The 55366-nt window shown below is 70.5% G+C and carries 53 protein-coding genes (2 of these 53 running past the window's edge); 25 read left to right on the top strand and 28 right to left on the bottom strand.

Annotated elements, in window-relative coordinates:
• Both AB0B33_RS04290 and AB0B33_RS04285 read left to right on the top strand, forming a co-directional pair.
• A protein-coding gene (locus AB0B33_RS04290; RefSeq protein ID WP_360766681.1) for a histidine kinase crosses the window boundary here: on the top strand, nt 1-1091 show its 3' portion. Its footprint begins 25 nt before the window's first position; 1091 of the gene's 1116 nt are visible here — the last part of the coding sequence; its start codon lies beyond the left edge, outside the window; it ends in the stop codon at nt 1089-1091.
• On the top strand, nt 1088-1729 hold the full coding sequence (locus AB0B33_RS04285) for a response regulator transcription factor (RefSeq protein ID WP_247025223.1): 642 nt from the start codon (nt 1088-1090) through the stop codon (nt 1727-1729). Before AB0B33_RS04290 ends, AB0B33_RS04285 begins: the two co-directional genes overlap by 4 nt.
• A gap of 1 nt (nt 1730) precedes the next feature.
• Here AB0B33_RS04285 and AB0B33_RS04280 read toward each other — a convergent pair whose 3' ends face one another.
• From AB0B33_RS04280 to AB0B33_RS04270, 3 genes are read right to left on the bottom strand one after another with little or no spacing between them, the layout of a single operon-like run.
• The gene (locus AB0B33_RS04280; protein WP_360766678.1) at nt 1731-3128 is read right to left on the bottom strand and encodes an FAD-binding oxidoreductase; all 1398 of its coding nucleotides are present in this window, start codon (nt 3126-3128) and stop codon (nt 1731-1733) included.
• 49 nt (nt 3129-3177) lie between these two features.
• Nucleotides 3178-3840, bottom strand: a complete 663-nt coding sequence (locus AB0B33_RS04275) for a YdcF family protein (RefSeq protein WP_360766675.1) — start codon at nt 3838-3840, stop codon at nt 3178-3180.
• Complete coding sequence (locus AB0B33_RS04270; protein ID WP_360766672.1) at nt 3840-5639, bottom strand: Xaa-Pro dipeptidyl-peptidase; 1800 nt, start codon at nt 5637-5639, stop codon at nt 3840-3842. The genes AB0B33_RS04275 and AB0B33_RS04270 overlap by 1 nt, the downstream gene beginning before the upstream one ends.
• A gap of 84 nt (nt 5640-5723) precedes the next feature.
• On the opposite strand from AB0B33_RS04270, the gene AB0B33_RS04265 reads away from it, so the two are divergent.
• A complete protein-coding gene (locus AB0B33_RS04265; protein WP_360766669.1) occupies nt 5724-7280 on the top strand; it encodes a DUF4139 domain-containing protein in 1557 nt (518 codons plus the stop codon).
• A gap of 36 nt (nt 7281-7316) precedes the next feature.
• Here AB0B33_RS04265 and AB0B33_RS04260 read toward each other — a convergent pair whose 3' ends face one another.
• The 4 genes from AB0B33_RS04260 to AB0B33_RS04245 form a co-directional block, all read right to left on the bottom strand.
• Nucleotides 7317-9836, bottom strand: coding sequence for a TIR domain-containing protein (locus AB0B33_RS04260; protein ID WP_360766666.1), 2520 nt, complete (start codon nt 9834-9836; stop codon nt 7317-7319).
• 919 nt (nt 9837-10755) lie between these two features.
• Complete coding sequence (locus AB0B33_RS04255) at nt 10756-11187, bottom strand: CBS domain-containing protein (RefSeq protein ID WP_360766663.1); 432 nt, start codon at nt 11185-11187, stop codon at nt 10756-10758.
• Nucleotides 11188-11289: 102 nt separating this feature from the next.
• Nucleotides 11290-11736: a hypothetical protein gene (locus AB0B33_RS04250; protein WP_086857934.1), complete on the bottom strand. Its 447-nt coding sequence runs from the start codon at nt 11734-11736 to the stop codon at nt 11290-11292.
• Nucleotides 11733-13142, bottom strand: coding sequence for a PLP-dependent aminotransferase family protein (locus tag AB0B33_RS04245; protein ID WP_360766659.1), 1410 nt, complete (start codon nt 13140-13142; stop codon nt 11733-11735). Before AB0B33_RS04245 ends, AB0B33_RS04250 begins: the two co-directional genes overlap by 4 nt.
• 83 nt (nt 13143-13225) lie before the next feature.
• Here AB0B33_RS04245 and AB0B33_RS04240 point away from each other — a divergent pair, with 83 nt between their 5' ends.
• On the top strand, nt 13226-13798 hold the full coding sequence (locus AB0B33_RS04240) for a TIGR03086 family metal-binding protein (protein WP_360766656.1): 573 nt from the start codon (nt 13226-13228) through the stop codon (nt 13796-13798).
• Here AB0B33_RS04240 and AB0B33_RS04235 read toward each other — a convergent pair.
• Nucleotides 13791-14768, bottom strand: a complete 978-nt coding sequence (locus tag AB0B33_RS04235) for a neutral zinc metallopeptidase (RefSeq protein WP_360766653.1) — start codon at nt 14766-14768, stop codon at nt 13791-13793. The genes AB0B33_RS04240 and AB0B33_RS04235 overlap by 8 nt on opposite strands.
• A 112-nt stretch (nt 14769-14880) precedes the next feature.
• Here AB0B33_RS04235 and AB0B33_RS04230 point away from each other — a divergent pair, with 112 nt between their 5' ends.
• Complete coding sequence (locus AB0B33_RS04230) at nt 14881-16893, top strand: prolyl oligopeptidase family serine peptidase (RefSeq protein ID WP_360766650.1); 2013 nt, start codon at nt 14881-14883, stop codon at nt 16891-16893.
• Here AB0B33_RS04230 and AB0B33_RS04225 read toward each other — a convergent pair.
• Nucleotides 16883-17197 carry a multidrug efflux SMR transporter gene (locus AB0B33_RS04225; RefSeq protein WP_360766647.1) on the bottom strand — a complete coding sequence of 105 codons (315 nt, stop codon included), beginning with the start codon at nt 17195-17197 and terminating at the stop codon, nt 16883-16885. The two genes, AB0B33_RS04230 and AB0B33_RS04225, sit on opposite strands and share 11 nt — an antisense overlap.
• Nucleotides 17197-17808, bottom strand: coding sequence for an NAD(P)H-dependent oxidoreductase (locus tag AB0B33_RS04220; RefSeq protein WP_360766644.1), 612 nt, complete (start codon nt 17806-17808; stop codon nt 17197-17199). The genes AB0B33_RS04225 and AB0B33_RS04220 overlap by 1 nt, the downstream gene beginning before the upstream one ends.
• Nucleotides 17809-17886: 78 nt before the next feature.
• On the opposite strand from AB0B33_RS04220, the gene AB0B33_RS04215 reads away from it, so the two are divergent.
• A complete protein-coding gene (locus AB0B33_RS04215) occupies nt 17887-18462 on the top strand; it encodes a helix-turn-helix domain-containing protein (RefSeq protein WP_360766641.1) in 576 nt (191 codons plus the stop codon).
• On the opposite strand, the gene AB0B33_RS04210 is transcribed toward AB0B33_RS04215, so the two are convergent.
• Nucleotides 18424-19095, bottom strand: a complete 672-nt coding sequence (locus AB0B33_RS04210; RefSeq protein ID WP_360766638.1) for a ferritin-like domain-containing protein — start codon at nt 19093-19095, stop codon at nt 18424-18426. The genes AB0B33_RS04215 and AB0B33_RS04210 overlap by 39 nt on opposite strands.
• 61 nt (nt 19096-19156) lie before the next feature.
• Here AB0B33_RS04210 and AB0B33_RS04205 point away from each other — a divergent pair, with 61 nt between their 5' ends.
• Together AB0B33_RS04205 and AB0B33_RS04200 are read left to right on the top strand one after the other, a co-directional pair.
• The gene (locus tag AB0B33_RS04205; RefSeq protein ID WP_360766635.1) at nt 19157-19465 is read left to right on the top strand and encodes a type VII secretion target; all 309 of its coding nucleotides are present in this window, start codon (nt 19157-19159) and stop codon (nt 19463-19465) included.
• A 7-nt stretch (nt 19466-19472) separates the two neighbouring features.
• A complete protein-coding gene (locus AB0B33_RS04200; protein WP_360766632.1) occupies nt 19473-20630 on the top strand; it encodes a hypothetical protein in 1158 nt (385 codons plus the stop codon).
• Here the strand turns inward: AB0B33_RS04200 and AB0B33_RS04195 are convergent.
• From AB0B33_RS04195 to AB0B33_RS04180, 4 genes are all read right to left on the bottom strand, one after another.
• Entirely contained in the window at nt 20599-21132 is a 534-nt protein-coding gene (locus AB0B33_RS04195) for a hypothetical protein (RefSeq protein WP_360766629.1), read from the bottom strand. The genes AB0B33_RS04200 and AB0B33_RS04195 overlap by 32 nt on opposite strands.
• 88 nt (nt 21133-21220) lie before the next feature.
• The gene (locus AB0B33_RS04190; RefSeq protein WP_360766626.1) at nt 21221-24037 is read right to left on the bottom strand and encodes a vitamin B12-dependent ribonucleotide reductase; all 2817 of its coding nucleotides are present in this window, start codon (nt 24035-24037) and stop codon (nt 21221-21223) included.
• 32 nt (nt 24038-24069) lie between these two features.
• Entirely contained in the window at nt 24070-24564 is a 495-nt protein-coding gene (gene nrdR, locus AB0B33_RS04185; protein WP_086676168.1) for a transcriptional regulator NrdR, read from the bottom strand.
• A gap of 513 nt (nt 24565-25077) precedes the next feature.
• On the bottom strand, nt 25078-25536 hold the full coding sequence (locus AB0B33_RS04180) for a LysM peptidoglycan-binding domain-containing protein (RefSeq protein WP_360766624.1): 459 nt from the start codon (nt 25534-25536) through the stop codon (nt 25078-25080).
• 362 nt (nt 25537-25898) lie between these two features.
• Between AB0B33_RS04180 and lexA the strand changes: the two genes are divergently transcribed.
• Nucleotides 25899-26558 (top strand): transcriptional repressor LexA, encoded by a 660-nt coding sequence (lexA, locus tag AB0B33_RS04175; RefSeq protein ID WP_169735242.1) that lies wholly within the window; start codon nt 25899-25901, stop codon nt 26556-26558.
• A gap of 77 nt (nt 26559-26635) precedes the next feature.
• Here the strand turns inward: lexA and AB0B33_RS04170 are convergent, their stop codons facing one another.
• Genes AB0B33_RS04170 through AB0B33_RS04160 form a run of 3 tightly spaced genes read right to left on the bottom strand, consistent with a single transcriptional unit; the run spans nt 26636 to nt 29700 of the window.
• The gene (locus tag AB0B33_RS04170) at nt 26636-27652 is read right to left on the bottom strand and encodes an esterase-like activity of phytase family protein (RefSeq protein WP_360766620.1); all 1017 of its coding nucleotides are present in this window, start codon (nt 27650-27652) and stop codon (nt 26636-26638) included.
• Nucleotides 27653-27705: 53 nt separating this feature from the next.
• The gene (gene hflX, locus AB0B33_RS04165; RefSeq protein WP_360766617.1) at nt 27706-29154 is read right to left on the bottom strand and encodes a GTPase HflX; all 1449 of its coding nucleotides are present in this window, start codon (nt 29152-29154) and stop codon (nt 27706-27708) included.
• Nucleotides 29155-29196: 42 nt separating this feature from the next.
• On the bottom strand, nt 29197-29700 hold the full coding sequence (locus AB0B33_RS04160; protein ID WP_247012228.1) for a winged helix-turn-helix domain-containing protein: 504 nt from the start codon (nt 29698-29700) through the stop codon (nt 29197-29199).
• Between the two features lie 62 nt (nt 29701-29762).
• Between AB0B33_RS04160 and AB0B33_RS04155 the strand changes: the two genes are divergently transcribed.
• Both AB0B33_RS04155 and valS read left to right on the top strand, forming a co-directional pair.
• On the top strand, nt 29763-31016 hold the full coding sequence (locus AB0B33_RS04155) for an MFS transporter (protein WP_360766614.1): 1254 nt from the start codon (nt 29763-29765) through the stop codon (nt 31014-31016).
• Between the two features lie 9 nt (nt 31017-31025).
• Nucleotides 31026-33536 carry a valine--tRNA ligase gene (gene valS / locus AB0B33_RS04150; protein WP_360766611.1) on the top strand — a complete coding sequence of 837 codons (2511 nt, stop codon included), beginning with the start codon at nt 31026-31028 and terminating at the stop codon, nt 33534-33536.
• Nucleotides 33537-33551: 15 nt separating this feature from the next.
• On the opposite strand, the gene dapF is transcribed toward valS, so the two are convergent.
• Complete coding sequence (gene dapF / locus AB0B33_RS04145) at nt 33552-34379, bottom strand: diaminopimelate epimerase (protein ID WP_360766608.1); 828 nt, start codon at nt 34377-34379, stop codon at nt 33552-33554.
• Nucleotides 34380-34389: 10 nt separating this feature from the next.
• Complete coding sequence (gene miaA / locus AB0B33_RS04140; RefSeq protein ID WP_360766605.1) at nt 34390-35301, bottom strand: tRNA (adenosine(37)-N6)-dimethylallyltransferase MiaA; 912 nt, start codon at nt 35299-35301, stop codon at nt 34390-34392.
• Between the two features lie 219 nt (nt 35302-35520).
• Between miaA and AB0B33_RS04135 the strand changes: the two genes are divergently transcribed.
• Both AB0B33_RS04135 and AB0B33_RS04130 read left to right on the top strand, forming a co-directional pair.
• Nucleotides 35521-36834 (top strand): DUF349 domain-containing protein, encoded by a 1314-nt coding sequence (locus AB0B33_RS04135; protein ID WP_360766602.1) that lies wholly within the window; start codon nt 35521-35523, stop codon nt 36832-36834.
• A 335-nt stretch (nt 36835-37169) separates the two neighbouring features.
• Nucleotides 37170-37598 carry a hypothetical protein gene (locus AB0B33_RS04130; protein WP_360766599.1) on the top strand — a complete coding sequence of 143 codons (429 nt, stop codon included), beginning with the start codon at nt 37170-37172 and terminating at the stop codon, nt 37596-37598.
• Here the strand turns inward: AB0B33_RS04130 and AB0B33_RS04125 are convergent.
• The 3 genes from AB0B33_RS04125 to AB0B33_RS04115 form a co-directional block, all read right to left on the bottom strand.
• Nucleotides 37595-38068, bottom strand: a complete 474-nt coding sequence (locus AB0B33_RS04125; protein WP_360766596.1) for a hypothetical protein — start codon at nt 38066-38068, stop codon at nt 37595-37597. The two genes, AB0B33_RS04130 and AB0B33_RS04125, sit on opposite strands and share 4 nt — an antisense overlap.
• A complete protein-coding gene (gene miaB, locus AB0B33_RS04120) occupies nt 38065-39558 on the bottom strand; it encodes a tRNA (N6-isopentenyl adenosine(37)-C2)-methylthiotransferase MiaB (RefSeq protein WP_360766593.1) in 1494 nt (497 codons plus the stop codon). Before miaB ends, AB0B33_RS04125 begins: the two co-directional genes overlap by 4 nt.
• A 109-nt stretch (nt 39559-39667) precedes the next feature.
• Nucleotides 39668-40000 carry a hypothetical protein gene (locus AB0B33_RS04115; RefSeq protein ID WP_360766589.1) on the bottom strand — a complete coding sequence of 111 codons (333 nt, stop codon included), beginning with the start codon at nt 39998-40000 and terminating at the stop codon, nt 39668-39670.
• Between the two features lie 170 nt (nt 40001-40170).
• On the opposite strand from AB0B33_RS04115, the gene AB0B33_RS04110 reads away from it, so the two are divergent.
• A complete protein-coding gene (locus tag AB0B33_RS04110; protein WP_360766586.1) occupies nt 40171-41640 on the top strand; it encodes a hypothetical protein in 1470 nt (489 codons plus the stop codon).
• Between the two features lie 18 nt (nt 41641-41658).
• Here the strand turns inward: AB0B33_RS04110 and AB0B33_RS04105 are convergent, their stop codons facing one another.
• The gene (locus tag AB0B33_RS04105) at nt 41659-42774 is read right to left on the bottom strand and encodes an NAD(P)/FAD-dependent oxidoreductase (protein ID WP_360766583.1); all 1116 of its coding nucleotides are present in this window, start codon (nt 42772-42774) and stop codon (nt 41659-41661) included.
• A gap of 82 nt (nt 42775-42856) precedes the next feature.
• Here AB0B33_RS04105 and AB0B33_RS04100 point away from each other — a divergent pair, with 82 nt between their 5' ends.
• The gene (locus AB0B33_RS04100) at nt 42857-43510 is read left to right on the top strand and encodes a TetR/AcrR family transcriptional regulator C-terminal domain-containing protein (RefSeq protein WP_360766580.1); all 654 of its coding nucleotides are present in this window, start codon (nt 42857-42859) and stop codon (nt 43508-43510) included.
• A 31-nt stretch (nt 43511-43541) separates the two neighbouring features.
• Here AB0B33_RS04100 and AB0B33_RS04095 read toward each other — a convergent pair whose 3' ends face one another.
• Nucleotides 43542-44984: an MFS transporter gene (locus tag AB0B33_RS04095; protein ID WP_360766577.1), complete on the bottom strand. Its 1443-nt coding sequence runs from the start codon at nt 44982-44984 to the stop codon at nt 43542-43544.
• Nucleotides 44985-45496: 512 nt separating this feature from the next.
• Between AB0B33_RS04095 and AB0B33_RS04090 the strand changes: the two genes are divergently transcribed.
• Genes AB0B33_RS04090 through AB0B33_RS04075 form a run of 4 tightly spaced genes read left to right on the top strand, consistent with a single transcriptional unit; the run spans nt 45497 to nt 47655 of the window.
• Nucleotides 45497-45946 carry a hypothetical protein gene (locus tag AB0B33_RS04090; RefSeq protein ID WP_360766574.1) on the top strand — a complete coding sequence of 150 codons (450 nt, stop codon included), beginning with the start codon at nt 45497-45499 and terminating at the stop codon, nt 45944-45946.
• Complete coding sequence (locus tag AB0B33_RS04085) at nt 45943-46158, top strand: hypothetical protein (RefSeq protein WP_360766571.1); 216 nt, start codon at nt 45943-45945, stop codon at nt 46156-46158. The genes AB0B33_RS04090 and AB0B33_RS04085 overlap by 4 nt, the downstream gene beginning before the upstream one ends.
• A gap of 19 nt (nt 46159-46177) precedes the next feature.
• Complete coding sequence (gene shbA / locus AB0B33_RS04080; RefSeq protein ID WP_360767434.1) at nt 46178-46702, top strand: RNA polymerase sigma factor ShbA; 525 nt, start codon at nt 46178-46180, stop codon at nt 46700-46702.
• 32 nt (nt 46703-46734) lie between these two features.
• Nucleotides 46735-47655, top strand: coding sequence for a TAXI family TRAP transporter solute-binding subunit (locus tag AB0B33_RS04075; protein WP_360766568.1), 921 nt, complete (start codon nt 46735-46737; stop codon nt 47653-47655).
• Here AB0B33_RS04075 and AB0B33_RS04070 read toward each other — a convergent pair.
• Together AB0B33_RS04070 and AB0B33_RS04065 are read right to left on the bottom strand one after the other, a co-directional pair.
• Nucleotides 47652-49049 (bottom strand): HAMP domain-containing sensor histidine kinase, encoded by a 1398-nt coding sequence (locus tag AB0B33_RS04070; RefSeq protein ID WP_360766565.1) that lies wholly within the window; start codon nt 49047-49049, stop codon nt 47652-47654. The genes AB0B33_RS04075 and AB0B33_RS04070 overlap by 4 nt on opposite strands.
• 4 nt (nt 49050-49053) lie before the next feature.
• Nucleotides 49054-49728, bottom strand: a complete 675-nt coding sequence (locus tag AB0B33_RS04065; RefSeq protein WP_247025225.1) for a response regulator transcription factor — start codon at nt 49726-49728, stop codon at nt 49054-49056.
• A 228-nt stretch (nt 49729-49956) separates the two neighbouring features.
• Here AB0B33_RS04065 and AB0B33_RS04060 point away from each other — a divergent pair, with 228 nt between their 5' ends.
• The 5 genes from AB0B33_RS04060 (at nt 49957) to AB0B33_RS04040 (ending at nt 54104) form a co-directional block, all read left to right on the top strand.
• Nucleotides 49957-50685: an amino acid ABC transporter ATP-binding protein gene (locus AB0B33_RS04060; RefSeq protein WP_003054447.1), complete on the top strand. Its 729-nt coding sequence runs from the start codon at nt 49957-49959 to the stop codon at nt 50683-50685.
• A 56-nt stretch (nt 50686-50741) separates the two neighbouring features.
• Nucleotides 50742-51668: a glutamate ABC transporter substrate-binding protein gene (locus AB0B33_RS04055; protein ID WP_360766562.1), complete on the top strand. Its 927-nt coding sequence runs from the start codon at nt 50742-50744 to the stop codon at nt 51666-51668.
• Nucleotides 51669-51763: 95 nt separating this feature from the next.
• On the top strand, nt 51764-52411 hold the full coding sequence (locus AB0B33_RS04050; RefSeq protein ID WP_360766559.1) for an amino acid ABC transporter permease: 648 nt from the start codon (nt 51764-51766) through the stop codon (nt 52409-52411).
• Entirely contained in the window at nt 52408-53286 is an 879-nt protein-coding gene (locus tag AB0B33_RS04045) for an amino acid ABC transporter permease (RefSeq protein WP_360766556.1), read from the top strand. Before AB0B33_RS04050 ends, AB0B33_RS04045 begins: the two co-directional genes overlap by 4 nt.
• An 80-nt stretch (nt 53287-53366) precedes the next feature.
• Entirely contained in the window at nt 53367-54104 is a 738-nt protein-coding gene (locus AB0B33_RS04040) for an SDR family oxidoreductase (protein WP_360766553.1), read from the top strand.
• Here AB0B33_RS04040 and AB0B33_RS04035 read toward each other — a convergent pair.
• Nucleotides 54058-54753 (bottom strand): YoaK family protein, encoded by a 696-nt coding sequence (locus AB0B33_RS04035; protein ID WP_360766550.1) that lies wholly within the window; start codon nt 54751-54753, stop codon nt 54058-54060. The genes AB0B33_RS04040 and AB0B33_RS04035 overlap by 47 nt on opposite strands.
• A gap of 290 nt (nt 54754-55043) precedes the next feature.
• Here AB0B33_RS04035 and AB0B33_RS04030 point away from each other — a divergent pair, with 290 nt between their 5' ends.
• Nucleotides 55044-55366: the beginning of a helix-turn-helix transcriptional regulator gene (locus AB0B33_RS04030; RefSeq protein WP_247012272.1), read on the top strand. 529 nt of this gene lie beyond the right edge of the window; the window shows 323 of its 852 coding nt (coding positions 1-323); its start codon is at nt 55044-55046; its stop codon lies beyond the right edge, outside the window.

Genomic DNA, 55366 nt, shown 5'->3' with positions numbered 1-55366 from the left:
CTTCGGCGCAGGGCTGGCTGCGCTGGGCACTCATCGCGGTGCCGATGGTCACCGCGATGCCCCGCGCGGACGCACTCGCCTGGGTGCTGATCGGGATCACCCTCGCCTTGTCGATCCCGATGCCGTGGGTCCAGGACCTCGGCGCCCGGACGCCGTCGGCGGTCCTCGCGCTCGCCGTGATCGCGTCCGCGGGCGCGCTCTGGGTGGTCCTGCCGGGCAGCTGGGCGTCGGTCGCGCTGTTCGGCACGACGTTCTTCGTGGTGCTGCGGCAGGCCCCGGTGCCGATCGTGCTGGCGGTCGCGCTGAACGCCGGGCTGATCACCACGGTCTGGGTGCTCCGCCAGGACCAATGGGAAAGCGCCCTGTCGACGTACGCGGTCCTCGCCGTGATCGTGCTGATGGGGCTGAACCGGCGCACCCGGCTGGCCCGCATCGAGCAGACCGAGCTGGCACTGGCCCGCGCGCAGACGGCCAACGAGGAGCACGCCCGCGCGGCCGCGCTGGCCGAACGCGCCCGCATCGCCCGCGAGCTGCACGACGTCCTCGCGCACTCGCTGGCCGGGCTCTCGCTCAACCTGCAGGGTGCGCGGCTGATGCTGCTGCGCGACGGGGCGAGCCCGGACGCCGTCGCGCAGCTCGAACGGGCCCAGCAGCTGGCGGCGGACGGGCTCGCCGAAGCGCGGCAGGCCGTGGCCGCGCTGCGCGAGGACGCTGTGCCGGTGGAACGCGCGATCGCGGACCTGCTGGCCGCGTACCGGCTGGACAGCGGGGCGCGCGCGGACCTCGAGGTCGGCGGTGAGCCGCGCGAGCTCGACCCGGCGGTCGGCACCGCGCTGGTGCGCGCGGTGCAGGAGGCGCTGGCCAACACCCGCAAGCACGCGGCGCACGCCGACGTCGAGGTCACGCTGGACTACGCGACCGGTTCGGTGCGGCTGACGGTGGCCGACCGGCAGGGCAGGCGGCCGCCGGCCGCGCCCGCGGCAGGCTACGGTTTGCGCGGGATGAGCGAACGGGTCGCGCTGCTCGACGGGCACGTCGAGAGCGGGCCGGGGGAGGACGGATGGCGGATTCGCCTGACGGTGCCGGCGTGACGCTGCGCGTCGTGCTGGCCGACGACCAGGCCGTGGTCCGGGAAGGCCTGGTCACGCTGCTCGGGCTGCTGCCCGGCGTCGAGGTGGTCGGCGCCGCCGCCGACGGGCTCGCCGCGCTCGACCTGGTCGCCGAGCACCACCCCGACGTCGTGCTGGTGGACCTGCGGATGCCGCGCTGCGACGGGGTGGAGACGACCGAACGGATCCGCGCCGAGCACCCCGGGACCGAGGTCGTCGTGCTGACCACGTACGCCGACGACGAGTCACTGCTGGCCGCGTTGCGCGCCGGCGCCCGCGGGTTCCTCACCAAGGATGCCGACGCCGAGGCCATCGCCAGGGCCCTGCGTTCGGCGGCCGCCGGGCAGTCCACAGTGGACGGCGAGCTGCAGCGACGGCTCGTCGAAGCCGCCACTCGCGGCGCACCCCAGCGCGTCAAGGCGGTCGAAGGCCTGACCGCGCGCGAGATCGAGGTGCTGCGGCTGATCGCGGCCGGGCTGTCGAACACCGAGATCGCGCGCACCCTGGTGGTGAGCGAAGCGACCGTGAAGACCCACGTGAACCACTTGTTCGCCAAGGCGGGCCTGCGCGACCGCGCGCAGGCCGTCGCCTTCGCCTACCGGGCCGGGATCGCCGGCTGACTCACGTCGCGGGCGGGATGTTCGCGTTGTGGTGGAACACGTTGCGCGGGTCGTACCGCGCCTTGATCCGGGCGAGCCGCGCGTACTTCGCCGGCCCGTACGACGTCCGGACGCGGTCCTCTTCGTACTCGGCCATGAAGTTGACGTAGCCGGCCGGGTTGGACGAGTGCGGTACCAGTGCCGTCCAGAACTCGCGCACCCACGCGCGGTCCACGGCGAACGGTCCCGGTTCGGCCGCGAGCGAGTCGATGTTGATCAGGATGCTTTCCCGGCGCGGGCCGCCGAAGGCCGTCGCGTCGGCCGCGACCTCGGTGAAGGCCCCGCGCATCGAGAAGATCGGCATGATGGACATCGGCGACGCCTTGCGCGGCAGGAAGTCCGCGATCACCTCGATGACCTCGTCGGTGAACCCGTCGGCGTAGGTGGCCTTTTCGTAGCCGAGGATGCCCCACGGCGCGGCGTCGTCGAGCATCCGCTGCAGCTCGACGTACGGGATCGGCGAGACGAACTCGAACAGCGGAGCCGGCCCCGACCGCGCGGCCCGGATCGCCTCGGCGTGCTGCTCCTCCCCCGCGAACCCGGCGATCAGCAGGGCGTAGCCGGGCCGTAAGTGGTGGGCCTCGGGCACGAACGGCGCGGGCGGCGCGTTGAGCCCGGCGACGAGCGCGCCCATTTCCCCGGGCAGCGTCTCGAGCACCGCCCGGGACTGCTGCAGTGCGGCGGTGCCGTCCTCGAGCCCCCAGAAGAACAGGCCCAGGTGGACGATCGGGCCGACCGGGTGCAGCCGGAACTCGAACTCGGTGACGACGCCGAAGTTGCCGCCGCCCCCGCGCAGTGCCCAGAACAGGTCCGGGTGCTCGTCGGCGGACGCGCGCAGGACCTCGCCGTCGGCGGTGACGACCTCCGCCGAGAGCAAGTTGTCGCAGGAGAGCCCGTGCTTGCCGGTGAGCCAGCCGAAACCGCCGCCGAGGGTGAGGCCGCCGACACCGGTGTGGCTGATCGTGCCACCGGGCACCGCGAGCGCGTGCTCCTGCGTCGCGGCGTCGAGCTGCGCCCACGTCGCCCCGCCGCCGACGCGGGCGGTCCGGGCGGCCGGGTCGACGGTGATCGCGTCGAGCGAGCTCAGGTCGAGGCAGAGGCCGCCGTCCACGACCGCGGCTCCCCCGTAGTTGTGCCCGCCGCCGCGCACCGAGACGTCGAGCGCCGCTTCGCCCGCGTACGCGAGCGCCGCCACCACGTCCGCGGCCCCGGCGGGGCGCACCACGACCGCGGGCCGGCGGTCGATCTCGCCGTTCCAGACCGAACGGGCGACGTCGTAGCCGGGTTCACCGTCGGTGAGCACCGTGCCGGACAGGCGGGCGCGCAAGCTCTCCAGGGTGGGGTCGGCGGTCGAGGTCATGGCGGCTCCTCTCGCAGGTGCCCTTGAGTCGCCTGACCTGCGATGATCGTTACATTGAGTGATCACCGGGGCGGCGGAGGAGGCGCTGGGTGAACCCGGCTTCGGCCAGCCGGCCGGACGCCCGCTCGACGCCGGCCGGGACGTGCTGCGGGATCGCGAAGCCCCGCACGGCGTACTCGGTGACCCGCTGGGTCTCGCCGACGAGCATGCTGATCACGCGCTCGACGTCCTCTTCCCCGCTCACGTGGTCCTCGAACGAAGCCGCCTTCGACGCACACACGAAGTCGACGCCCGGCCAGAGCCGCTTCGCCGTCGCGTAGGCCCGGCGCTGCTGGTACGGCCGCGTCACCAGCGTCACCGACCGGATCTCCCGCCCGGCCAGCAGCCGGCGGGTGAACGCGATGTTGTCGCCGGTGTTGCGGGCCTCTGGCTCCACCAGGATCACGTCGTCCGGGACGCCGAGTTCCAGCGCGATGTCGCGGTAGTGCACCGCTTCACCGCGCGGGAAGCGCTCGATCGTCGTCGGCGCGTTCGCCCCGGTGAACACGACCAGCGGGAACCGGCCGGCGTGGAACAGCTCCGCCGTGTGCACGGCGACGCCGGGGTCCCGGCTGCCGAGCCCGACGCCGACGTCGGAGCGGCGCGGCTCGTGCCGCAGGTCGTGGTACTCCCACAGCGTCGCGACGTCGGCGCGGAGGTGCTCCGGCAGCATCAGCCGAACGCGGCTCGCAGCGCCGGCTTGCCGCCCGTCACCGGGAGCGTCACCGACGTCCTCGTCAGGTCGAGCGCCAGCCCCGCGCCCGGCTTCGGCCGCAGCGTGTAGTCGTGGTCGCTGGAGGCGAGCAGGAACTCGAGCCGGTGGCCGGCGGCGAGGACGTAGTCCTTCGGCATCAGCTCGACGCCGATCCGGTAGGTCTGCCCGGGCGTGATCGGCTCGGTGCGGGACGGCGACGTGCGGTTCTGCGGGTCGGTCCAGCCGCGGCTGATCACGTGCGACGTGCCGTCGGGGGCGCGGTCGAGCAGGATCGCGGAGACGTTCGCCGCGGGCCGGTCGAAGGCCAGCGCGAGGTCGGCGCGGGCGGTGCCGGAGAGCCGTACGGACTGCTTCGCCGCCGAAGTCGCGTACAGCAGGCGGTTCCCGGACGAAGCCGCGCCGGCCAGCTGCTCGATCGTCTTCGAGGAGTCGTCGGCGAGGGTTTCGACGGCCGCCTTGCCCGGCACCGGGTTGCGCGTGTCGATGGCGCCCTTCGACCGGCCGCCCGGCCACGGGTAGACGCGGACGTCGGCGGTGCCCGGCGCCGGCCAGTCGGCTTCGTCGGTCCACGAGAGGTCTTCGCGCTGGATGGTCGCCTTCGGCTCGTCCTGGATGCCGTTGCCGACGCCGTAGAGGTAGTGCGACATCCACTTGTTGAGCGTGGCGAGCCAGACGTCGCGCCGCAGCGAGTACGGGTCGGCGTGGCCGGACTGGTGCAGCCAGATCTTGTGCTCGACGCCGTGCGCCTTGAGCGCTTCGTACCACTCGGCGACCTGGTCGGTCTTGACGTTCCAGTCGTTGAGGCCGTGCACCGCGAGCACCGACGCGTGCACTCGTCCGACGTCGTTGCGGTAGTTGCGGACGTCCCAGAACGGCGTGTAGTCGCCGGTCACGCGGTCCTGGTCGCGGGTCAGCGCGTCGATCACCGGGCGGCAGACCTGCCGGTCGGCGCGGGTGTGGACGTACTCGGCGAGCACGTCGGCGTCCTCGCCCTGGTAGCCGCCGGCCGCAACGACGGCGCCGTCGTTGCGGTAGTACTGGTACCAGCTGGAGATCGCGGCGATCGGGACGATCGTCTCCAGGCCCTCGACGCCGGTGCTCGCGACGGCGTTGGGCAGCGTCCCGTTGTAGGACACGCCCATCATGCCGGTCTTGCCGGTGCTCCAGTCGGCCTTCGCCGCGGCGCCGTTCGCGTCCTTCGCTTCCGCGCGGCCGTTGAGCCAGTCGACGACCGAGCGCGCGCCGATCGTCTCGTTGACGTCGCCGGTGGTCGGGCAGCCGGTCGAGAGGCCGCTGCCGAGCGATTCGCCGTAGACGACGGCGAAGCCGCGCGCGGTGAAGTAGTCCTGGTAGCGCCAGGTGATCGGGGTGGCGGGGCCGACCCCGTGCGCGGCGACGCGCGGGCCTTCCGGACCGCGGGCGTACCCCGGCGCGTACAGCTCGACGTCGACGTTGTGGTTCGCGACGTCGTTGCCGCCGGCGTAGTACGGGCTGGCCTGGTAGACGACGGGGACCTTCATCCCCTGCTGCGTGGCGCGCGGCCGGACGACCTGGGCGTGCACGAGGTCGTCGGCGCCGTCGTGGTCGCTGTCGACCGGCGCGGTCACCCAGACGTCTTCGCGCACGACGTCGGCCGGGTTGAACACCGGTTGCGCCTGGCCGCCGGAGAACACCGGCGCGGGTGGATCGGCGGCTTCCGCGGCGACCGCGGTCAGCGGCAGTGCGAGGACGGCGGCGAGCACGACTGCGGCTTTCACACAAACCCCCAAGCCGGGCGAAGCGGACGAGGTCCGACACTTCCGTCCCGGCCTCCGGGGTGTCAAGAGACTAACGTCGGAGGCATGCCGACCGTGGAAGCTCCGATCGCCGCCGTGACCGTCTACCCGCAGCAGGCCCGCATCACCCGCCGGGGGAAAGCGCCGCTGGACGGCGGGCCGCGCCTGACGTTCGCGGGCCTGCCCCTGGCCCTCGACCCGGCTTCGGTGCGCGTCACCGGCACGGGCCCGGCGCTGATCACCGGGGTGGACGTGCGGACCGAGCGGCACGCTTCGCCGGCCGACGCGGCGTTGCGCGCGCTCGTCGAGCAGCGGCGCGCGGACCAGGCGACGCTCGACGGCGTCGTGGACGACGAAGCGGCCGAAGCGATGAAGGTGGATCTGCTGACTTCGCTGGCGAAGCGGAGCGGAGGCAGCTTCGCGAAGGCGCTGGCGGCCGGGACGGCGGAGCCCGCGCGGGTGGGTGAGGTGACGGACGCGCTGAGCTCGCGGCTGGCCGCGGCGCTGAAGTCCCGCCGGGTGCTGTCGGATCGGATCACCCGCCTGCGCGAGGACCTCGAGGCGCTGGACCGGCGGATCGGCGAGCACAGCGCACAGTCCGAAGAGGACAGTACTTCGGTGGTGGTGGAGCTGGAGATCTCGGATCCGGCCGGATCGGCGGAGCTGGAACTGTCCTATGTGGTCCCCGGGGCGAGCTGGGAGCCGGGGTACGACATCCGGGTGCGCGGGACCGACGTGACCGTGGTGTCGTACGGGCTGGTCAGCCAGTACACGGGCGAGGACTGGCCGGAGTGCGAACTCGCTTTGTCGACCGCGCGGCCCGCGGTTTCGGTGGTGGTGCCGGAGCTTTCGCCGTGGTACCTGGACCGCGTCCACCCGGTGCCGGCGGCTCCGGCCGCGGCTTACGGGGGTTCGGGCGGCGGGATTCCGGAAGGCGCGCGGATGGCCCGGTTCGCGATGGCTGCTCCCGCGATGGCACCGAAGCTGGCTTCGGTCGAGCAGGGGACGACGGCGGTGACGTACCGGCCTTCACGTCCGGTGGCGGTGCCTTCGGGAGCCCAGGGGCACCGGACGACGTTGGCTTCGCTTTCGCTCACGGCGGTTTTGGGTTACGTGACGGCGCCGGTGCTGGCCGAGGAGGCTTACCTGCGGGCTGTCGTGGTCAATTCTTCTTCGCTCGCCCTGCGGCCGGGGCGGGCTTCGGTGTTCCACGAGGCGGAGTTCGTGGGGACGACGTCGTTGGAAGCGTGGGCTCCCGGGGAGGAGCTGGAGCTGGCTCTGGGGGTCGACGACCGGATCCGGGTGGAACGGGAACTGGTGCGGCGTTCCGCGTCGAAGGCGGTCATCGGCGGGCAGAAGCGGCGTGAGGTGGAGTACCGGATTTCGGTGGCGAACCACGGGCCCCGGGAGGCCGTGGTGACGGTGCTGGACCAGGCACCGGTTTCCCGGGACGACGCGGTGACGGTGAAGGACGTGAAGACTTCGCCGGAGCCGGTGGAGACTTCGGCGCTGGGCGAGTTCACGTGGAAGCTGACGCTGGGGGCTGGGGAGACCGGTGAGGTGAAGCTGGCTTACCGGGTGGATGTGGCGAAGGGGGTGGAGTTGTCGGGGTGGCGAGAATGACATTCACTCCCTCCAGCGCGTTGGTGCTGAGTTGATTCAGCCCAGAAGCTCATTGAGAATGTCATTCACGACAGCCAAGTCCGAGGCTATCAATCTAGCTTGATCCTTTGCATGGTTTCGCTGGTCAATAGTTAGCGCTGGATCTTCCGACTTGATCAGCAGAATTGACTTCAGCAAGGCTTGATGCACCGGAAGATCTTTGGCATGCAGCTTATGCCACACAATGTAAGCCTCCTGCCAACTTCCTTGCCTCGCAAGACTCTTAACCTGCAACCCGATCTTCACATCGTGCCGCTCATGCGGAAAACGCTCCAAAAGCGCCCTCATAGCGTCTTCGGCCTCAGGATACTTCTCCGCGTTAATCAGTACACCAACTTTCATTGCATACGCTTCAAACAGACCAGAACTTCCCTCAATCGCCTGATTGAGCTCATGCAAAGCAGCGTCGTAGTTTTTCCTTTTGGCAAAGTAACTTGCACGCCGATGGTAAATAAACTTGCGCAACACGTCGACGCTTTCCAGCCTCTTCAGCGCATCCGATGCAGCGACAAAGTCTTCCATTGCAAGGTTTATCTTGACCAGGAGATCCAGCAAGAATGCGTTCCCATTATCCCGCCCCAACGCGGTCAGGCAAGATTTCCTCGCCTCACCATACCGCCCGCCGGCGTACTGACAGAAGGCCAGCTCACGGAAAACGGAAATACTTCTGTCGCCGACCTTGAGGGCAGTATTGAACGATTTCTCCGCATCGCCAACCAAGCCGCGACGACGCAACCCAAAGCCCTTCAGGAACCAATATCGACGGTCTGCGGATGCTTCGATTTCTCGAAGCTGCTCTTCAGCGTCAGTCCATTTCTCAAGTCGAACCAAGCACTTATAACGCAGCTCACGAATATTCCTGTTGTCACCCTCATGCATATCTTGGCAACGCGTTGCATACTGCAGCGCCTTCTCGTAGTCTGCACGATTGTAATATTCACCCGCCGCCTGCTCGACGGTGGAAACACGAACGAGCGACGAAACTTCAGTCGGCTCAGCAATATCAGCCATCGCAACAGCATGAAGCGTCGCGTCAATTACAGCAAGAGGAGGAGCAAGAGCTCCCGGCTTCCAATACTCTTCGGTCATCCTGTTAGCGACATCCCTATAGAAGTCAGTGCCAAGAAATCCATGCACACGAAATATTGACTCCTTGATCGGCGAAGAAACGAAGTACGCTCGATCCCTGATATTTATAAGAGATAAATCTATGAGCGACTTCAGAGTTTCTGAAAGCTCCTCATCCGACCAGCCGAGAGCCGACCTCAAAGCATTAAGCGTGAGCGGTCGCTCATTTCCAAGAAAACGCAGAAGAGTCCACTGAATATCGGACAGTTGAAGCTCATGCACAAATCTCTGGAATGTCTTCGCCTTGAAATCGACCAGTTCAGTCTTATCAACCAACAGGTGATCTAAGCCGTACCTGCGCGCCAGCGCATCCGCCGCATATGCAGCCGGCGGATAGCCTGCGACATACTCAGCCAACTCCTTCACTTCGCCCGAATTGAACTCAGTATCCGAGCGCTTGAAAATTTGACGCAGTAAAGTTTCAGTACTCGGCGGATCCAGTGGCGAAACGTCTACAATCAGTACATGCTGATCGAGTTCACGATGAATATAGGGTCGCCGACGGTGAATCAATCCGATATATCTGTCAGATTTACGAGTTGAAAATTCTTCGATGACAGCCTGCCACTGCACCTGATAAGCGCCCTCATCATTGAGCAGACCGCCCGCATCGATCAACGTAGGAACCGAGCGGTTGTCGCAGAGAATATCTATCTTATTACATATTTCTTTCGATTGCGATGACTGCTCGAGCTCACGAAAGGCAGCAAGTGCTTCTGCCATACGCCGACGAGTCTCAAGGTCACCCGTCTCGTCGACCAAGAAAAGATACAGATCCTCTAGTCGCTGATTGCGGTCGACTTCGAAGTAAGGACCGAACCGAAGATCCAGATTATCAAAGGTTGCACGTTCCAGCAGCGACCTCCGCCCAACCCCAGGAAGACCTCGAGCAAGAAGAATTCGAGGGACCACGCTTCCGAATTGTAGTATTTCCTCACGAATTTGCTTGAGTTCCAGCTCGCGACCAACCAGCGGCCGACGATCATCCAGCGACTGCGTAGCAATTAATCCGAATTCGATGTCCCGAGCAGCCTGCGACGGGCGAGGCTGAATCAATGCCCGCGACCGACTCAACCAATTCGGAAGCTCCTTGAACGAGACATCTTGGTCAACAATCAGCGTGATTTGTCCAGCTATTCCGCCACTCATACGCTGAAGCTCAGCTTCATCCAACTCAAACTTGCACCAAGATGATTCCAACGATCGCCGCGAGGCAATGAACACAAACAAGTTACCGTCAGACAGGTGATGCCTGATCTCTTCACGAAAATCCTGGCCTGCCTGAAAAGAAAATTCATCGAAAACCACGCGCGCACGGGTAAGTTTACTCGCTACGACCTGGACATACTCTTTGTCATCAGACGAGTGACACAGGAAGGCGCGCTGCATTCGAATTCACCTCTCATCAAGACTTCGTACAAAATCAGCGAGCAGGCCGAAGGTGCCGCGTCTATTCCCTCTAAACAAGTTCTCGCACCCAGCTTGTCGCTGATAATTTTAGAGTCGTTGCCAGCACGGCTACACGTTACGGAATAGGTTGTCTCAATCCGGTCACCTTCACCACCACGCCCACGCGACCGCCGCCAACTCGCGGCCCAAAAGTTGAGTTAAGAAGAAAATAACCAACTCGACTCCGATTTAGTCAGAGATCGATCACTGAAAAGTCCGGCACCACAAGATGGCCTCTCCTCGGAGCTATCCCGCAACTCGGCGCGGCCGGAGGCTGACGGCAGCGATGACAGGTTCGCCCGGCGGCAGGCAGCGCATCCGCGCAGCCAGCGCCAGGCCAGTCAAGCGCTCCGGCCAGCTGACACACCAGGGGAAGCCTGAAAAGGCGCCGGGTGATCTGGTCGTCTCGTTCCAGGTCGACGAAGGTGATTCGCCAGCCCGCAACGCAACACGGCTACTCGATCGCTTACTGGATTCTCTAAACGCAAACTCGATGAATCACGGATCGGCCGGATTGAGCCTGAGCAATAGTCGGACACGAGCCAGGAGTACCGCCAGTCCACTGGACCGTGGTCGAACAAACGCAGGAACCGTTCGACGTCGCACCGGACGGACGACAAAAACTTCGGTAGATCAGGGCTCTAGCATCCATATCAAGCGAGGAAGTAAACCCTTCGACTCCCTCGCCCTAACCGTGCTTCAGATGTTCGTAAGTCCTCAAGAAACGACACTTAGCTTTACAAATTGCTCTGCCCGGCATTAACGCGGCTCGGTGACGAGAAGTAATTCAGCGGGAGAAGAGAGATGTGCCACGGCAGGACTGCCCACTGGTGCTCCCGCCGTGGCACCGACACGACCTCTACCCCTGGGCGATGTACGCCTGTAGCTGTTCCTGGCTCTGCTCCAGCTGCTCCATCCGGTTCTTCACCACGTCCCCGATGGACACGATCCCCGCCAGGCGGCCGTCCGCCAGGACCGGTACGTGGCGGATGCGGCGTTCCGTCATCAGGACCGACAGCTGGTCCACCGAGTCGTCCGGGGAGCAGCTCGCCACCAGCTTCGTCATGATCTCCGACACCTGGCCGTCCAGCAGGGCCGGGCCTCGCTCGTTCAGGCGGCGGACCACGTCGCGCTCCGAGACGATGCCCGCGATCGAGCCGTCGGGGGCGACGACCACCATCGCGCCGACGTTGTGTTCGGCCAGGGCGGTCAGCAGTGTGGTCACCGTGGTTTCCGGGGTGACCGTCGCGACCGCGGTCCCCTTCGTGCGCAGCAGATCCGCAATCCGCATGGCGATCCTTCCCGTCGGTGAGCTGGATCACCACAGGGTAGGTGCCACCGGCACCGGGCGAAAGTCCGGCAAACGGGGCGTGTTCGTGGTATTCGAACCGATTCAGCCGAGGCGTTCGGCCAGGCCGTCCAGTGCCGAGCGGATTCCGGCCGCGTAATCGTCGTCGCAGAGGGCGTCGAGGCGGGCCCGGGCCAGGGCCAACTGCTCGCGGGCGGCCGCCAGGTCACCCAGTTTGCGGTAGTCCTCGCCCAGGTTGAGGTGCAGCGACGGGTAGAACCCGCGCACCGCCAGGGACGCGTGGTACTCCTGGGCCCGCGAGTCGGTCAGGGAATCCGCCGCCGCCAGCGCGCGCAGGTCCCACTCGAGCTCTTCGGCCGGGTCGTCGCAGACGTCGGCCATGTGGTGGGCCAGTGCGACGCGGTGCAGCGGGTCGCCGTCCGGGCCGATCGAGTCCCACAACGCCGTGAACGTCGCGTACGCGCCGGCGCGGTCGCCGCCGATGTGCTGCCGCAGACCGGCGTCGATCGCCACCATCACGTCGTCGGTCATGCCGCTCCCCCGTCCGCCAGTGCCCGCAGCCGGGCCAGTCCCGGCTCGATCCGCTCGGCCGCGACCGCACCGTAACCGAACACCAGCCCGTGCCGCCGCTCCCCCACCCCGAAGTCCCCCAACGAGTACAGCCGTACGCCGTGCCGTCGGGCCGCGCGGACCAGCGGACCGCAATCCGACGGCGCCACCGCGCTCAGGTGCAGGCCCGCCGACGACGGCAACGGCGTCAGGAAGTCCGCGAACGATGCCAGTGACCGGGACAGCAGCTCGTGCCGCTCGCGGTACACCTTCCGCATCCGCCGGACGTGCCGGGCGAAGCCGCCCTCGGCCATGAACGCCGCCAGCGCCGCCTGTTCGACGTTCGGCGCGTGCCAGTCGGTCAGGTACCGGGCCTTGACCAACGCGGGCACGAGCGACGGCGGCGCGATGAGGAAACCCAGCCGCAGCGCGGGCGAAAGCACCTTCGAGAACGAGCCGACGTACACGACCCGGCCGCGGGAATCGAGGCTGTGCAACGGTTCCAGCGGGCGCCCGGTGTAGCGGAACTCGGTGTCGTAGTCGTCCTCGACGAGCACCGCGTCGTTCCGCTCGGCCCAGTCGAGCAGCTCGAGCCGCCGGTCCAGCGACATCGACAGCCCCAGCGGGTACTGGTGCGACGGCGTCACGTACACCAGCCGCGTCCCGGCCGGGATCGCGCTGACGACGATGCCGGACGCGTCCACCGGCACCGGCGCGACCCGGATCCCCCGCGCGGCGAGCACCAGCCGCGGCGGCGGATAACCGGGGTCCTCGACGGCGGCGAGGTCACCGGTGCGCAGCAGCACGCGCGCGACCAGGTCGGTCGTCTGCTGCGCGCCCGCGGTGACGACGACCTGCGCCGCGCTCGCCCGCACGTCCCGCGACACCGCCACGTGCCGCGCGATCTCGGTGCGCAGCGACGCCAGCCCCTGCGGGTCGCCGTAGGTCATCAGGTCGGCCTGGCCGGCGCGCAGCCGCTGCGTGACCAGGCGGCGCCAGGTGTCGAACGGGAACCGGGTCAGGTCGGGGACGCCGGGCCGGAAGTCGAACTCCGGCGCCGGGGCGAACGGCGCCGGGGGCGGCGGGACGGCGTCCCACTCCGGCAGCGGCCGCACGCCGGACACCGGTGAGGGCTCCGGGCGCGCCGCCGCGGACGCCGTGACGAACGTGCCGGCGCCGACGCGGCCGGCCAGGAAGCCCTCGGCGGTGAGCCGGTCGTAGGCCGCGCTGACCGTCGTCCGGGACACCGCCAGCCGCTGGGCGAGCTCGCGGGTCGGCGGCAGCGCCTCCCCCGGCCGGATCCGGCCGGCCAGGATCGCCGCGCGGAGCTGCCGGTAGATCGCGTCGCGGTGCCCGCGCGTGCCGGTCAGGTCGATGTGGATCTCCACCGGCACCAGTCTAGATTGGCCCACCACAGGTGCCACGGATTTGGCACTGTCCGTGGTCCGCTGGCCCGCCTAGCGTGCGAGGCATGGATCTCCGCGAACTCGACCGCCGCGCCCTGCTCGTCCTCGACAAGATCGTCGCGACCGTGACGCCCGCCGACCTCGCCCGCCCCACGCCGTGCGCGGGCTGGACGCTGGCCGACCTGCTCCGCCACCAGGTCAGCGAGAACCACGCCTTCGCGACGGCCGCCCGTGAAGGCTCGGCGCCGGACTGGGACGCCGGCGAGCTCGGCGACGACGCCCAAGGCGCGTACGCGGCCTCCGTCGACGACTTCCTCGACGCCTTCGCCGACGACGCCGTGCTCGAGCGGCAGCTCACGATCAACCACTTCGGCACGTTCCCCGGCCCGATCGCCGCCCACATGCACCTGGTCGACACCGTCGCGCACGGCTGGGACCTGGCCCGCACGCTCGGCCTGCCCTACGAGCCGGACGCCGAAGCCGTGCACCTCGCCCTCAAGCTGGCCGAGCGGATCCCGGACGAAGGCCGCGAGAAGAACAACTCGTTCGCCCGCAGCGTCGAGGTCCCCGCGGACGCGAGCGAACTGGACCGGTTCCTGGCCCTGCTCGGCCGCGATCCCGCCTGGACGGTCAGCTGACCTCGGCGACCGGGGCGCTCCAGGTGTCGCACGCCTTCGTCGTCTTGCCGTCGTAGCCCGCCTTCGCCCAGGAAAGCTGGTGCTTGCGGGAGCCGTGGGTGTCACTGTCGTTGGCCCGGCCGTAGTCGGCGACGGCGGCGTTCGCCAGCGACCGGCTGATCGAGCCGGTACCGGCGACGGCTGCCAGGAAGAGCGCGCCGAAGCAGTTGGCCTGCAGCTCGATCCGGCGCACGACCTCCTTGTCGGCCGCGCTGTCCTCGTTCGGCGACGTCATCTTGTCCGCCGCCGCCGACAGGATGCCGCTCTCGCGCTGCACGTGGTGGCCGTATTCGTGGGCGATGGTCGCGATGTGCCGGGCCTTGTTGAGCCCGGCGTCCGCCAGCATCCAGTCGGTCGGCGCGTAGATGGTGGTGTCGCCGCCGCAGTAGTAGGCGACGGCTTCGTTCTCGGTCGGCGCGTCGCCGCACGCGCTGTGCTCGGGCAGCTTCACCGAGACCGTGACGATCAGCCTCGGCTCGTTCGCCTTCTCCAGGGCCGGGCGCCAGGACTCCGCCAGGCAGTCGGCAAGCCTGCCGTAGTACGCCTCGAGCTGGTCGGCGGACCGGCCGAGGTCGGGCAGCGCGCACGTCGCCGGCCCGGGCGTGATGCCGTCAGACAGCAGCGGGTTGCGGGCCAGCTCCGGCACGGACTTCACCGTCGAGCCGGTGCCGCCGAAGGCCCGGCCGGTGTCGGCACCCTGCGCGGCGAAGGCACGCCCATCCACCCGCGTCGGGATGGTGGCCGCGACCAGGGAGATCGTCAGCACGACGATCAGGACTCCGGCGACGGCACCCCAGAGCCGGTTGTGCGGCGGGGCGATGGGGACGGGAGGCGCGGCGGCCCAGTTCGGGGCCCACGGGTTCGGCTCCGGCACCCACGCGGGCTCGGACGGCCGGACCGTCCCCGGCGGTGACGGCTCGGCGTCGTTCACGATCTCCCCCTGCTCGGTGGCACCAGCATACGGACCACCCGGGAGGCGGGGATCACGAAACGAAAACGCCACCCGGTGGCCGCCAGGGCCGCTCTCGGACAAGACTGGGGGCATGAGTGTCGAGGACCCGTACCTGTGGCTGGAAGACGTGACCGGCGACGACGCGCTGGACTGGGTGCGCGCCCGCAACGGTGAGGCGCTGGCCGAGCTGACCACCGGAGCGCGTTTCGCCGAGGTGCGCGACGAGCTGCGCGAAGTGCTCGACGCCGACGACCGGATCCCGTACGTGCGCCGCCGCGGCGAGTTCCTCTACAACTTCTGGCAGGACGCGAGCCACCCGCGCGGCCTGTGGCGGCGCACGACGCTGGCGTCCTACCGGCAGGCCGAGCCCGAGTGGGAGCTGCTGCTCGACGTCGACGCGCTGGCCGAGGCCGAGGGCGAGAACTGGGTCTGGCAGGGCGCCACCGTGCTGCGGCCGGGCTACCGGCGCGGCCTGGTCGAGCTGTCCCGCGGCGGCGCGGACGCCACCGTCGTGCGCGAGTTCGACCTCGACGCGCACGAGTTCGTCGAGGACGGCTTCACCGTCCCCGAGGCCAAGACGCGGATCGGCTGGATCGACGAGGACCGCGTCTACCTGGGAACGGACTTCGGCCCGGGCACGCTGACCAGCTCCGGCTACCCGCGGCTGGCGAAGGAGTGGCGGCGCGGCACGCCGCTCGAAGCCGCGACCCTGGTCTACGAGGGCAAGCCCGACGACGTCTCGATCGGCGCGTCCCACGACCCGACCGAGGGCTTCGAGCGCGACTTCGTCAGCCGCGCGATCGACTTCTACCGCTCGGAGCTGTACCTGCGGACGGGCGGCGCGCTCGTCAAGATCGACGTCCCCGACGACGCGAGCGCGTCCGTGCACCGCGAATGGCTGCTGGTCCGGCCGCGCACGGCGTGGACGGTCGAGGGCACCGAGCACCCGGCCGGCTCGCTGATCGGCATCCGCTTCGACGACTTCATGGCCGGCGACCGCACCTTCGCCACGCTGTTCACGCCGGACGAGCACACGTCGCTCGACTACTGGGCCTGGACGCGCAACCACCTGCTGCTGGGCACGCTGCGCGACGTCCGCACCGAGCTGCGCACGCTCACCCCGGGACCGGACGGCTGGACCGAGGAACCCCTGTCCGGCGGACCCGAGTTCGGCAGCGCGGACATCTTCGACACCGATCCCGACGTCAGCGACGAGTACCTGATCAACTCCAGCGGCTTCCTGCAGCCGTCGACGCTGAGCTACGGCCACGTCGGCGAAGAGGTCGAAGTGCTGAAGCAGGCTCCGGCGTTCTTCGACGCTTCGGGCATGAGCGTGGCGCAGTACTTCGCGACGTCGGAGGACGGCACGAAGATCCCGTACTTCGTCGTCCGGCCGTCCGGCGCCGAGGGTGGCCCGACCCTGCTGACCGGTTACGGCGGCTTCGAGGTGTCGCTGACGCCGTCCTACAGCGGGATGATCGGCCGCGGCTGGCTTTCGCGCGGCGGCACGTACGTCGTCGCGAACATCCGCGGCGGCGGCGAGTACGGGCCCGGCTGGCACACGCAGGCGATCAAGGCCGAGCGCCACCGCGTCTACGAGGACTTCGCCGCGGTGGCCGCGGACCTGGTCGAGCGCGGCATCACGACGCCGGCGAAGCTGGGGATCCAGGGCGGCAGCAACGGCGGGCTGCTGATGGGCGTGATGCTGACGCGCTACCCGGAGCGGTTCGGCGCGATCGTCAGCCAGGTGCCGCTGCTGGACATGCGCCGCTACCACCTGCTGCTGGCCGGCGCGTCCTGGATGGCCGAGTACGGCGACCCGGACGAGGCCGCGGAATGGGAGTACATCTCGCAGTACTCGCCGTACCAGAACGTCCACAGTGGACGTTCGTACCCGCCTTCGCTGTTCGTGACGTCGACGCGCGACGACCGCGTGCACCCCGCCCACGCCCGCAAGATGGTGGCGCGGATGCGTGAGCAGGGGCACGACGTCCGGTATCACGAAAACATCGAGGGCGGCCACGGTGCCGCGGCGGACAACGAGCAGCTGGCGTTCAAGTGGGCGCTGGTGTTCGAGTTCCTGTGGGAGCAGCTCACGAAGTGACGCGCGCGAGCACGACGCCGCCGACGACGAGGGCCAGCGCGGCCACCCGGCCGACGCTCAGCGGATCCTTGTTGACGACAACGCCGAGCACGATCGCCCCGACGGCACCGATCCCGGTGAACACGGCGTAGGCCGTGCCCACCGGGACGGTGTCCATCGCGCGGGAGAGCAGGTAGACGGCGGCCGCGCCGAGCACGAAGCACAGCAGCGTCGGCCACGGCCGGGTGAAGTTCTCCGTCGGTTTGATGCTCTGCGACCAGGCGATCTCGACGAACCCGGCGAAGACGAGCGTCACCCAGCCCATCAGAGCGCCCTGAACGCGGCTTCGCGCGAAGCGACGCGCTCGTCTTCACGCGCGGCCAGGTGCGGGTCGACCAGGGCGTTGGTGAGCTCGGCGTGCACGAAGCGGACGTCGTCGACGTCGTAGTGCCCGGCGATGAAGTCCCGCAGGTAGCGCTCGTGGTGGTCGAAGGGGGCCCGCGGGGTGCCGGGCGCGTACGTTCCGCCGCGGGCGCCGGCGATGACGAACGCCGTGCCCCTGAGGGACATCCGCGGGAACGTCACCTGGTCGATCCAGGTCTTGAGGGCGGCCGGGATCGAGAAGTTGTACATCGGCGCGCCGATCAGCACGACGTCGGCTTCGAGCAGTTCGGCCAGGAGCGGCTCGACGACCGCCCAGGCCGTGCGCTGTTCCGGCGTCTCGACGGCTTCGGCGTACCGGGCCGGGTCGGTGATGCCGCGGGTCAGGAGCGCGTCGCAGATCTCCGTCCAGGCTTCGCCGATCACCGGCACCGGGTCGGCGGCGAGGTCGCGGTAGGTCCGGGTGCCGTCCCAGGCTTCGGCGTAGCGGGCGGAAAGCTCGCGGGAGAACGACCGGCGGCGGGCGCTGGAGTCGAGGTGCAGCAGGTGGGTCACGGTTCCTCCTCAAGTGGACGCCTTGTCCACTTCCGCTCAACTGGACACCCCGTCCGGTTATTCCCTAGGCTCGCGGACATGCCCGAACGCGCCGACGCGGCCCGCAACCGCGCCAAGATCCTGGCCGCGGCCGAGCAGCTGTTCACCGCCCGCGGCGCGGCCGAGGTGACGATGGAGGACATCGCCCGCGCGGCCGGCGTCGGCCGCGGAACGCTGTACCGCCGCTACCCGGACCGCGCGTCGATCGCGGTGGCGCTGCTGGACGAGCACGAGCGCCGCCTGCAGGAGTCCCTGCTGCGCGGCGAGCCCCCGCTGGGCCCGGGCGCTCCCCCACCCGCGCGGCTGGCGGCGTTCTACGAGGCGATGGTGGGGTTGCTGGAGCGGCACGCGCACCTGGTGCTGGGCGCGGAGGTCGGCCACTCGCGGTTCACGACGGGCGCGTACGGGTTCTGGCGCACGCACGTACGGGTCCTGGCGGAGGCGGCGGGGGTCGCCGATCCGGAGGTGCTGGCGGACGTCCTCCTGGCGCCGCTGGCACCGGAACTGTTCCTGCACCAGACGTCGCGAGGCGTGTCGCCGACGCGGATCACAGCGGCGCTGCGGAAGCTGGCCGGGTTACTGGAGCCTCGCGAGGGCGGCGTCGAAGGCGGCTAGGACGTCGACGGTGAACTCCCGCCGCCCGACGCCGAGCTGCCGCAAGGCGCGGCCGTGGTCGGCCGCGACGGTGATCGTGACGCCGAGCAGCAGGACCCGCCAGGCCCCGAACACGAGGGCACGCACGGCTTTCGGGAACTCGCCGCGCAGCCGGTGGCAGTGGAAGGGCACGTGCCGCTCTTCGTCGGCGAGGATCCGGGCGGCGACTTCGGTGAGGAGCGGAGCGCCGCCGCCGTCACGCAGGGCGCGGTAGTACCGCAGCGCGACGACTTCGGCGATGAGCAGCACCATGAGTTCCAGCCGCAGCCCGAGCGCGCGCCGCAACCGGACGAACACAGTGTCGGACCAGTGCGCCCCGATGGTCGGCACCCCGGCGGCGGCCAGCAGCTCGGCGAGCATCCGCGCGTGGTTCTGCTCCTCGGCGACGAAGAGCTTCACGGCGGCGAGGTAGTCGCCGCTGCCGGCTTTCGCGATGAGGTTGGCCCCGTCGCCGGCTTCGCCGACCTGGAACCGCTGGATGCTCTTCGCGACGTCGGGATGCAGGCGCGCACCCCGCGCCCAGTGCGGATCTTCGCGCTGTTCACGGCGTTCGGCTTCGATTTCGAAGTCCTGGAGCCACTGTGCGTAAGTCATCGCGTCGATGATGCCGCGCGCGTAAACTGCTCGGCATTCGACTTACGAGGTGGGGGCTCCGATGTCGATCGAAGACGGCTACACGGTCGAACCGGCCGCGCTGGGGGAAATCGCCGCCGCCGCGGGGCGGGTCGCGCATGACACCGCGCAAGCGGGTGACGCCGTCGCGGACGCTTCCCCGCTGAGACTGCCCGAGGGGGACTGGGCGGTCGGCGACGAAGTCCGCGCGATGATCGCGCCCTGGGAAGGCTCCTTGCACGCGCTCGCCGAGAACATCCGCGATCTCGGCCGGAACATCGACAAAGCGTCGAAACTCTACGCCGGCGCGGAAAAGACGCACAGCGAGAAGCTGCGAGCGATCTTGGGCTAGGGGGGCCATGCGAGCGGATTACCGGGCACTCAAGGATTTCCCGATCGGCCGGCTCAACCAGTGCGCGGAAGGCTGGCGCTCGCTCGCCGACGCCCTGAGCGGCCAGGTCGCCGACTTCGACCGGACGGTGGTGCGGCCCGTCGACGATCCGGCGTGGCGGGGCAGCGGAGGCGACGCCGCGCGCGCCGCCGTGCACCAGGCCGGCGACCGCCTGGGTGCCACGCAGAAGTACGTCGACGCCAACGCCGTGCTGCTCGAGGCGGCACACCACGGGATCTGGCAGGCGGGGCTCCCCGAGCCGGAGATGTGGGCGACCGTGCACGACGACGGCGGCGTTTCGTTCGACCACGAGCCGGACCTGTTCCCGTGGGACCGCCCGCCGATCGTGCGGATGATGAACGCACAGGGCACCGTCCACAAGCTGCTCCACCTGGCCGACGTCGTCGACCGGAAGACGGCGTCGCTGCTGTGGCACCCGCCGTCGCCTTCGGTGGAGCGCATCCCGTCGGTCGCCGACGCGGACGAGCACCTGCGGCAGGCCAAGATCGCCGCGCAGGAGGTCGTCGACGAGGCCAACCGCTTCCAGCCGGTCGAGGAGGCCCACACCGACACGGCCGAGCAGCCGCGGGGCGACCTGACCGCCACGAAGGACGACGAAGGCCTGCGGGTCGTGCTGGCCGACGCCGCCGGGATCCTGAGCGTCACGGGCCGGCCGCACGGCGGCGACCACCTCCGCCACTGGCTGCGGAGCTCCGGGGCCACGAAGTACGTCAGCCCGGCGGAAATCCGTCGCGATCTCCCGCTGTTCGAAGCGATCGTCCAGAACGCCCTGCGCTCGGCGCCGGACGAGGGCTACTTCGACACCGGCTGGCAGAACACCGACGTCCAGGACGACGGCAGCGGCGCCACGCAGAGCGAAGACTGGTGGTACGCGATGAACGACTTCCGCTACCGCGTCCTGGGCCGCGCGACCCGGGCCGACGGACGGCGGCGCACGCACTACACGATCGGGGTGCTCAAGCCGTACGTCTTCGGGCCGCCCCGCGGGCCGATCAAGGTCCCGTACGTGGACATCGAGTTCGACCAAGCGGAGATCGAGCGCTTGCACCACGTCGGGCTGGCGCGCAACTTCATCATCCAGGGCCTGTCCCACGGAGTGGAGTAGCCGGCACGCCGATCAGCACCGCCGGGGTCCAGAAGAAGACCTTCGGGTCGCCGAGGCCGGACGCCGTGAGCCAGCGGGCCGCCTCGACGGCGGCGGCTTCATCCTCGATCAGGCCGTCGCGGGCACGAATGCCGGTGGCGCGGCGGACGTCGTCGATCAGACCGCCGAGGCAGCCCCAGGAGTGGCAGAGACCGCAGTCGAAGCCCACCGGCTCGAAGCCCAGCAGCTTTCCGTCGCCGAGGTGGTGCGGCGGTTCGGCGCTGGCCAGGCGGTCCGGCAGGCCGCCCGCGCCGGCGGCCGCGAACTCCGCGAGCAGCACCGGTACGTCCTTCGCCGGGAAGCCGATCTCGTAGACCGCGTGGCCGGTGCGAGCGGCCGCGGCGGCGTCGGGGAACCAGTCGTCCCAGTCCGGCTCGGCGGGGACCAGGTCGGCCAGGCAGGCGCTCACCGAGACGGTGCTCGATCGGGGAAGCGCCGCGTAGCCGGCCAGGACATACTCCACCCGTCCAGTATTCGCGCGGGGTCAACGCGTTTGCCCGCCGGGCCGAGCCGGGTGACGGGACGCGCGTGCGTCCCGCCACCCGGCGCCGTCAGCTACAACCCGAAGTCGCGCCGCAGCCCTCGCAGGCGTAGCACGAGCCTGCCGGGCGCATCTTCGTTCCGCACGTCATGCACAGCGGGGCGTCCGCGGCCTTGCCGAGGCGGAGCTCCATCAGCTCCGTCGTCGTCTGGGCTTCGCGGTGGGGGTGGTCCGTTTCCTCCGCGTGCGGCTCCGGCGAGGAGTCCACTGTGGACTGCAGGGCCTCGAGGTCGACGTTCGACGGCGTGCCGTAGTTCGCCTCGACCTCCGCCGAACGCTCGTCCGCCGACAGGATGCCCAGCTGCGTGCGCTTTTCGTGCGGCAGGTAGTCCAGGGCCAGGCGGCGGAAGAGGTAGTCCATCACACTCGTCGCGATGCGGATGTCCGGGTCGTCGGTCATGCCGGCCGGCTCGAAGCGCAGGTTCGAAAACTTCGAGACGTAGAACTCGAGCGGGATGCCGTGCTGGAGGCCGACCGAAATGGACATCGAGAACGCGTCCATCACGCCCGCCAGGGTCGAACCCTGCTTGCCCAGTTTGACGAAGATCTCGCCGAGGCCGTCGTCCGGGTACGAACCCGCCGTCAGGTAGCCCTCGGCGCCGCCGACCGTGAACGACACCGTCTGGCTCGGGCGCTTCTTCGGCAGGCGCTTGCGGACCGGGCGGTACTCGACGACCTTCTCCGGCTCCGCCACGGCCTTGTCCTTCTTGGCCGTCGACAGCGGCTGGCCGACCTTGCAGTTGTCGCGGTAGATCGCGAGGGCCTTGAGGCCGAGCTTCCAGCCCTGGAAGTAGATCTCCTCGACCTCTTCGACCGTCGCCGACTCCGGCATGTTGACCGTCTTCGAGATGGCGCCCGACAGGAACGGCTGCACCGCGGCCATCATCCGGACGTGGCCCATCGGCGCGATCGAGCGCTCGCCGACCGCGCAGTCGAACACCTCGTAGTGCTCGGGACGCAGGCCCGGCGCGTCGACGACGTGGCCGTTCTGCGCGACGAACTCGACGATCGCCTCGACCTGCTCGGCCTGGTAACCCAGCGCTTCGAGCGCGCGCGGCACCGTCTGGTTGACGATCTGCATCGAGCCGCCGCCGACGAGCTTCTTGAACTTGACCAGCGAGAAGTCCGGCTCGATGCCGGTCGTGTCGCAGTCCATCATGAAGCCGATGGTGCCGGTGGGCGCGAGCACGGACGCCTGCGCGTTGCGCCAGCCGTGCTTCGTGCCGATGTCGATGCCCTTCTTCCACTCCTGCGTCGCCAGCGCGCGGACCGCGGCGTCGTTCGAGTGGTAGGTGCGGACGAGCTCGTTCGCCGCCGCGTGCTTGCGCATCACGCGCTGGTGCGATTCGGCGTTGCGCGCGTAGCCCTCGTACGCGCCGACCGCCTGGGCCATTTCGGCCGAGCGGCGGTAGGAAACACCCGTCATCAGCGACGTGATCGACGCCGCGAGCGCGCGGCCGCCGTCGGAGTCGTACGCGTGGCCCAGCGCCATCAGCAGCGCGCCGAGGTTCGCGTAGCCGATGCCGAGCTGGCGGAACTTCCGCGTGGTGTCGGCGATCGGCTCGGTCGGGAAGTCCGCGAAGCAGATCGAGACGTCCATCGCGGTGATGACGAACTCGACCGCGCGGGCGAACAGCGGCGCGTCGAACGTGCCTTCGGGCGTGACGAACTTGAGCAGGTTCAGCGACGCGAGGTTGCAGCTCGAGTTGTCGAGGTGCATGTACTCGCTGCACGGGTTCGACGCGGTGATCCGGCCGGACTCCGGGCAGGTGTGCCAGTCGTTGATCGTGCCGTCGTACTGGATGCCGGGGTCGGCGCACTCCCACGCGGCCTGCGCGACGCCGCGGAACAGCTTCTTCGCGTCGGTCCGGTCGATCACCTCGCCGGTGAGCCGGGCGCGCAGGCCGAAGTCGGTGCCGTTCTCGACCGCCTGCATGAACTCGTCGGACACGCGAACCGAGTTGTTCGCGTTCTGGTACTGTACCGAGGAGATGTCCGCGCCGGAGAGGTCCATGTCGAACCCGGCGTCGCGGAGGACCTTGATCTTCTCCTCTTCGCGGGCCTTCGTCCGGACGAACTCTTCGATGTCCGGGTGGTCGATGTCGAGCACGACCATCTTCGCCGCGCGCCGGGTGGCGCCGCCGGACTTGATGGTGCCCGCGGACGCGTCGGCGCCGCGCATGAACGAGACCGGGCCCGACGCGGTGCCGCCGGAGGTGAGCAGTTCCTTCGAGGACCGGATGCGGGAGAGGTTCAGGCCCGCGCCGGAGCCGCCCTTGAAGATCAGGCCTTCTTCGCGGTACCAGTTGAGGATCGACTCCATCGTGTCGTCGACGGCGAGGATGAAACAGGCGCTGACCTGCTGCTTCGACGCCGTGCCGACGTTGAACCAGACCGGGGAGTTGAAGCTGAAGACCTGGTGCAGCAGCATCCAGGTGAGCTCGTGCTCGAAGATTTCGAGGTCCTGCGGCGAGGTGAAGTAGCCGTGGTCGAGCGCGGCCTTGACGTAGGTCTTCACGACCCGGTCGATCAGCTGCTTGAGGCTGCGCTCGCGCTGCGGGCTGCCGACGGCGCCGCGGAAGTACTTGCTGGTGACGATGTTGGTGGCGTTGACCGACCAGAAGTCGGGGAACTCCACGCCGCGCTGCTCGAAGTTGACCGAGCCGTCGCGCCAGTTCGTCATCACGACGTCGCGCTGTTCCCAGGTCACCTGGTCGTAGGGGTGCTGCCCTTCGGTGGTGAAGACGCGCTTCACGCTCAGCCCGCCGGCTGCCTTGCTCTTCTTGCCGGCGGCCGCGCCGGTCCCGGTTCCCACGGTTTCGGTCATCGGTCGAACCCTCACTCCCGCAGCGGGACGGCTCAATCGCCGTCTTCGCGCTGATCGCTCTCCTCCGGAGCAGCAGAACCCGCCATGGCCTCACGCAGATCGGCGATCTCCTTCTCGAAGTCCTCGACGGACGAGAAGGAGCGGTAGACGCTGGCGAACCGGAGGTAGGCGACCCCGTCGAGCTCACGCAGCGGGCCCAGGATGGCCAGGCCGACCTCGTGACTCGGGATCTCCGCCAGACCGGCGGAGCGGATCGACTCCTCCACGCGCTGCGCGAGCTGCTGCAGCGCGTCGTCGTCGACCGGCCTGCCCTGGCAGGCGCGGCGGACGCCGCTCACCACCTTGTCCCGGCTGAACTGTTCGGTGACCCCGGACCGCTTGACGACGGCGAGCACCATCGTCTCCGACGTCGTGAACCGCCGTCCGCACGACGCGCACGAGCGCCGCCTGCGGATCGCCTGGCCTTCATCCACCTCTCGGGAGTCGACGACCCGGGAGTCCGCATGCCGGCAGAACGGGCACCTCATCCGCCGATCACCTTCCCCTCATCGCCGCCCGCCCCGGTCGACGTCCCCCGGCCACCACGCGTGGCCGTGCCGCGACCGCCCGGTACCCCTGCACCTGGTGATCGACTTGTGGACATCCGGTGGGTGAAAGACGGCCAGCTGTGGACAACTGCTGCCCAGTCTACCCCAACCTGTGGACCAACTACAGCGGTGTAACTACTACATATAGCGGGCGACAGTAGAACTCGGCGCGAGCTCGCGCAAGCTGCAACGGCGTGTCGGACCCGGCCGGGTGAGACCTCCCGCGGGAGGGGGTGCGAACGCCGTCCCGGCGGCTCCTGTCGCGAATGGACCGGAGCGGCCCGAGCCGGTTTCGCCGACGCGGCAAGCCGTCGCGGCGGCACTCCGTCGGACCGGCTGGTGATTTCACCGGGCCGAGTGAATCTTGGCCGGCGCCGTCGAACGTGCCCACCCAGGCCGGTAACGCCGTTTCGCGGCGAGCCGGACTCGGCATCCCCGGAGAAGGGAGGCGGCTCAGGGTGCGTCGGCGACCGGGACCGTGAGGGGCAGCCCGGGCACGAGGACGGCTTGGTCCAGGCGGTTGAGCTCCTTGATCCGGGCGACGACGGCACCCGGCTCGCTCTCCGGCGCGAAGCGCGCGGCCAGCGAAGACAGCGTGTCGCCCTGCTCGACCGACACCGTCGCGGTCCGCGCGGGCACCGGAGCACCCGGGGTGCCGCCGCCCAGCAGGCCGAGACCGGCGACCACCAGGCAGCTCGCGGCGCCGAGCGCGGCGAGCCACGGCCACCGCACCGGCACCCGGCGGGGCGCCGCGCAGGGCGAGCCGGCCGGGCGGCGGCCCGCCACGACCCGGGCGCGGGTCGGCGGGCGCTGCACTTCGCCGCGGCGGCCGCGCAGCACGTGCACGGGGCGGGGCTGCGCCGGGACCGGAGTCGCCGGGCGCATCGGCCCGCGTTCGGCCAGAATGGACATCCGAACCTCCTCGAAACCCTGGTGTCCGCCTGTTTCCGCGGGCCGGGGCCGGTCGGCGGATCAAGGTCGAACAGGCGTTCTATCGAACGCCCGTGCGAAGGTCTACCACCTACCACCGACAAAATCGAGCGGACACGGCGTGTCGATCGAACAGATGTTTGAAATCGCCGTGCCCGGGGGCTAACGTCGGTGACCAGGGCATCTGCCGGGCAGGTGCCGCCCGGCGAGGCTGCCCGCACCCGGCGGGCGGCGGCCGGCGCGCAGATACGTGCAGCGAACGTCTGGGAGGCGACGCAGTGGCGAAGGAGAACAAGGCGGGCAGGACCAGTGGGTCCCCCGGTGGCTCGGGCAAGGTGCACGCCATGCCCGAGGTGTACGACGTGGACGAGACCCTCACCGTCCGCCAGCAGCAGGTCCTCGACGTGATCCGCTCGTGGGTGAGCCGCTTCGGCTACCCGCCGAGCGTCCGTGAAATCGGTGAAGCGGTCGGGCTGACGTCGACGTCGTCGGTCTCCCACCAGCTGCGCGCCCTGCAGCGCAAGGGTTACCTGCGCCGGGACGCGAACCGCCCGCGCGCGGTCGGGGTGCTCTCGGCGACCGACGACAACCCCATGGGCATCGAGATGGACCAGCAGCCGGTCATGCCGAAGGCGGCGTACGTGCCGCTGGTCGGCCGGATCGCCGCCGGTGGCCCGGTGCTGGCCGAGCAGGCCATCGAGGACGTCTTCCCGCTGCCGCGGGAGATCGTCGGCGAGGGCGAGCTGTTCCTGCTCAAGGTCACGGGCGACTCGATGATCGACGCGGCCATCACCGACGGCGACTGGGTCGTGGTCCGGCAGCAGCCGGACGCGGACAACGGCGAGATCGTCGCGGCGATGATCGACGGCGAGGCCACGGTCAAGACGTTCAAGCGCAAGAACGGCCACATCTGGCTGATGCCGCACAACGAGGCGTACGAGCCGATCCCCGGCGACGACGCGACGGTGCTCGGCAAGGTCGTGGCCGTGCTCCGCAGGCTTTGAAAAAGGTGCTCCCGGGCTTTCGCACGGCCCGGGAGGTTCACCGGATCGGATGATCTTCGGCCGTGGGGAGCCGGAGGTCAGCGGCGAGAACGGCGACGCAGTCTGCTGAAGCCGAACCAGCCGACACCGACCACCGCCAGCGTGATCCCGGCAGCGGGCAGGACGGGGAGCCCGGCCCCGTCCCCCGAGCCGGACGAAGCGCCGGCGCCGGTCGAGGTCGTCCCCTCCGCCGGTGCGCCGGACTGCGCGGCCAGAGCCGCCGCGCCCCGCACCGTGCGGAGGGGCTGACCCACCCCTTCGCTACCGGAGATCAACGTGCCGTCGGGGTCGAACGCGATCGCTTCGCCCTGCTTCTCCCCCGGCAACGGGATCCGGACGGGGTTGCGCTGCAACGCGGCCAGGAGGTCGTCGTCCGGAACCGGGTAGACGTAGGCGTCGGTGTACGTCCGCAGCGCGACGACACTGCCGTCCGCCATCGAAGCGGCGCCGGTGACCAGTACCGAACCGATCGACCCGACCGGCCCGCCCTGGGTGTCCGTCGTCTCGATCTTCAGCGAGCCGACCTTCTCCAGGTTCGTCGGGCCCGGGCTGGCCAGCGGCCCGGAAGGCCGGTAGACGCGGGCCTCGCCCAGGACGTCCTTGGTGATCAGGTACGGCGTCCCCGACTTGTCCATCAGCAGCGCTTCGGTGTCGTGCTGGCCGTCGGGGTAGGTGAGGCGGTGCAGCGTGACCTTGCCGGCCGGGCTCATTTCCAGCAGGGCGACCGTCAGCCGCCCCTTCAGGTTGTCGCCGGTGTCCGACAGCCACAGCGTCCCGTCGGGCGTGCGGGCCAGGTCCTCGACGTCGAACGGGTCGGTCTTGTCGCTGAGGACCTTCTGCACCTTGCAGTCGCGCCCGAGCACGAACACCTGGGCCTTGGTGCCGCCGTCGTTGATCGCGTAGAGCTTCGAGCCGTCGGAAACCAGGCCGGACAGCTCGCCGATCCGCGAGTCCTTCATCGTGCACAGCGGCTCCGGAGCCGGAGCCGCCCAAGCCGGGACGGGCCCGCTCAGCAAAGCCAGCGAAACCGCCGCGAAAGCGACCACCCAGCGCACCCAGCCACCTCCGTAGTGTGCGACCCCAGTGGATCGCACACTACGGAGACGTCTCAGGCCCTGGTCGAGTTGGTCTCGAACTCGCGCAAAGCCGCGGCGAGGTCCGGGCGGACCCGCACCAGCAGGCGCGTGCCGTCCTCGGCGTGTTCCTCTTCGAGGACTTCGCCGTCCGCGTGCGCCCGCGCGACCAGCTCGCCGCGCGTGTAGGGCACGAGGACCTCGACGGTGACCTCCGGCCGCGGCAGGCGGTCGGCGAGCACTTCGACGAGCTCCGGGATCCCCGCCCCGGTCCGCGCCGAGACCTGGACCGAGCCGGCCAGCGCGTGCCGCAGCCGGGCGAGGCTGACCTCGTCGGACGCGTCGATCTTGTTGATCACCAGCAGCTCCGGCGGGAGCGGCTCCTTGCGCTTGCGGGTGATCTCGCCGAGCACCTCGCGCACGGCGCTGACCTGCTCCTCCGGTGCCGGGTCGGCCCCGTCCACCACGTGCAGCAGCAGGTCCGCGTCCGCGGCCTCCTCCAGCGTCGAGCGGAACGCGTCGACCAGCTGGTGCGGCAGGTGCCGCACGAACCCGACGGTGTCGGTCAGCGTGTAGCCGCGCCCGTCCGTGGTCTGCGCGCGCCGCGTGGTCGGGTCGAGGGTGGCGAACAGCGCGTCCTCCACCAGCACCCCGGCCCCGGTCAGCGCGTTGAGCAGGCTCGACTTGCCGGCGTTGGTGTAGCCGACGATCGCCACGCTGGGCACCTCGTTGGCCAGCCGCCGCCCGCGCTTGGTCTCGCGGATGGTGTCCATCGCGGCGATCTCGCGGCGCAGCTTCGCCACGCGCTTGTTGATCCGCCGCCGGTCGGTCTCGAGCTTGGTCTCACCGGGACCGCGCAGGCCCACGCCGCCGTTCGCGCCACCGGCGCGGCCACCGGCCTGCCGGGACAGCGACGCACCCCACCCGCGCAGCCGCGGGATCAGGTACTGCAGCTGGGCCAGCTCGACCTGCGCCTTGCCCTCCTTGGACCGGGCGTGCTGGGCGAAGATGTCGAGGATCAGGGCGGTCCGGTCGATGACCTTGACCTTGACCTTCTCCTCGAGCTGCCGCAGCTGGCCCGGCGAGAGCTCGCCGTCGCAGATCACGGTGTCGGCGCCGGTGGAGCCGACGATGTCCCGCAGCTCCTTGACCTTGCCCGAGCCGATGTAGGTGGCCGGGTCCGGTTTCGGCCGCCGCTGGATGAGGCCTTCGAGGACCTCCGAGCCCGCCGTCTCGGCCAGGCGCGCCAGCTCGGCCAGCGACGCCTCGGACTGCAGGGCCGTGCCCTCGGTCCACACGCCGACCAGCACGACGCGTTCGAGCCGCAGTTGCCGGTACTCGACCTCGGTGACGTCCTCGAGCTCCGTGGACAGTCCCCTGACCCGGCGCAGCGACGCCCGGTCCTCGAGCTCCATCTCACCCGTCGACGGGTCGCCGTCGTACAGGTCGTCGTCGTGGTCTTCGGTGTGTGTCAGATCTGTCATCGTGCCTCCATGTTCCCACGTTTCGCCGCGGGAACCGAACTTTTACGTGCTGGGATAGGTGGCGAGGTAGACCGCGGTGCGCTCGGCGCCGGGACGGCGGGGGCGCGCGCGGAACTCCTCGAGCAGGGCGTTGAGCCGGGTTTCCAGCTCCGCCCGCTCCTCGGGGGCCACCTGGACGACCAGGCGCGTCTGGTGCACGCCCTCGAATCCGGTGTCGGCGATCTCGGCCAGATAGGCCTCGAGTACCGCCTGCTCCACGTCCTTGTCACCGCATGAGTCGAGTGTCCACGAAAGGCCCGTCGAAAGATACGGGATTTCCCGGGCGCCGCGGGTCCCGCGGCGCGGGGGCTGCGCGGCGAGGAAGCCGGTGTCGACGAGCCTGCGCACGTGGTGCAGCGTCGTCGCCGGGTCCCGGCCCAGCCGCTGCGCCAGCTCCTTGTTCGTCAGCGCCTCCGAGAAGGTCAACCGGATGATGCGCAGCCGTATTCCGGAGGCCAGCGCGGCGGCCTCGGCTTCGGTGGCGGTACGTCGTTTCTCGGGTGGCACCGGCACAGCCTAGAGCGAACAGTGATTGACACTTTCCAATCACTCGCGGCACACTCGTCGCCATGCGCAGGGGGTCACTGTTCTTCCACGCCGATTTCCGGCGGCTCTGGGCCGGCGACACGGCCAGCCAGTTCGGCACCGCGGTCGGCTACACGGCGGTTCCGTTGCTCGCGGCGGTGACGCTGGCCGCGACACCGTTCGAGATGGGCCTGCTCACCGCGGCCGAGACGGTCGCGTTCCTGCTGATCGGGCTGCCCGCCGGGGTCTGGGTGGACCGGCTGCGCCGCCGCCGGGTCATGCTCACGGCCGACTTCGTCCGCTTCGCGCTGCTGCTGAGCGTGCCGCTGGCCTGGTGGGCGGGCGTGCTGACGCTCGCGCAGCTGGTCGTCGTCATGCTGTTCGTCGGCGTGGCGACGGTGTTCTTCGACGTCGCCTACCAGTCGTACCTGCCCTCACTCGTGGGGCGGGAGCACCTCCTCGAAGGCAACGCGAAGCTGCAGGCGGTCCAGTCGGTCGCGCAGGTCGCCGGGCCGAGCGGCGCGGGCGTGCTGGTCCAGCTGATCAGCGCGGCCGGCACGGTGCTCGTCACCGCCTTCGGCTACCTGACGTCGGCGCTGTGCCTGCTGCGGATCCGCGCGGCCGAGCCGGCGCCGGAACCCACCGGGCACACGCGCCTGGGGCAGCAGATCGCGGAAGGGCTGCGGTTCGTCTTCTCCGACAAGCCGTTGCGGTCGAGCGTGGCGTGCACGGCGACGGCGAACCTCTTCGGCGGCGCGTTCGTGGCGGTCCAGGTGCTGTTCTTCACGCGTACCGTCGGGCTGTCCCCCGTGCTGGTCGGCGTGATGCTCGCCGTCGGCGGCGCGGGCGGCATCCTCGGGGCGGTCTTCTCCGGCGCGCTGACCCGCCGGATCGGGCACGCCCGCACGATCTGGCTGGTCCCGCTGCTGTCCTGGCCCGCGCACCTGCTGCTCCCCTGGACCGGCGCGGACTGGCGGCTCGTGCTCGCCGCGTTCGGCGAGGTCGTCTACGGGTTCGGGGTGATCGTCTACAACGTCGCCCAGGTTTCCTACCGCCAGGCGATCTGCCCGGACCGGCTGATGGGCCGGATGAACGCGAGCGTCCGGTTCCTCGTCTGGGGCACGCTGCCGCTCGGCGGTCTGCTGGGCGGCGCGCTCGGCGAAGGGCTCGGGCTGCGCGGGGCGATCTGGGTCGCGGCGGCCGGGGAGGCGGCCGCCGCGCTGTGGGTCGTCTGCTCGCCGCTGCGGACGATGCGCGACCTGCCGACCGCGGCGAAAAGCGGTTCTCCGGCCGCCTAGAGTTGCTTCATGAGCAACCCACACGAGCGCCCGCGAGTCCCGGACAAGGTCGGTGTCGACGGTCTGGAGGCCAAGTGGGTACCCGTATGGGAGTCCACCGGCGCCTACCGCTTCGACCGCACGAAGACCCGCGAAGAGGTCTACTCGATCGACACTCCCCCGCCGACGGTCAGCGGGTCGCTGCACATCGGGCACGTCTTTTCCTACACCCACACCGACGTGCTGGCGCGGTTCAAGCGGATGCGCGGGCTCGAGGTGTTCTACCCGATGGGGTGGGACGACAACGGCCTGCCGACCGAACGCCGGGTGCAGAACCACTTCGGCGTCCGCTGCGAGCCGTCGCTGCCCTACGACCCGGACTTCCGGCCGCCGGAGAAGCCGGGCAAGAACGTCGTGGCCGTGTCGCGGCGGAACTTCGTCGAGCTGTGCGAAACGCTGACCGAGACCGACGAGAAGGTGTTCGAGCAGCTGTGGCGGCAGCTCGGGCTGTCGGTCGACTGGACGATGACCTACCAGACGATCGGGCACGACTCGCGGCTGATCTCGCAGCGCGCGTTCCTGCGCAACCTCGAGCGCGGCGAGGCCTACCAGGCCGAAGCGCCGACGCTCTGGGACGTGTCGTTCCGCACCGCCGTCGCGCAGGCCGAGCTGGAGGACCGCGAACGCCCGGGCGCCTTCCACGACCTCGCGTTCGACGGACCGGACGGCGACGTCGTGATCGCGACGACCCGGCCGGAGCTGCTGCCCGCGTGCGTCGCGCTGGTGGCGCACCCGGACGACGAGCGGTTCAAGCCGCTGTTCGGGAAGTCCGTGCGGACGCCGGTGTTCGGCGTCGAGGTGCCCGTGGTGGCGCACCACCTCGCGGATCCCGGGAAGGGCCGTGGCATCGCGATGGTGTGCACGTTCGGCGACACCACGGACGTCACGTGGTGGCGCGAGCTGCGGCTGGCGACGCGGGTGGTGCTGGGCCGCGACGGCCGGTTCCTGCCCGACGCGCCCGCCGGCGTGCCCGCGGAGGCGTACGCGCCGCTGGTCGGCAAGACCGTCCACACGGGACGCGAGATCCTGGTCGGCCTGCTGCGCGAAGCCGGCGCCCTGCGCGGTGAGCCGCGGCCGATCACGCATGCGGTGAAGTTCTACGAAAAGGGCGACAAGCCGCTGGAAATCGTCGCGAGCCGGCAGTGGTACCTGCGCAACGGCGGCAACGACCCGGCGTTCCGGGAGAAGATGCTGGCCCGGGGCGAGGAACTGAACTGGGTGCCGAAGCACATGCGCGTCCGGTACTCGTCGTGGGTGGAGAACCTCGCCGGCGACTGGCTGGTCAGCCGCCAGCGGTTCTTCGGCGTGCCGATCCCGCTGTGGTACCGGCTCGACGCGCACGGCGAACCGGACTACGACGCCCGCCTGCTGCCCGAAGACCTGCCGGTCGACCCGAGCAGCGACGTCCCACCGGGCTTCACCGCCGAACAACGCGGCGTGCCCGGCGGGTTCGTCGCCGACGCCGACGTGATGGACACGTGGGCGACGTCGTCGCTGACGCCGCAGATCGTCGGCCGGTGGACCCTCGACGACGACTTGTTCGCCCGGGTGTTCCCGATGGACCTGCGGCCGCAGGCGCACGAGATCATCCGCACCTGGCTGTTTTCGACGGCGGTGCGCGCGGAGCTCGAGCACGGCGTGCTGCCGTGGCGGGAGACGTCGATCGCGGGCTGGGTGCTCGACCCCGACCGCAAGAAGATGTCGAAGTCCATCGGCAACGTGATCACGCCGGTGGACCTGCTGGAGCGCTTCGGCTCCGACGCGGTCCGCTACTGGGCGGCGAGCGCGCGCCCGGGCGTCGACACGGCGGTGGACGAAGGGCAGATGAAGGTCGGCCGCCGCCTGGCGACGAAGCTGCTCAACGCGAGCCGGTTCGTGCTGGGCCTGGGCGTGCCGTCCGCTTCCGCGGTGGTGGGGGAACCCCTCGACCGGGCGCTGCTGGCGTCGCTGGACGCCGTCGTGTCCTCGGCGACCGCGGCGTTGGAGGCGCTGGACTACGCGCGGGCGCTGCAGGTGACGGAGACGTTCTTCTGGACGTTCTGCGACGACTACGTCGAGCTGGTGAAGGGCCGCGCGTACGGCGACCTCGGCCCGGCGGCGGCTTCGTCGGCGCAGGCGGCGCTGGTGACGGCGTTGTCGGCGGTGCTGCGGCTGTTCGCGCCGTTCCTGCCGTTCGCGACCGAAGAAGTCTGGTCGTGGTGGCAGGAGGGCTCGGTGCACCGGGCCGGGTGGCCCACGGCGTCGTCGTCCGGCGGCGACCCGGAGCTGCTTTCCCTGGCCGGCGCGGTGATCGCGGCGGTCCGGCGGGCGAAGACGGACGCGAAGGTGTCGATGCGGACCGCCGTCGAGACGCTGACGGTCACCGGCCCGGCCGAGCTGCTGGCGCGGTTCGCGGACATCCAGGCGGACATCCGCGTCGCGGGCGCGATCGCTTCGGTGGAGACGCGCGAAGGCGAGTTCGCGGTGGAAGCGAAGATCTGAGGCGAGGGGCCGCCGTCACGAACCGGCGGCGGCCCACCAGCCTTCGTCGATCTCGCCGCGGGCCACGATCTCCGCCGGGCCCGACAACGTCGACGCGCCCCGCGACACCGTGACCTCCACCCGGCCGCCCGGGATGTCCACAGTGGACGAGCCGGTGTCCGTGCCCGCCAGGTGGAACGCGGCCGCCACCGCGGCGACCGTGCCGGTGCCGCACGCCCGGGTCTCCCCCACCCCGCGTTCGTGGACGCGCATCCGCAGCGCGCCCTCGCCGAGGCGGTTGACGAACTCGAGGTTCACGCCGTGCGGGAAGCCGTCGTGGTCGAAGTCGGGCTGGTCGCGCAGGTCGAGGCCGGCGACGTCGTCGTCGAGCACCGACACCAGGTGCGGGTTGCCGACGTTCACCGCGACGCCCGAGAACGGGCGGCCGGCCACCACCGTGACCGACGTGCCGGTGATCGTCGCCGGGCCCATCTGCACCGTCACCGACCGGTCCGGGTGCACCACCAGCGGGCGGTCGCCCCCACGGGTGCCGATGACGAACTCGCCCTCGGTCGCCAGGCCCGCTTCGACGAGGTAGCGGGCGAACACGCGCGTGCCGTTGCCGCACATCTCCGCGATCGACCCGTCGGCGTTGCGGTAGTCCATGAACCACTCGCCCGCGGACGGCTCGTCGAGCGCGGCTGCGCGGACGACGCGCAGCACGCCGTCGGCCCCGAGGCCGCGGCGGCGGTCGCACAGCGCGGCGACCCTGGCCGCGGTCAGCTCGAGGCGGCCCGCCGGATCGGGGAGCAGCACGAAGTCGTTCTGCGTGCCGTGCCCCTTGAGGAACTCGATTCCGCCCATAGGGGCAAGATTACCGGCCCAGGGTATCCAGGACGCGCGCGGCCAGCCCCGGATCGGCGCCGCCGAACCAGTGGATCCGCTGGTCGCGCCGGAACCAGGAACGTTGCTTCCGGACGAAGCGCCGCGTCGCCTGCGCGGTCGCCGCGGCGGCCGCTTCGAAGTCGCCGCCGCCGTCCAGCTCGGCGAGCACCTGCTGGTAGCCGAGCGCCCGCGACGCCGTCTTGCCTTCGCGCAATCCCCGCTTCTCGAGTTCGCGCACCTCGTCGACGAGCCCGGCCGCGAACATGCGCCGGACGCGTTCGTCGACGCGCTCGTCGAGCTCCGCGGGCTCCCGGTCGACGCCGACCACGACCGTGCCGTAGCGGGCGGGCCCGGGCTTGGGGAGGTTCGCCGAGAACGGCTCGCCGGTGATCTCGATGACTTCGAGGGCACGCACGATCCGCCGGGTGTTCGTCGGCAGGATCGCCGCCGCCGCGACCGGATCGCGTTCACCCAGCCGGGTGTACAACGCGGGCGTGCCGAGCTGGACGGCCTCCTCGTCCAGCCGGGCCCGGACCGCCGGGTCGGTGCCGGGGAACCGCAGGTCGTCGAGCACCGCCTGGACGTACAGGCCGGACCCGCCGGTCAGCACCGGCACCCGGCCGGCGGCCAGGAGCCGCTCGATCTCGGCGCGCGCGTGGCGCTGGTAGGCCGCGACCGACGCCGTCTCGGTCACGTCCAGCACGTCGAGCAGGTGGTGCGGCACGCCGCGGCGCTCGGCTTCGGTGGCTTTCGCGGTACCGATGTCCATGCCGCGGTAGAGCTGCAACGCGTCGGCGTTGACGACTTCGCCGCCGAGTTCGAGGGCCAGCTCCACGGCCAGCGCGGTCTTGCCGGTGGCTGTCGGCCCGACCACGGCGACCGGGGCGACGAGGCTGTTCACGGCGGCTGACGATACCGGCGGGCCGACACGGAGCGTCCACCGGAAGTAGGATCACGAGCTTCGAGTGGCTCATCCAGTACCACGGTGCGCGCTGAGCTGCTTGAATGCCGCGTGGGGGCCGTAGCATCCGAGCACGGCCCGTGACGACCGCATTACCCGGCCCCGCTTCCGCGGCGGGGCGCCCGCGCCAGCGGGCGTACAGGCGATAAGGAGCCTGCGATGGCCCAGGAGAACACTTCCACCGGTACCCCGGCCCCGCACCCGGTGCCGCACGCGCTGCACGCCGGGCACGCCGCCCCGCCCGTGCCGCCCGCCGAGCCCACCCCGTCCACCTGGGGCCGGATCGACAAAGAGGGAACCGTCTACGTCATCACCGCCGAGGGCGAACGCGCGGTCGGCGTCTGGCAGGCCGGCAGCCCCGACGAGGGTCTCGTGCACTACGCCCGCCGCTTCGACGACCTGCGCACCGAGGTCGAGCTGCTGGAGACGCGGCTGGCCTCCGGGGCCGGCGACCCGAAGCACGCGCTGTCGAGCGCCACCCAGATCCGGGACGGGCTGGCCGAGTCCGCCGTGGTGGGTGACCTGGCCGCGCTCGCCGCACGCCTCGAGTACGTCATCGCGCACGCCGAGAAGGCACTGGCCAGCGCGAAGGCGGAACGTGAAGAGGCCCGTGCCGCCGCGGTCGCGCGCAAGCAGGAGCTGGCCGAGGAGGCCGAGAAGATCGCCGCCGACTCCACCCAGTGGAAGGCGGCGGGCGACCGGCTGCGCTCGATCCTGGACGAGTGGAAGACGGTCAAGGGCGTCGACCGGAAGACCGACGACGAGCTGTGGAAGCGGTTCTCGAAGGCCCGGGAGGGGTTCAACCGCCGTCGCGGGTCGCACTTCGCGGAGCTCGACAAGCAGCGCGCGTCGGCCAAGCAGCGCAAGGAAGAGCTCATCGCCGAGGCCGAGGCCATCAGCGAGTCCGAGGACTGGGGCGACACCGCGGGCCGCTACAAGGACCTGATGACCGAGTGGAAGGCCGCCGGCCGGGCCCCGAAGGACAGCGACGAGGCGCTGTGGCAGCGCTTCCGCGCGGCGCAGGACAAGTTCTTCGCCCGCCGCTCCGCGGTGTTCTCCGAGCGCGACGCCGAGTTCACCCAGAACGCGGCCCGCAAGGAAGAACTCCTGATCGAGGCCGAGAAGATCGACGCGGCGGCCAACCTGGAGGCGGCGAAGGGCGCGCTGCGCAAGATCCAGGAGCAGTGGGACGAGATCGGCAAGGTCCCGCGCGAACGCATCCGCGAGCTCGACGGCCGGCTGAAGGCGGTCCAGGACGCGGTGAAGTCGGCGGAGGACAACCGCTGGCGCCGCACGGACCCCGAGGCCCAGGCCCGCGCGGCGCAGTTCCGCGAGCGCGTCGAGCAGTTCGAATCGCAGGCCGCCAAGGCCCGCGCGGCGGGCGACGAGCGCCGGGCGAAGAAGGCCGACGAGCAGGCCGCGCAGTGGCGCGAGTGGCTGGAAGCCGCGGAGGCGGCGGTCGCGGACCGCTGAGGCCGGGTTCGTGAAGGCCGCCTTGCGGAACTCGGGTTTCCGCAAGGCGGCCTCTCGAACTTGGGGTCAGCCGCGGTGGGACCGGATCGCTGCCGCTCGCGGTTCCCAGCGCCCGCGCAAGGCCTGGTCGAGCGCGGCCGTCTCGGGTGGCTGGCTCAGCAGCGGTCTTCGAAGCGAGTTCGGACCGCCGCAGAGCAGGCGCCGACCGCCGCGGCCTGGGTTCCGTGGGCTTTTCGGCAAGCGGACGGTTAACGCGTCACCCGAAGCGGTGTGACGGGCTGCACGGCCGGGGGTCACCGGGCGCTTTCCCGGCCCCGCGGTGCTGCACTTCGATCATGAGCAAGCCATCGAACTTCGTGTCCGCACTGGTCGTCGCCTGCACCGTCGCGCTCGCCGCCCCGGCCGTCGCGCTGGCGGCCGCCGGGCCCGTGCCCGCCGCGGTGCAGGGGAAGAAGCACAAGGCCAAGGTCGAGGCCCAGGCCGACAAGAAGAGCGTCAAGGTCGGCGAGACGGCGAAGATCAAGGGCTCGTTCGCCGACCTCGGCGGGCAGGAGAGCATCGCCGGCGGTGAGCCGGTGATCGTCCAGCAGCTGCAGGCCGGCGTCTGGGTCGACCTCAGCACCGGCACCTGCCGGCCGAACGGGAACTTCGTGTTCAGCCTGAGCTTCAGCGTCCGCGCCAGCCTGACGCTGCGCGTCTACCACCCGGAAACCGAGCTCTACGTCAGCGCGGTCTCCAGCGTGATCGGCCTCGTGGTGCGCTAGGAGCGCGAGAACGCCGTGCGCATCCACTGCACGGCGAGGCAGATCATCGCGATCCAGGCGATGATCAGGCCGAAGCCGGGTCCGCCGCCCGCGGCGCCGCTGGCGTGCGACGACTGCTGCGACCAGATGGCCAGCAGCCCGTCCACCGAAGCGAACCAGCCGCCGGCGGCGCACACCCAGGCCAGCCACCAGCGGCGCGTCACCAGCGCCAGCGCGGACGCGAGGATGCCGACGCCGGTCGACGTCGCCGCGAACAGCTGCGGGATGCCGCCGCCCTCGCCGGCCAGCACCTGCCAGCCCGCGTGGTCGCCGACCCACGGCAGGATCAGGCAGATCAGCAGCACGAACGAGAACACGGCGATGGTGAACCCGCGCCGGCCCAGCTCCACCGTCCGGGACGCGTTCACGCCCGCTTCGTCGATCTCGGCGGCCAGTTCGGCCAGGTCACCGTTGCCCTGGGGCTCGGTCACAGCGCACACCCACTCACCGGTTCGGGCTGGGCCGCCGGAGCTCCGAAGCCCGGCAGGCCCAGCGTGACACCGCTCGTCTTCGGCCGCAGCCCGGCCTCCGCGTTGTCGCCGGCGCGCGTTCGCCGGTGGGACAGCAGATCGCCGTCGGCGACCAGGTGGTGCGGCGCGCCGTAGGTGACGACCGCCTCGACGACGTCACCCGGCCGCACCGCGCGGTCGACGTGGTCACCGGCCGGCGTGAAGTGCACGAGCCGCCCGTCGCGGGCGCGCCCGCTCATCCGGTGCGTCTCGGCGTCCTTGCGCCCCTCGCCCGCGGCGACGAGCAGCTCGACCCGGCGGCCGACGATCTTCTTGTTCTCTTCCCAGGAGATCGCGTTCTGCAGCTCGACCAGCCGCTCGTAGCGCTCCTGGACGACGGCCTTGGGCAGCTGGTCCGGCATCGTCGCGGCCGGCGTGCCGGGGCGGATCGAGTACTGGAAGGTGAAGGCGCTGGAGAACCGTGCCTGCTCGACGACGTCCAGCGTCGCCTGGAAGTCCGCTTCGGTCTCCCCGGGGAAGCCGACGATGATGTCGGTGGTGATCGCGGCGTCCGGCATGGCCGCGCGGACCTCGTCGAGGATCTTCAGGAAGCGCGCCGAGCGGTAGGACCGCTTCATCTCGCGCAGGACCCGGTCCGACCCGGACTGCAGCGGCATGTGCAGCTGGTGGCAGACGTTCGGGGTCTCGGCCATGGCGTCGATCACGTCCGAGGTGAACGCGGCCGGGTGCGGCGAGGTGAACCGCACGCGCTCGAGCCCGCCGATCCCCCCGGCGGCGCGCAGCAGCTTCCCGAAGGCGAGCCGGTCGCCGAACTCGACACCGTAGGAGTTGACGTTCTGCCCGAGCAGCGTGACTTCGAGCACGCCTTCGGCAACGAGCGCCTCGACCTCGGCGAGGATCTCGCCGGGCCGCCGGTCGCGCTCCTTCCCGCGCAGGGCCGGGACGATGCAGAAGGTGCAGGTGTTGTTGCACCCGACCGAAACGGACACCCAGCTCGCGTATGACGACTCGCGGCGCGCGGGCAGCGTGGAGGGGAAGGTCTCGAGCGATTCGAGGATCTCGACCTCGGCCTCGGCGTTGTGCCGGGCGCGTTCGAGCAGGGTCGGCAGCGACCCGATGTTGTGCGTCCCGAAGACGACGTCCACCCAGGGAGCGCGCTTGACGATCTCCCCACGGTCCTTCTGCGCGAGACACCCCCCGACGGCGATCTGCAGGTCGGGGTTGGCGACCTTGTCGGGACGCAGGTGCCCGAGGGTGCCGTAGAGCTTGTTGTCCGCGTTCTCCCGGACGGCGCAGGTGTTGAACACGATGAGGTCGGGCTTGCCCCCGTGGTCGACGGGGACGTACCCGGCGTCTTCGAGCTGGCCGGCGAGCCGCTCGGAGTCGTGCACGTTCATCTGGCAGCCGAAGGTGCGGATCTGGTACGCCCTGGGTGCCTGTGTCTCGGTCATCGGCTTCCAGGGTAGACCCGCCCCCACCTGCGCCTCGGCGTCCCCTCCCCGGGTCGGGCACGCGGGCCGGGTGCGGTGGGCCCGGGCCGGGCCGGGCCCACCGGTGGCGTCAGCAGTGCCCGACCGCCGGCTGCTGGGAAACGACGCCGGAGCTGAGGTAACCCACCTGCGAGTAGTAGGTGGCCTTGAACCAGCGGTTCGACCCGAAGCCGTTGTCCCCGCCGTCGAGCCAGCAGTTGATGTCCACCCACTGGTTGTAGATCGTCACCTTGATGCCGGCGCCGAGGTTCGGGTCCTGCCGCAGGTTGCCCTGGGTCACGTACCCGCGGGCCGCCTGGACCGAGTCTCCGCGCGCCGGTGCCGCCGACGCGGTCGCCACGCCACCCACGGCAGCCGTCGCCGCGATCGCCGTCACGGCCAGTGCTCTGGTCACGATGTTCATCGTTCCTCCTCGTATTCCACGGTCGAGGATTCACGCTAGAACGGAAAACCGGCGAAACGGGCTTCGTTGCGGACATCAATCGCCGTGCAACGCGACATCAGGCAATTCCGTGGACACTTCTTGTCCCATTATTGTCTACGCGGCCGCGACGAACACCGTGCTACCAAGTAATGGTGGTCTCTTTCGGGCAAAGCGAGAGCAACCGCCGGCTGGGCTGGTTGTTGCGCACCAGCCGTGGGTCGCTCGGCCTGCGGGAGTTCGCGGCCACGCTCGGTGGCGGAATCGCGCCGAGCACCCTGAGCCGCTGGGAGCGGGGAAGCGCCGGCATCGGCCATTTCGCCGTCCGCGGCTACGCGAACGCCTTGGACCGACCGGAATTGGTGACGATCGCCGACAACATGGCCCGCTACTACGGAAACCGGCTGGGGCCGGGGCCGGCTCTCGCGCGCCCGCCGCTCGACCCCGCATCGGTGTCCACCCGGCTCGACCGGCTGATCGAGCGGGCGACCGGCGACGACCTGTTTTCCGGGCGGGACTGGGACGCACTGACCGATCTCCTGTCCCGGGGCCTCGTGGTGGTGAGTCCCCGTTCGACGTGGGCGCGGCTGGCGGAACGGCTGCTCGCGGAGATGGCCATCGCCGACGGGGCGCACTGGCTGTGGCGTGCGGAAGCACTGCACCGCCTCCTGGCCCACCCGGTCGGCGGGGAGATCGCCGTGGCCACCGCGGCGGCCGCGGCAGCCGATCGGGCGACCCAGAGCCTCATCGGCACGATCTCCGTTCTCGACGCCACTTCGTCCGGTCCCGCGGCCTCGGTCGTCATGCGGCAGCTGACGAACCCGACTTCACACCGGTCCTTCTCGGGCGCGCTGCTGTCCTGCCACCGCAAGGTCCGGCTGGGGCACTTCACCCGTGGCCAGCTCGTGCACATCGGCGGTGTCCTGGCCGAGCTGCGCGACCAGCCGCTCGCCGCGGCGATCGCCGCCTGCCTGCCCGCGCAGCTGCGCAAGCGGTTCGGCCTGATCACGAAGACCGACCGGGACGGTGCCCGCGACCACCGGACCTTGATCGAGACGGTCACCGCTTCCGTCGGCGGCACCGTCCACCCGGCCGACCAGGACGTGCTGAACGACCTTTTGGCCGAAGCCCTCGCTGCCGACGTCTTCGACGAACGCATGCACGCGCTGTTCCTCCTCCACGCCGGCCCCTGCCGGGTGCCGATCGCGCGGGAATTGGGGCGCATCATGGCCGGGCGCCATCGCGAGCCGGAGTCGGCGATCGTGGCGGAAGCCCTGCGCAAGCTGGGTGGCCGGCGCGAACGTGCCCTTGTCGAACAACTGGTGCTCGCCGCCGGGACCCGAGCGGACGTACGCGAGGCGGCGGCGTTCGCCCTCGGTCACATCGGCGGGGAAAGCGACGAGAACTTCTGGCGCGCCGCACTCGCGATCACCCGCCGGTGGCGGCCGGGCAGCACCACGACGTCCACGATCGACCGCCTCGTCTACGCCGCCGGCCGCACCGAAAAGAGGAACTTCCTCCACTGGGTCCTGGCCACCGCGGACCTGCCGCGAGTCGCGCGCGTCTCGGCACGCTGGTGGCTGGAGATACCGTCGCACATCCGGCTCAGTGTCACGGTCTGATCCGGGAGAACTGCTTTCCTACGCTTCCGCCTGAGCCAGCAGGGCGACCATGCTGTGCGGCGCGTCCGCGCCGAACATGACTTCGTAGATGTCCTCGTCCGCGGCTTCGGCGGCCGCGCGCTCGAACATGCGCTGCTCGTACGCCACCAGCGCGCTCTCGACGTCATCCCGGTGCGACGCAAGGGCTTGCCCGAGTTCGGCGCCGTCCAGCATGGCCAGGTTGGCGCCTTCGCCGTTCGGGGGCATGAGGTGCGCCGCGTCGCCGAGCAGGGTCACCCCCGGCACGCGGTCCCAGCGGTGCCCGGCGGGGAGCGTGTGGAGGCGGCGGAGCACCGGCGGGGTGTCGCTCGCGGTGATCAGGGCGGTGAGTTCCGGGGCCCAGCCGTCGAACTCGGCGGCGGCCCGCGCGGTCACCTCGACGGGGTCGAGGCCGGCGAGCCAGTCCTCGGGCTTGCGCAGCTGCGCGTACGTGTGCAGGGTTCCGCCGCTTTCCCGGTGGGCGAGGATGCCGTGGCCCGGCGCGAGCGCGAACAGCGATCCGGCGCCGACCGCTTCCGCCGCGGCCGGGTGGCGGGTGTCGCCGTCGAAGAGGAACGTCTCGACGACCGAGACGCCGACGTACTCGGGTGTGGCGCCGGAGAGCAGCGGGCGCACCCGCGACCACGCGCCGTCCGCGCCGACCAGCAGGTTCGTGCGCACGCTGGTGCCGTCCGCGAAGTCCGCTTCGTGGCGGCCGTCGCCGAGCGCCCGCACGGCGACGGCCTTGTGGCCCCACCGGACGACGCCGGGCGGCAGCGCGTCGAGCAGCAGCTGCCGCAGTTCGCCGCGCTGCACCTCGGGCCGCTCGCCCGTGCCGTCGTCCGGCCGGTCGAGCAGCACTGTCCCCGCCCGGTCGAGGACCCGGTAGGACTCCCGGCCGGGTAGGACGAGCTCGCGGAACCCCTCGGCCAGGCCGGCTGCCTCCAGCGCGGGCCGGCCGTTCCACGGGTGGATGTCGAGCATCCCGCCCTGGCGGCGCGCGGCCGGCGAGGGCTCGGCTTCGTGGACGGCGACCGGGATGCCGTGCCGGTGCAGGACGCGGGCCAGCACGAGGCCGCCCAAGCCGGCTCCGATGATCGTGACTTCTTCGCTCATGGCGCTCCCTCGATTGGATCGTCGATCCAAACCAAGCTAGCACGACTTTGGAGCGCCGATCCAAACGTGCGATGATGAGCCCATGGCGAAGCGGCGCGCGGACGGCCTGTCCCGGGAAGTAATCGTCGAGGCGGCGACCGGCCTCCTCGACGAAGGCGGCGAGGCCGCGCTGACCTTCCGGGCGCTCACCGGGCGGCTGAGCACCGGCTACGGGGCGATCTACCACCACATCGCGAACAAGAGCGACCTGCTCGCGGCGGCCACCGACGACGTCATCGCCGGGGTCGTGACCGGCGTCGTCGTCGGCGCGGAGCCGCGGGAAGCCCTGCGCACGGTCGCACTGGGCCTGTTCGACGCGATCGACGCCCACCCGTGGGTCGGCGCCCAGCTGTCCCGCGAGCCGTGGCGCCCCGCGCTCCTCGAGGTCTACGAGCGCATCGGCGGGCTGCTCGACGCGCTCGACGTCCCCGGGGAAGCGCTGTTCGACGCCGCGGGCGCGCTGGTGAACTACGTGCTCGGGGTGGCGAGCCAGAACGCGGCGAATGCCCGGCTCCTCGCCGGCGACGTCGACCGCTCGGCGTTCCTGTCCGGCGTCGCCGCCCAGTGGGCCGCGCTCGACCCGGCCCGGTACCCGTTCGTGCACAAGGCGGCGGCCCGGCTGGGCGAGCACGACGACCGCGAGCAGTTCCTCGCCGGCGTCGACATCTTCCTGGCCGGCATCGCGACCCTCGGCTAGGAGCCGCGTCCGAGGTCCGTCGACCGCGGCGCTAGACGGATTCCAGCTCGGGCTCGGGCGCAGTGACGCGCGGGCGGGCCAGGAGGCCGACGAGCGCGACGACCAGACCCGCCACGGTGAACCCGGTCACCACGACCAGCGCCGGCACCCATCCGCGCAGCAGCGCGGCGGTCGAAGATGCGCCGTCGCCGGCCGCGGTCAGCACCGCGGTCACGACCGCGAGGCCGATCGCGCCGCCGACCTGCAGCGAGGTGTTGACCAGGCCGCCGGCCAGGCCCTGCTCGCCGTCCGGGATGCCGGCCGTGGCCTGGATGTTGAACGACGGGAAGGCCAGCGCGAAGCCGAGCCCGAGCAGGATCATGCTGGGCAGCACCGAGCCGACGTAGCCCGAGTGCTCGTCGACGCGCAGGAACAGCGCGTAGGAGAGCACGTGCGCGACCACCCCGGCGAAGATCGCGCGGGCCGTCCCGACGCGCTCGATCAGCGGGTCGACGCGCGGGCAGCCGAACGCCACGATCATCGCCGCCGGCAGGAAGCCCAGCGCCGTCTGCAGCGGCGACCAGCCGAGCACGCGCTGGAAGTAGAGCATCACGACGAACTGGACGCTGATGAAGGAGGCGAAGAACAGCGCGGCGCCCAGGTTGGCGCGGGCGAGCGGGCCGGAGCGGAGGATGCCCAGCCGCAGCAAGGGGTTGCGGGTGCGCTTCTCGATGAGCACGAACGCCACCAGCAGCGCGACGGCGACCGCGAACGTGATCAGCGTGCGGGGCGCGACCCAACCGGTTTCGGGCGCCTCGACCACGCCGTACACGAGCAGCAGCGAGCCGCCGACCCCGGTGAGTGCGCCGGGCAGGTCGTAGCCGCCCGACGGCTCGGTGCGGTACGCGGGGATCAGCTTCCACGCCACGACCACCACCGCCGCGGCGAGCGGCGCGGGCAGCAGGAACGTCCAGCGCCAGCCGAGTTCGGTCAGCAGCCCGGAAAAGACCAGCCCGGCGGAGTACCCGCTGGCCCCGAACACGGCGAAGATGCTGATCGCCTTGTTGCGCGCGGGCCCTTCCCGGAACGTCGTGGTCACGATGGACAGGGCCGCGGGCACGGTGAACGCGGCGGCCGCCCCCTTGACGAAGCGGCTCACGATCAGCAGCGTCCCGTCGTCGACGAGCCCGCCGAACAGCGAAGCCAGCGCGAACAGCGAAACGGCGGCGAGGAAGACCCGGCGCCGCCCGAGCAGGTCGGCGGTGCGGCCGCCGAGCAGCAGCAGCCCGCCGAAGCCCAGCACGTACCCGCTGACGACCCATTGCAGCGCGTTCGTGGACAACCCGAACTCGGCCTGGATGGCGGGCAGCGCGACCCCGACCATCGACCCGTCGAGGGCGTCGAGCGCCGTGACGATCGAGACGGTGAGGAGAACTCCCCACAGCCGCGCGTCCCACCGGGTCGAAGCGGTGGACAGGTACGTGGCAGAACTCATGGGTCCGACGTTAGGTTCGCACGTTCCCGGAGCTCGTCTCATGGACTGCGGTGCGCGGCCCGCGGCAACGGGCCGGCCGGTGCTGCGAGCCTCGCCCGGACGAAGTGACGGAGGTCCTCAGCCGTACGCCCCCTTGTCGTCACGGCGGGCACCGGACGTTCCCCGGCTGAGACGAACAGCGGAAAAAGCGCCGGTACCAGGCCGGCCCCGGCGATGAGGTCCCGCGGCAACGGGACCGGTGCGGCTTCGAGCCTCGCCTGGACGGTGCGACGGAGGTCCTCGGCCATTCGCCCCCTTGTCGTCACGGCCGCCGCCGGACGTTCCCCGGCTGAGACGAACAGCGGAAAAAGACGCCCCTTGATCGAATCTCGTTCCGATCACGGCGATTTCCGGAAAATATGACAGACCGTTGCCGGCGGCTACGCGGTGGGCCAGGATCTCGGTAATTCGGTCGCACCGAGGATCTTGGGCCCGGACGGCAATCCGGCACCCCGGCGGCGGCGAGCTACTCCGTGAGCGCCGTGTCCGGCGCGCTCGGCGGCGCCGAACTGCCCCGCCTGCGGCTCGTGCGCGGCATCGCCGCCGGTGTGGGCGCTCCCGTGCGCGAGGCCCACCGGATCTGGTGGGCCGCCGCGCTCGAGGAGTTCGCGAAGCACAACCCGGACCTGCCCGGCGACGCGCTCGCCGGGCTCGCGCTCGACCTGCGCCGGGCCATGCTCCGGCACGACCTCGGCAAGGTCGACGTGCTGCGCCGGATGGCCCGGCTGTGCGAGGCCGACGGCGACGTCACCAAGGCGATGTCGCGCGCCACCCTCTGCCGGCTGCTGAGCGGCACCACGCTGCCGCGGACCGACCAGATGACCGTCTTCCTGCGCGCACCGGGCCTGCGCGACAGCGAGGTCGAGCAGCTGACCGGCCGCTACGAAGAACTCAGCGAGGCACGGCGGAAGGCGGCCCGGTGAGCGGCAACGTCGTCCGGCTGATCGAGAAGATGGTCACCAGCACGCCGAACACCCTCCGGACCGTGCTGGTGATCCTGCTGGTGATCGGGGCCGTGGTGGGCGGGCTGTGGTTGCTGCGGGCCGACTTCACGGCCGGGCCGATCAGCATCACCGGCCGCGAGACCACGGCGCCGTGCGCGAACCCGGGAGGGCCGGTTGCCTGCGGACGCTGACCCGGGTGCACACGTCACGATCGACGGCGAAAGCACGTCGGCGGAACAGGTGCTGGCATACATCCGGCCGATCGTCGTGCGTTACTGCCACGCCCGGATGGGCCGCGGGAAGCACTCGCTGGTTTCACCCGACGACGTCGCCCAGGAGGTGTGCCTCGCGGTACTCACCGCGCTGCCGTCCTACCGGGACAGCGGTCGTCCGTTCCTGGCGTTCGTCTACGGCATTGCGGCGCACAAGGTGGCCGACGCGCATCGGGCGGCCGCGCGGGACCGGTCGGAGCCGGTCCCCGACCTGCCCGAACGTCCGGCGAGCGGCGCCGAGCCCGAGATCACCGCCTTGAGCAACGAGCTCAACGGGCGCCTCGGCCGCCTGCTGGAGTTGTTGCCGCGCCAGCAGCGGGAAATCGTCCTCCTGCGGGTCTTGGTCGGCCTTTCCGCGGAAGAGACCGGCGCTGCCGTCGGCGTGTCACCCGGCTCGGTCCGGGTGACGCAGCACCGAGCGCTGACCAAGCTCCGCACGCTGGTCGAAGGGATGACCGACTGACAGCAGGCGCCGGGGTCTGGCACGATCGGCGGGTGACCGGGACCCGGCGGCTGCGCGGACTCGCGATGGCGGCCGTCCTCCTCCTGGTGCTCTCCGGCTGCTCCGGCGAGTTCGCCGACGTGCGGCTGCGGATCGCCGCCGGCAACCCGGGCGGGGTCTACGACAAGCTCGCGCAGACCCTCGCCACCGCGTGGCAGGGCGGGCTCGACATCGAGCGGCCGCAGGTGCTGCAGACCCAGGGGTCGCCCGACAACGTCGCGCGGGTGCTGAGCGGGCAGGCCGACGTCGCCTTCGTGGCCGCCGACGTCGCCGCCGACCAGTACCGGACCAACCGGGGGCTCGCCGCGCTCGCCCGGATCCACGACGACTACCTGCACGTCGTCGTGCGGTCCGACTCCGACATCCGGTCGGTGGCGCAGCTGCGCGGGCGCCGGATCGCGATCGGCTCGCCCGCCTCCGGGGTCGAGTACATCGCCGGGAAGCTGCTCGCCGCGGCCGATCTGACCGGCGCGGTCAGCACGATCACCCGCGGCCTCGACGACTCCGTCGCGGCGCTGCTCAACGGCGACGTCGACGCGTTCTTCTGGTCCGGCGGGCTGCCGACCCCGAAGCTGGCGGACAACAAGAGCCGGCTGCGGCTGGTCGACATCGCCGACCAGATGCCGAAGATGCAGGCGCTCAGCGAGGTCTACGGCACCGCCACCATCCCGGCGAGCACCTACGACCAGCTCCAGCCGGTGACCACGCTCGTGGTGCCGAACTTCCTCGTGGTGCCGACGTCGATGCGCGAAGACGTCGCCGAAGCACTGGTCAGCGGCCTGTTCGCGGCCCGGCAGCAGCTCGCCGTCGCCAACCCGGCGGCGCTGTCGATCGACGTCCACCCGGGCATCGAGACCCAGCCGATCCCGCTGCACCCGGGCGCGCTGCGCTACTACCGGGCGAAGAAGACCTAAGCCGCCGGGAACGTCATCGAGATCCGGAGGCCGCCGCCTTCGGGCAGGTCCAGGACCAGTTCACCGTCGGAGTGGGCGACGATCTCGCTGACGATCGCCAGGCCCAGCCCCGAGCCGGGCACGTTCTGGTGGGCCGGGCTGCGCCAGAAGCGGTCCAGCGCGCGGTCGAGCTCGTCCGGCCGCACGCCCGGGCCGTGGTCGCGGACCGACAGGCGCACGCGGTCGTCGTCGCGCTCGACGGTGACCCGGATCTCGGTGCCCGCCGCGGTGAACTTCAGCGCGTTGTCGAGCAGCGCGTCCAGGATCGTCTCGGCGCCGCGCGGCGGCATGCGCACGCACACGCCGTCGCCCGGGGTGTCCACGACCAGCCGCACGTCCCTGGCCTCGCCGACCACCGACCAGTCGGCGACCCGCTCGGCGACGGCCTCGTCCAGCACGACCGGGTCCAGCTCGCCGCCGGAGGCCTCGGCGCGGGCCATCGACAGCAGCCCGTCGAGGATCTGGTGCAGCCGGCCCGCGTCGACCCGCGCGGCCTCGAGGTCGGCCGCGGCCGGCTCGTCGTCGACGTGGCCTTCGAGGTTGCCGAGCCGGATCTTCAACGCCGTCAGCGGGTTGCGCAGCTGGTGGGAGGCGTCCGCCACGAACGCGCGCTGCGCGGCCAGCGCCCCCGACACGCTCTCGGCCATCCGGTCGAAGGAACGGCCGAGCTGGCGCAGCTCCGGTGGCCCGCCGCTCTCCCCCACCGGCTCGGCCTCGCGCCCGCTGACCACGGACGCGACCAGCGCGCCGGTCGCGTCGTCGAGCCGGTGCACCGGCCGCAGGATCCACCGGACCACCGGGATCGCCACGGCCAGCGCCAGCGTGAACGCGAGGATCCCGCCCGCGGCGAGCAGCAGCCACCACCACAGCACGTCGGCCCGCTCGGCGCCGGTGTCGGACACGGTCACGACCGCGCCGCGCACCTCGCCGTCGGCGAGCACGGGTTCGGCCAGCACCAACGGGGTCGCGTCCCACGGCATCAGCACGCCGCCGGGCTGGGAACGGCGGCCGGCCAGCGCCTCGTGGACCGGGTCGCTGATCTGCGGGGCACGCATGTCGATCCGTGCGGCGTTCGGGCCCAGCGAGCTGCCCACCGGCTTGCCGTCCTGGTCGAAGACGAGCACCTGGACGCCGTACACCTCGGTGTAGCGGCGCAGGTCGGGGTCGAGCAGCGACGGCTTGTTGTCCAGCAGCGGCCGCTGCGCCAGCGACGCGAACCGCGCGGTGTCGGTCAGCCGGTCGAGGAAGAGGTCCTGCTGCGCACCGGCGGCGATCGTGGTGGCCAGCGGGATGCCCAGGCCGAACACCAGCAACGCGACCAGCGTCAGCACGATGCCCTGCAGCCGGACGCGCACGCCGTCAGCTCCGGGAAACCTGGCCGCCGAGCCGGTAGCCGACCCCGCGGACCGTCTCGATCAGCGCCGGGCGGCCCAGCTTCGTCCGCAGCGTGGCGACGTGGACGTCGAGCGAGCGGCTCTCCGCGGGACCGCGGTGGCCCCACACCTCGGTGAGCACGTGCTCCCGCGAGCAGACCGCACCGCGCGCGCCCGCGACGAGGGCGAGCACCTGGAACTCCTTGCGGGACAACGCGACCGCGCGCCCGTCGACCAGCACCTCGTGCCGGGACAGGTCGACGCTGACGTCCCCGACCCGGATCACCACCGGCTCGGCCGTCGTGTGCTCGCCGCGGCGGCGGCGCACCGCCTCGACCCGGGCGAGCAGCTCCTCGACGTCGTAGGGCTTGACCAGGTAGTCGTCGGCGCCCGCGCGCAGGCCCTTGATCCGGTCGTCGACCTCGCCGCGCGCCGACACGACGATGATCGCGACGTCGCTGACCGCGCGGATCTGGTGGCACAGCGTGACGCCGTCGATGTCCGGCAGGCCGAGGTCGAGCAGGATGACGTCGACCTCGTTCACCCGCTCGAGCACACCCGCGCCGGTGGCCAGCCGGGCGATCGCCAGGCCGCGGCGGGTCAGCGCCGGGATCAGCGCCCCCGCGACCCGGTCGTCGTCCTCCACCAGCAGCACCCGCACCCGTCCACCCTCCCTGGTGACCTGCTTCACCGCGCCGGTAGCGACGAACTCTAGGACGTCGGCGCGCCGGGTGCCGAATCGGACATCGATACCCACTTGAAACCCTAAGAATGGGTCAAGCCGCCTTGCGAGCAGGTAGAGCAACGGTAGGTTCTCGCCATCGCGTGGTGACCCACGCCGCATTCGACCGATCCTGGAGGCCAGATGACCGCGGAGGTGGCGGCGCCGATGATCAAGGCGTCCGCCGTGAACAAGTACTTCGGCGACCTGCACGTGCTCAGGGAGATCACGCTCGAGGTGCCCCGCGGCCAGGTCGTCGTGGTGCTGGGCCCCTCGGGGTCGGGCAAGTCGACCCTCTGCCGGGCCATCAACCGGCTGGAGCCGATCAACTCGGGCGAGATCGCCGTCGACGGCGTCCCGCTGCCCGCCGAAGGCAAGGCGCTCGCCGCCCTGCGCGCCGACGTCGGCATGGTGTTCCAGTCGTTCAACCTGTTCGCGCACAAGACCATCGTCGAGAACGTGATGCTCGCGCCGGTGAAGGTCCGCAAGACCTCGCAGGCCGAAGCGCGCAAGACGGCGATGGAACTGCTGGAGCGCGTCGGCATCGCCAACCAGGCCGACAAGTACCCGGCGCAGCTCTCGGGCGGCCAGCAGCAGCGCGTCGCCATCGCGCGGGCGCTGGCGATGCGGCCCAAGGTCATGCTCTTCGACGAGCCGACCTCGGCGCTGGACCCGGAGATGGTCCAGGAGGTCCTCGACGTCATGACGGGCCTGGCCAAGGACGGCATGACGATGCTCGTCGTGACCCACGAGATGGGCTTCGCCCGCCGGGCAGCCGATCGGGTGATCTTCATGGCCGACGGCGAGATCGTCGAGGACACGACGCCCGAAGAGTTCTTCACCGCGCCCAAGAGCGAGCGCGCGAAGGATTTCCTCGGCAAGATCCTGACCCACTGAGAGAACGTTCCGCGGCGCCTTCGCGCCGCGGGTGACGACACACAGGAGAAATTCACATGAGGATCCGCACCCTCGCGGTGGGAGTGCTCGTCGGTGGCCTGACGCTGACCACCCTGACCGCCTGCGGCAAGGAAGGCACGCCGAGCACCCCGGGTGCCGGCGACCAGAGCGGTTCGAGCGCCGCCGCGCTGCCGTCGTACCCGGTCGCGTCCGGCGTCGACCTGGCCGGCTCCCCGGTGTTCGCGAAGATGAAGTCGGCGGGCGCGCTGACCATCGGCGCCAAGGACGACCAGCCCGGCCTGGGCCAGAAGGACCCGACGACCGGCAAGTTCGGCGGCTTCGACATCGAGATCGCGAAGCTCGTCTCGGCCGGCCTCGGCTTCGACCCGGAGAAGATCACCTTCCGCACGGTCGACTCCGGTGCCCGTGAGCAGACGATCGCGAACGGCGACGTGAACTACTACGTCGGCACGTACTCGATCACCGACAAGCGCAAGGCGCTCGTCTCCTTCGCCGGCCCGTACTTCGTCGCCGGCCAGGACCTGCTGGTGCGCAAGGACGACTCGTCGATCACCGGCAAGGACACGCTCAAGGGCAAGAAGGTCTGCTCGGTCACCGGCTCGACCCCGATCCAGAAGATCCGCTCGGAGAACCTGACCGAGCCGGGCAACATCGTCGAGTTCCAGAAGTACTCGCAGTGCGTCGAGAAGCTGCTGTCGAAGGACGTCGACGCGGTCACGACCGACGACGCGATCCTCAAGGGCTACGCGTCCCAGGACCCGGACAACCTGAAGGTCGTCGGCCAGACGTTCTCCACCGAGAAGTACGGCATCGGCCTCAACAAGGACGACAAGGTCCTGCGCGACAAGGTCAACGAGATCCTGCAGAAGGCGCTGGACGACGGCACCTGGCAGAAGATCTACGACGCCACCCTCGGCAAGTCGGGCACGGCCGCCAAGAAGCCGACCCTCGAGAAGTACTGACGTGACACCGAGGCCGGTGGACCGGGGTTCCCGGTCCACCGGCCTTCCCACATCCACCACCTGACCACCGCCTGAAACGGACGCGGGGAAGGCTCATGGACGTCCTCTTCAACAACCTGGACCTGTTCGGTCCGTTCTTCCTCCGCACGATCGAGCTGTTCGTGCTCTCGGCCGCCGGCAGCCTGGTCCTCGGCACGGTCCTGGCCATGCTGCGGGTGAGCCCGGTGCCCGTCTTCCGCGCCGTCGGCACGGCGTACGTGACGATCGCCCGGAACACCCCGCTGACGCTGGTGTTCGCGTTCTTCGTGTTCGCCTACCCGCTGCTGGACATCGTCAAGGTCGACTACTTCCCGGCCGCGGTGATCGCGCTGACCGTGTACACGTCGGCGTTCATCTGCGAGGTCGTGCGCTCGGGCATCAACACCGTGCCGGTCGGCCAGGCCGAGGCGGGCCGGGCGCTGGGGCTGACGTTCGGCCAGATCCTCGGCCAGGTCGTGCTGCCGCAGGCGCTGCGGTCGGTCGTCCCCCCGCTGATCAGCACTCTGATCGCGCTGCTGAAGAACACCACGATCGCCGCCGGTTTCTCCGTCGCGGAGGCCGGCGCGATCCGCTCGTACCTGTCCGAACGCGGTGAGAACCAGCTGGTCGGCCTGCTGTGGGTCGCGCTCGGCTTCATCATCCTGGTCGCCGTGCTGTCGTTCGTCCAACGCAGCCTGGAGAAGCGCTGGAGCGTGGCCCGATGAGCAATGTCCTCTTCGACGTCCCTGGGCCGAAGGCCCGGCTCCGCTACCGGACCTACGCGGTCGTCGGCATCGTCGCGGTGGTCGGGTTCATCGCCTACATCGGGTGGCGCTTCTACGACAGCGGCCAGTTCACCGCCCGCAAGTGGGAGTGGCTGCAGTACGCGCAGGTGCAGCGCGACCTCGCCAACGCGGTGCTCCAGACCCTCGAGGCGTTCGCGTCCGCGGCCGTGCTGGCCCTGATCTTCGGCGCGATCTTCGCGGCGGGCCGGCTGTCGGACCACGCGTGGATCCGCGGGATCGCCGGGTTCGTCGTCGAGTTCTTCCGCGCCATCCCGGCCCTGATCCTGATGTTCCTGTTCTACTTCGGCCTGCCGACCATCGGCGTCCCGATGACGCCGTTCCTCGGCGTGGTGCTCGGCCTGACGCTGTACAACGGCTCGGTGCTGGCGGAGGTCTTCCGGGCGGGCATCCAGTCGCTGCCGAAGGGGCAGAGCGAAGCCGCGTACGCGCTGGGCATGCGCAAGACGCAGGTGATGTTCCTGGTCCTGCTGCCGCAGGCGATCCGGGCGATGCTGCCGACGATCATCAGCCAGCTCGTCGTGCTGCTGAAGGACACCGCGCTCGGCTTCATCATCACGTTCCAGGAGCTGCTGTACTACGCGCGGTACATCGGTTCGCAGGGCACGTTCGGGCGGCCGATCGTGCCGTCCACGATCGTGGCGACCGTCATCTACGTCGTGATGTGCCTGCTGCTGACCGCGCTGGCGACGTACCTGGAGCGGCGCAACCGCCGCAACAAGAAGGTCGCCGCCGGGACCGGCGGCAAGCTCGAGCAGGTCGCGCTCGGTTCGGCCGCCGGCACTGCCGGCGGCTGAGTCCCCCCGCTCACCGAAAGGCCCCCGGCGTACCCGTCGGGGGCCTTTCGGTGTCCGCCGATCTCCCCTAGCGTCGGGCCATGGGTGTCGCACTGGTGACCGGAAGCTCCCGAGGCCTGGGCCGCACGATCGCCCGGCGGCTGGCCCGCGACGGGTTCGCCGTGGCGCTGAACGGCCTGCACGACGATCCCGACCTCAAGGCCGCCGCGGAGGCGGTCCTCGCCGAAGGCGGCCGGGCCGCGGCCTTCGCCGCCGACGTGACCGACCGGCGCGCGGTGGGCGAGCTGGTCGACGCGGCGACGGCGTTGCTGGGCCCGATCAGCGTCCTGGTCGTCAACGCTACCGGCCCGCAGCCGGACGTCCTGCTGTCCGATGTGGACTGGGCCGGGCACCTGGGCCACCTGGACTTCTTCGTGCGCTCGCCGGTGCTGCTGGGCCACGCGGTGCTCCCGGGCATGCGCGCCCGCGGGTACGGCCGGATCGTCCACATCGATTCGGAGGTGGCGGACCGCCCGCCACCGGGCCGTTCGGCGTACGCGACGGCCAAGGCGGCCCAGGCCGGGCTGGCCCGGGCGTGGGCCCGCGAGCTGGCCCCGGACGGCATCACGGTCAATTCGGTGGCCCCGGGCTTCGTCCCGGTGGAGCGCCACGCGGACGTCCCGGAAGCCGAGCGCGCGGCCTACCTGGCCGGGGTGCCGATGGGCCGCCTGGGCACCCCCGACGACGTGGCCGCGGCGGTGAGCTTCTTCGCGTCGGAGGGAGCGGGCTTCATCACGGGCCAGCGGCTGCTGGTGGACGGCGGCCGCGCCCTCGGCTAGCCCCGGTCTGCAGCACCGCCGCCACGGCCAGCACGAGCACCAGGGCGAGCGTCAGCGCGGTCCACATGGCGATGTGCAGCTGGAGCACCCCGCCCCCGAGCGCCCCCGCGAGCATCGCCCCCACGGCGGCGACCTTCCGCACCGGGTGCGCCCCGGCCCCGCCGGCGGCCTTCGAATCGGCCGCGAAGCCGGTCAGCGTCATGGTCAGCACGGTCGTGGTCAGATCGGGCGCCCCGATCCGCCGGACGGCCGCGTTCTGCAGCCCCATCGCCAGCCCGAGCACGACGATCAGCAGCTCGCTGCCCAGCCGCGTACCGCTGCCGAGCGTCGCGGACAGCACGACGGCGACGGCGATCAGCCCCGCCTGCACCGCGGTGGCCCGCCGGAGGGTGTCGTAGTCGTCCCCGGCGCGCCCCAGCCGCCCGCCGGCGAGGGCGCCCGCGAGGAACGCCAGCACGGCCGTCACCGAGGCGAGCACGGACAGCGTCGTCTCCCCCGCCGCGGCGAACCCGAGGAAGACGACGTTCCCGGTCATGTTGGCGACGAAGACGCGCCCGAGCCCGAGAAAGCTGACGGCGTCGACGACACCGGTGACGACGGTGAGAGCCAGCAGCAACGCGGCCAGGTCCCGCGGTTTCGGTTCAGCCATGCGGGCAGTCAACCACCACGCGCTCCGGCGTTCTCGGCGAACCACTCGGGCACCCGGATCGCGGCGGCCGGTGACATCCCGGCCGTCGCCTCGTACGATTCCCGAAATGGACGCCATTAATGCCCGCGCTACTTAGCGAAGGTGCGAAGCACGCTTCATTGTGCGAAGCTGCTTCGCAGCGCTTCGCGACCGGAACCCGTTGTCACACAGGCAGAACAGCAACATCCCTTCCGGTGAACCGCTGCGTGGCAGAAGCCGTTTTGTCGGTGCTTGCCTTTAACGTGCGGGGCATGACCGAAAAGAGCACGGTGCGCACCCGGGAGATGGGTGTCGAGCTGAAAACCCAGCGCGAGGCGAGACAAATGTCGCTGCGCGAGGTAGCCCGGCGCGCCCACTGGTCGGCGTCGAAGGTGTCCGGCTGGGAGAACGGCCGCCGGATCTCGCCGATCGACGCGGCGATCTACCTGGCCCACTGCGGAACCAACGCGTCCGAACGCGACCGGCTGCTGCACCTGACCCGGCCGCCGAGCGAGCTGTACTGGGTGCGGCCGTACTTCGACAAGCTCGTCGACCCGATGAAGTCGCTGATCATCCAGGAAAACCTGGCGACCGC

The sequence above is a fragment of the Amycolatopsis sp. NPDC049159 genome, assembly GCF_040648295.1.
GTDB lineage: Bacteria > Actinomycetota > Actinomycetes > Mycobacteriales > Pseudonocardiaceae > Amycolatopsis > Amycolatopsis pretoriensis_A.
This window is presented reverse-complemented; position numbering and strand designations above follow the sequence as displayed.

What these genes read in the sequence shown, in the direction of transcription:
- AB0B33_RS04280 (WP_360766678.1), bottom strand. Translation starts at nt 3,128, where the DNA reads ATGACCTCGACCGCCGACCCCACCCTGGAGAGCTTGCGCGCCCGCCTG.
- AB0B33_RS04275 (WP_360766675.1), bottom strand. Translation starts at nt 3,840, where the DNA reads ATGCTGCCGGAGCACCTCCGCGCCGACGTCGCGACGCTGTGGGAGTAC.
- AB0B33_RS04265 (WP_360766669.1), top strand. Translation starts at nt 5,724, where the DNA reads ATGCCGACCGTGGAAGCTCCGATCGCCGCCGTGACCGTCTACCCGCAG.
- AB0B33_RS04260 (WP_360766666.1), bottom strand. Translation starts at nt 9,836, where the DNA reads ATGCAGCGCGCCTTCCTGTGTCACTCGTCTGATGACAAAGAGTATGTC.
- AB0B33_RS04255 (WP_360766663.1), bottom strand. Translation starts at nt 11,187, where the DNA reads ATGCGGATTGCGGATCTGCTGCGCACGAAGGGGACCGCGGTCGCGACG.
- AB0B33_RS04250 (WP_086857934.1), bottom strand. Translation starts at nt 11,736, where the DNA reads ATGACCGACGACGTGATGGTGGCGATCGACGCCGGTCTGCGGCAGCAC.
- AB0B33_RS04240 (WP_360766656.1), top strand. Translation starts at nt 13,226, where the DNA reads ATGGATCTCCGCGAACTCGACCGCCGCGCCCTGCTCGTCCTCGACAAG.
- AB0B33_RS04230 (WP_360766650.1), top strand. Translation starts at nt 14,881, where the DNA reads ATGAGTGTCGAGGACCCGTACCTGTGGCTGGAAGACGTGACCGGCGAC.
- AB0B33_RS04225 (WP_360766647.1), bottom strand. Translation starts at nt 17,197, where the DNA reads ATGGGCTGGGTGACGCTCGTCTTCGCCGGGTTCGTCGAGATCGCCTGG.
- AB0B33_RS04215 (WP_360766641.1), top strand. Translation starts at nt 17,887, where the DNA reads ATGCCCGAACGCGCCGACGCGGCCCGCAACCGCGCCAAGATCCTGGCC.
- AB0B33_RS04210 (WP_360766638.1), bottom strand. Translation starts at nt 19,095, where the DNA reads ATGACTTACGCACAGTGGCTCCAGGACTTCGAAATCGAAGCCGAACGC.
- AB0B33_RS04205 (WP_360766635.1), top strand. Translation starts at nt 19,157, where the DNA reads ATGTCGATCGAAGACGGCTACACGGTCGAACCGGCCGCGCTGGGGGAA.
- AB0B33_RS04200 (WP_360766632.1), top strand. Translation starts at nt 19,473, where the DNA reads ATGCGAGCGGATTACCGGGCACTCAAGGATTTCCCGATCGGCCGGCTC.
- AB0B33_RS04190 (WP_360766626.1), bottom strand. Translation starts at nt 24,037, where the DNA reads ATGACCGAAACCGTGGGAACCGGGACCGGCGCGGCCGCCGGCAAGAAG.
- nrdR (WP_086676168.1), bottom strand. Translation starts at nt 24,564, where the DNA reads ATGAGGTGCCCGTTCTGCCGGCATGCGGACTCCCGGGTCGTCGACTCC.
- AB0B33_RS04180 (WP_360766624.1), bottom strand. Translation starts at nt 25,536, where the DNA reads ATGTCCATTCTGGCCGAACGCGGGCCGATGCGCCCGGCGACTCCGGTC.
- lexA (WP_169735242.1), top strand. Translation starts at nt 25,899, where the DNA reads ATGCCCGAGGTGTACGACGTGGACGAGACCCTCACCGTCCGCCAGCAG.
- hflX (WP_360766617.1), bottom strand. Translation starts at nt 29,154, where the DNA reads ATGACAGATCTGACACACACCGAAGACCACGACGACGACCTGTACGAC.
- AB0B33_RS04155 (WP_360766614.1), top strand. Translation starts at nt 29,763, where the DNA reads ATGCGCAGGGGGTCACTGTTCTTCCACGCCGATTTCCGGCGGCTCTGG.
- valS (WP_360766611.1), top strand. Translation starts at nt 31,026, where the DNA reads ATGAGCAACCCACACGAGCGCCCGCGAGTCCCGGACAAGGTCGGTGTC.
- dapF (WP_360766608.1), bottom strand. Translation starts at nt 34,379, where the DNA reads ATGGGCGGAATCGAGTTCCTCAAGGGGCACGGCACGCAGAACGACTTC.
- AB0B33_RS04135 (WP_360766602.1), top strand. Translation starts at nt 35,521, where the DNA reads ATGGCCCAGGAGAACACTTCCACCGGTACCCCGGCCCCGCACCCGGTG.
- AB0B33_RS04130 (WP_360766599.1), top strand. Translation starts at nt 37,170, where the DNA reads ATGAGCAAGCCATCGAACTTCGTGTCCGCACTGGTCGTCGCCTGCACC.
- miaB (WP_360766593.1), bottom strand. Translation starts at nt 39,558, where the DNA reads ATGACCGAGACACAGGCACCCAGGGCGTACCAGATCCGCACCTTCGGC.
- AB0B33_RS04115 (WP_360766589.1), bottom strand. Translation starts at nt 40,000, where the DNA reads ATGAACATCGTGACCAGAGCACTGGCCGTGACGGCGATCGCGGCGACG.
- AB0B33_RS04110 (WP_360766586.1), top strand. Translation starts at nt 40,171, where the DNA reads ATGGTGGTCTCTTTCGGGCAAAGCGAGAGCAACCGCCGGCTGGGCTGG.
- AB0B33_RS04105 (WP_360766583.1), bottom strand. Translation starts at nt 42,774, where the DNA reads ATGAGCGAAGAAGTCACGATCATCGGAGCCGGCTTGGGCGGCCTCGTG.
- AB0B33_RS04100 (WP_360766580.1), top strand. Translation starts at nt 42,857, where the DNA reads ATGGCGAAGCGGCGCGCGGACGGCCTGTCCCGGGAAGTAATCGTCGAG.
- AB0B33_RS04095 (WP_360766577.1), bottom strand. Translation starts at nt 44,984, where the DNA reads ATGAGTTCTGCCACGTACCTGTCCACCGCTTCGACCCGGTGGGACGCG.
- AB0B33_RS04060 (WP_003054447.1), top strand. Translation starts at nt 49,957, where the DNA reads ATGATCAAGGCGTCCGCCGTGAACAAGTACTTCGGCGACCTGCACGTG.
- AB0B33_RS04055 (WP_360766562.1), top strand. Translation starts at nt 50,742, where the DNA reads ATGAGGATCCGCACCCTCGCGGTGGGAGTGCTCGTCGGTGGCCTGACG.
- AB0B33_RS04050 (WP_360766559.1), top strand. Translation starts at nt 51,764, where the DNA reads ATGGACGTCCTCTTCAACAACCTGGACCTGTTCGGTCCGTTCTTCCTC.
- AB0B33_RS04045 (WP_360766556.1), top strand. Translation starts at nt 52,408, where the DNA reads ATGAGCAATGTCCTCTTCGACGTCCCTGGGCCGAAGGCCCGGCTCCGC.
- AB0B33_RS04040 (WP_360766553.1), top strand. Translation starts at nt 53,367, where the DNA reads ATGGGTGTCGCACTGGTGACCGGAAGCTCCCGAGGCCTGGGCCGCACG.
- AB0B33_RS04035 (WP_360766550.1), bottom strand. Translation starts at nt 54,753, where the DNA reads ATGGCTGAACCGAAACCGCGGGACCTGGCCGCGTTGCTGCTGGCTCTC.